We start from the raw sequence: 57671 nt of genomic DNA on the forward strand, positions 1-57671 counted from the left end.
GTCGGAGGGGCGGCCACCGCGGACCGGCGGCAGTACGGCCGTCTCGTCGACGTCGCGCGCGTCCCGGCCCGGCCGCTCGTCCGTGACGCGCGGCAGCATCGCCGTCTCGTCCTCCCCGGAACCGGAACCGGAGCCAGAACCGGCCCCAGAACCAGCCCCGGAACCCGCCCCCGACCCGGAACCCGCGTCCGTACCCGAAGCGGAAGAACGGCGGTCGGACGGATCGTCGCCCTCCGGACGCGCCGTGGGCACCGGCTGCGTGATCTCGTTCGGGTTCACGATCGGCGTGGGCACCGTGAGCTCGTTCTCCGGAACGGTGGGCCCGTACCCCTCCGACCGCGACGACGCCTCAGAACCGGAACCACGAGGGTCACGAGAACCATGGGCGTCACGAGAAGCCGCAGCAGCCCGCTCGGCCTCCGCCCGCTCGGCCTCCGCCCGCTCGGCTTCGGCCCGCGCCGCCTCCGTACGGGCAGCCGCCTCCGCCTCCGCACGGCGCCGCGCCTCCTCGGCCCGGACCAGCGCCTCTTCCGCCTTGCGCTGCTTCTCCAGGCGGAGCGCCTCGGCCTCCTTGCGCTGCCGGGCCTCCTCCTCGGCCTGCTTGCGGAGGCGTTCCTGCTCGGCCTCTCGGGCCCGCTCCTCGGCCTCCAGCCGACGGCGGTCCTCCTCCGCCCTGCGGCGGGCCTCCTCGGCGCGCTGCCGGGCCTCCTCCGCCTGGCGCTCGGCCTCGCGGCGGCGCGCCTCCTCCAGCTCGCGCTGCTTGCGCTCCTCCTCCTCGGCGCGCAGCCGGGCGAGCTGCTCCTGGCGCTCCTTCTCCAGGCGCTCCTCCTCGGCCTTGCGGGCGGCCTCTTCCTCCGCCTTGCGCCGGGCCTCCTCCTCGGCCTTGCGCCGCGCCTCCTCTATGGCCGCGATCTCGGCCTCGGAGAGCGGCAGGAGCCGGTCGAGCCGGTGGCGTACCACCGTGGTGATCGCCTCGGGCTCCTGCCCGGCGTCCACCACCAGGTAGCGCGTCGGGTCGGCGGCGGCCAGGGTCAGGAACCCGGACCGGACCCGCTCGTGGAACTCCGCCGGCTCCGACTCCAGCCGGTCCGGCGCCTCCGTGAACCGCTCCCGCGCGGTCTGCGGGTCGACGTCCAGCAGCACCGTCAGATGCGGTACGAGGCCACTCGTCGCCCACCGGGAGATCCGGGCGATCTCGGTCGGGGCCAGGTCGCGGCCCGCGCCCTGGTAGGCGACGGAGGAGTCGATGTAGCGGTCCGAGATGACGATCGCGCCCCGCTCCAGCGCCGGGCGGACCACGGAGTCGACGTGCTCGGCGCGGTCGGCCGCGTACAGCAGTGCCTCGGCGCGGTTGGAGAGCCCTGCGGAGGCGACGTCCAGCAGGATCGACCGCAGCCGCTTGCCGACCGGGGTGGCCCCGGGCTCGCGGGTGACGACGACCTCGTGGCCCTTGGCGCGAATCCAGTCGGCGAGCGCCTCGACCTGGGTGGACTTGCCCGCTCCGTCGCCGCCCTCCAGGGCGAGGAAGAAGCCGGTGGCGGCGGGCGCGACGGCCGGGTCGCCGCCGCGCAGCGCCTCGCGCAGATCGCGGCGGAGCGGTACGCCCGCCCGGTCGTCGGTCTTCGCGACGACGATCGCGGCGAGCGGCAGCAGCAGCGCACCGACCAGCATCAGGGTGAAGGCCGCCCCGCCGTGGGCGAAGACGAAGTCACCGGAGGCGGAGGCCAGCCGGTGCTGTCCGATCGCGGCGGCGAGCAGCGGGCCCGCGACCGCGCCGAGCGCGACGAGCACCCGGACGAGGGCCTGGAGGTGCTCGGTGGTCCGGGCCTGCCGGGACGCCTCGGTCTCCTGGTCGATGATCGCGTGCCCGGTGCTGGCGGCGACCCCGGCCGCGTAACCGGCCAGCAGCGCGATCGCGATCCCGGTCGCCGTGTCCGGCACCAGGCCGAGCGCGAGGAGCGCGATGCCCGTGACGGCGGTGGCCAGCGCGAGCAGGCGCCGCCGCGACAGGGTGGGCAGCACCTTCTGCGCCGTACGGATACCGAGGGCGGTGCCGCCCGTCAGCGCGAGGATCAGCAGCCCGAACGTGGCGGGTCCGCCGCCCAGGTCGTAGGCGTGCAGGACGGATACGGCGGCGGCTGCCGCGATCGCTCCGGCGACGGCCGCGCAGACGGCGACGGTCAGCGGGAGCGCGCCCGTACGGCCCTTGTCGGGGCGGCCGTCGCGGGTGGGGCGGCGCAGCCCTTCCAGGGGCGAGCGCGGCCGGGGGGTCTGGGTGCCGGGCAGTTCGAGGAAGTACAGGGTCGAGATGGAGGCCATGAACAGACCGGCCGCGACATACGACCCCAGGGCCGCCTGGTGGAAGGAGAACCACTCCAGGCCGGTGCCGAGGAGCTTCCCGATCAGCGTGGCGGCCACCAGGACCACCGCGGCGGCGGGGACGGCGAGGAAGTCCGTACGGAGCGACAGCCTGCGCAGGGAGTCGAGGTGGTCGGGAAGCGGACGGACGGCGGCGCCCTCGATCGGCGGGGCGGGCAGCAGCGCCGGGGCGGCGCTCTCCTTGGCCACCGTCCACAGGCGCTCGGCCGCGCCGGTCACGAAGGCGGTGATGAGGATCATCATGAGCGCCTTGTCCGGCACCCAGCTGATCCACAGCGGGGCGACGATCAGCAGGGCGAGCCGCAGCGCGTCCGTCCCGATCATCAGCCAGCGCCGGTCCAGTTTCCCGCCGGGTGCCGTGAGCGATGTCAAAGGCCCCAGGAGTACGGCTCCGAAGAGCACGGTGGACAGGATGCGGGCACCGAACACGGCGGCGACGGCGAAGGCCGCCCCGCGGTATCCGGCTCCGAATGAGCCCTCCAGGACCGCTGCTTGCAGCGACAACAGCACCAGCACGAGAAGGGCGAGTGCATCGCCGATACCGCCGACGAGCTGGGCGCTCCACAACCGCTTCAGCGGGGGAACACGCAACAGGGCTCGTACGGCGCGCTCGCGTGAGTCTGCGGCAAGTGTGTCGGAGGTGGGGCTCACGACCGTTGGCTGCTCGGCTCGCGTCATCCGCCCAGCCTATCGGCAGCGGAGCGGTGGCTGTCGGCCCGTCCGAACATATGGCCGCAGATGACTTCCGGCCAGCTCCCTCAGGGCCGTGACGTACTGCTGCTGCCCGGCACCTTCCTTCAGGTGCCGGGCAGCAGCAGTACGTCGGACAAGAGCCGGTCAGTCCTCCGAGGAGGGCGACGGGGAAGCCGAGGCGGCCTTCTTCACAGCTGCCGTCGTCTTCTTTGTGGCCGTCTTCTTGGTGGTCGTCTTCTTCGCCGCGGTCTTCTTGGCGGCCGTGGTCTTGGTGGCCGTCGTCTTCTTCGCGGCCGTCTTCTTGGCCGTCGCCTTCTTCGCGGGGGCCTTCTTCGCCGTCTTCTTCTTGGCGGGTCCCTTGGCGCGCTTCTCGGCGAGCAGCTCGTAGCCGCGCTCCGGCGTGATCTCCTCGACGCTGTCGCCGGTCCGCAGGGTGGCGTTGGTCTCGCCGTCGGTGACGTACGCGCCGAAGCGGCCGTCCTTGACCACCACCGGCCGCTCGCTGACCGGGTCGGTGCCCAGCTCCTTCAGCGGCGGCTTGGCGGCGGCCCGGCCGCGCTGCTTGGGCTGGGCGTAGATCGCGAGGGCCTCTTCGAGGGTGATGTCGAAGAGCTGGTCCTCGGAGGTGAGGGACCGGGAGTCGGTGCCCTTCTTCAGATACGGGCCGTAGCGGCCGTTCTGCGCGGTGATCTCGACACCCTCGGCGTCCTCACCGACGACACGCGGCAGCGACATCAGCTTGAGGGCGTCGGCGAGGGTGACCGTGTCCAGGGACATGGACTTGAAGAGGGAGGCGGTCCGCGGCTTCACCGCGTTCTTGCCGGTCTTCGGCGTCCCCTCGGGCAGCACCTCGGTGACGTACGGGCCGTAGCGGCCGTCCTTGGCGATGATCTGGTTGCCGCTGACCGGGTCCGTACCCAGCTCGAAGTCGCCGCTCGGCTTGGCCAGCAGCTCCTCGGCCAGCTCGACGGTCAGCTCGTCGGGCGCCAGGTCCTCGGGCACGTCGGCGCGCTGGTGGCCCTCGGCGTCCTTCTCGCCCCGCTCGATGTACGGGCCGTAGCGGCCGACGCGGAGCTTGATGTCGTTGCCGACGGGGAAGGAGGAGATCTCCCGGGCGTCGATCGCGCCGAGGTCGGTGACCAGGGCCTTCAGCCCGCCGAGGTGGTCGCCGTCGCCGTTGCCCGCGTCGGACGCGGAGCCCGCGCCGGCCGGGTCGTCACCGGAGGCGGCGGCTCCGAAGTAGAAACGCTTCAGCCACGGCACGGACTGGGCCTCGCCCCGCGCGATGCGGTCGAGGTCGTCCTCCATACGGGCGGTGAAGTCGTAGTCGACGAGCCGGCCGAAGTGCTTCTCCAGCAGGTTGACCACGGCGAAGGAGAGGAAGGACGGGACGAGTGCCGTGCCCTTCTTGAAGACGTAACCGCGGTCGAGAATCGTCCCGATGATCGAGGCGTACGTCGACGGGCGGCCGATCTCGCGCTCTTCGAGCTCCTTGACCAGCGATGCCTCGGTGTAGCGGGCCGGGGGCTTGGTGGCGTGCCCGTCGACCGTGATCTCCTCGGCGGAGAGCGCGTCGCCCTCGGCGACCTGCGGCAGCCGCCGCTCGCGGTCGTCCAGCTCGGCGTTCGGGTCGTCGGCGCCCTCAACGTACGCCTTCATGAAGCCGTGGAAGGTGATCGTCTTGCCGGAGGCGGAGAACTCGGCGTCCCGGCCGTCGCTCGCCCGGCCGCCGATCTTGACGGTGACCGAGTTGCCGGTCGCGTCCTTCATCTGGGAGGCGACGGTCCGCTTCCAGATCAGCTCGTACAGCCGGAACTGGTCGCCGGTGAGCCCGGTCTCGGCGGGGGTGCGAAAGCGGTCGCCGGAGGGGCGGATCGCCTCGTGCGCCTCCTGCGCGTTCTTGACCTTCCCGGCGTACGTACGCGGCTTCTCGGGCAGGTAGTTCGCCCCGTACAGCTGGGTGACCTGGGCCCGGGCCGCGGAGACCGCGGTGTCCGAGAGGATCGTGGAGTCGGTACGCATATAGGTGATGAAGCCGTTCTCGTACAGCTTCTGCGCCACCTGCATGGTCGCCTTGGCCCCGAAGCCCAGCTTGCGGCTCGCCTCCTGCTGGAGGGTCGTGGTCCGGAAGGGGGCGTACGGGGAGCGGCGGTACGGCTTCGACTCGACGGACCGGACCGCGAAGGAGGAGTCGGCGAGCGCGGCGGCCAGGGCGCGGGCGTTCGCCTCGTCCAGGTGCAGCGTCTGGGCGGAGCCGGGCTTGAGCTGCCCGTCGGGGCCGAAGTCGCGGCCCTGGGCGATCCGGCGGCCGTCGACCGCGCTGAGCCGGGCGGTCAGGGTCGAGGGGTCGGAGGCGTCACCGGTACGGCCGGTGGCGAAAGTGCCGGTCAGGTCCCAGTACTCGGCGGAGCGGAAGGCGATGCGCTCGCGCTCCCGCTCGACGACGAGCCGGGTGGCGACGGACTGGACACGGCCCGCCGACAGCTTCGGCATGACCTTCTTCCACAGGACCGGCGAGACCTCGTAGCCGTAGAGGCGGTCGAGGATGCGGCGGGTCTCCTGGGCATCGACCATGCGCTGGTTGAGCTCGCGCGGGTTGGCGACGGCGGACCGGATCGCGTCCTTGGTGATCTCGTGGAAGACCATCCGGTGGACCGGGACCTTGGGCCGCAGGACTTCCTGGAGGTGCCACGCGATGGCTTCGCCCTCGCGGTCCTCATCGGTGGCGAGGAAGAGTTCGTCGGACTCGGCCAGCAGCTGCTTGAGCTTCCTGACCTGGGCCTTCTTGTCGGCGTTGACGACATAGACGGGCTGGAAGTCGTGTTCGACGTCCACCCCGAGGCGGCGGACCTCGCCGGTGTACTCGTCCGGGACCTCGGCCGCGCCGTTCGGGAGGTCGCGGATGTGCCCGACGCTCGCCTCGACGACGTATCCGGGGCCGAGATAGCCCTTGATCGTCTTCGCCTTGGCAGGCGACTCGACGATGACGAGTCGGCGGCCGCCCTGTGCGGTCTCGCTGGTCGGGGACAACTTCGCTCTTCTCTCCGGTCGACACTCGATGGGCATCCGGGCAGCGTCGAGACGCTTCCCGCGGTGCTGTCGCTGCGGAGTGTGACGGTACAACCCGCCCCCGTGTCAAACGGCAAAAGCCCGCAACGGCCACTCGAACGGTAACCCGACTTCCGCCATTCCTGCCGCCCGGACCGTCGGGTCCGCGTCGTACGGAGGCCGTGCCCGCGGATATCCGAGGTGGTGACGGTGATCGTCCGGCGCACCCCCGACCCGGGCGCGGCCCCGGCGGGGGCGGGGATCAGAGGAGCGTGAAGCACCACACGCCGAGGGCGAGGAAAACTACGCCGAAAAGTGTCGTGAGTGCGGTGGAGGCGACGGGGCTCACACCGTGCAGCACCGGCGCGCGGTGCCGGGCGCGCGCCCCGGTCCAGACGAGGAGGGCGGCACCGAACAGCCCGAAGGCCGTACCGGCGAAGACTGCTGCGACGCTCTCCATGCCCTGCCCGTACCCCTCGCTCCTGCCGCACCGCCCGGTCACGGGGAGGCCGCGACCTCGCCCGGTTACGGGGGAGGCTGCCACCCCGGGGCATCGCCGACACGAACCCCGGGTGAACAACACCCACCCACCGGGAGTACCCGGGCCGTCACACGACGTCAGGCTCGCGCCGACGGCTGCCCCGCTCGAGGACGGCCAGAAGCAGTACAGATCCGGCCACATGGGAGATCAGGAACACATCACGGAAGCGGAGCCCGAGCGCCCCCGGCGCCAGGCCGAACGCCGAGCACCCGGCGGCCGCCGCGAGGAGCACCGCCCCGAGCCCCGGCAGGGCCTCGAGCGGAATCCGCGGGCCGAGCGGGAGAGGAAGCGGCGGTGGGCGTGAAGGCGCTGATGAGAAGGCCGTTGAGGACATGGGGCAGGGCCCGGCCGATCCGGAGCGGAGCCCGGTGGCGGGGCCTGAGGAGGACAGCTCGGTGGGTGCCGTACCGGCGCTCGTCGGAGATCGCCAACGTGCCCCCGTGGACACAGGAGGTGGAGGCGACGAACACCGCGTTGCCCAGCAGAGAGAAGTGGCCGTCGGCCACTTGGATCTCCCGGCCGAGGTGGCCGAAGAAGAGGAGCTGGAGCAGCAGCCCGACCAGCAAGGTGCCGATGAACATGAATGGCGTCGTCCAGTTGAGTCGTCCAGTTGAACAGCGCCCGGTACGAGAGGGCTCCGCCGCCGACGATCAGGCGGCTGGCGGTGATCAGACGGCTGGCGGCTGGCGGCTGGCGGCTGGCGGCTGGGCGGCTGGGCGGCGACTCAGGCAGGCGGCGGCCGACGGCGATTCAGGCGGCCGACGAGCACCGAGAGGTGCTGCGAAACCGTGCTCGGGGCGAGGCCCCGCCGGTCGGCGGGCCCGGCGGCGGTGAGGGGGCCGCCGAGCCGACGCACGGCGGGCCAGTGCTGCGCCAGCGCACCTCCCCAGCGCGCCTTCCCAGTAGGCCACGTACGCCTCGGCGAGCATGGCGCAGGCGCCCTCGGGACCGTCCCCGTACGGCCGTACGAACGGGTGGTCCTGCGTCCCCGCGTACCGCTCCCGCACACCCGCCCGTACGGTGTCGGCCGGGGCGGTCCGGATGGTGTCCAGCTCCGCCTCGACGGACGGGGCGCCGACCGGCCGGGGCAGCGGGGAGTCCGGGAAGCCGCGCGGCCCGTGGGTCAGCAGCCGCGGCGGCCGGGGCCGCTCGTCGTCCCGCAGCACCTCGCGGGCCCGGACGACCCCGTGCTCGTACGGCCAGGAGGGCGTACGCTGCGGCAGCGCCAGGTGCGTGCCGCAGAACGCGTCCCGCAGCGGGTCGACGGCGATCCGGGGGTCCCGAGCGAGGCTTCGGCCGACTCGATCCGGATCATGCCGACGTCACCCGAGGCCCTCCCCCGGAACGGTCCCGGGGACGGCCCCCGGCACCGGCTCCAGGAAGCCCTCCTCGACCAGCAGCCGGATCGCCTGCGGGGTGCGGTCGCGCAGGAGCACCGGGTCCTCGGACATCAGCTGGGCGATGGCGTCCAGAATCCGCCCGGCGGGCAGCGAACCGTCGCACACCCCGGCGAACCCGGCGGCCACCGCGTCGACCTTCGTCGCCCGCATCATCCCGCGGTGCTGACGCAGCACCACATGCTCGGGGTCCTCCGCGCCGGGCAGCCCCACCTGCTCCTGCACGACCTCGGCGGCGAGGGTGAAGTGCCCGGCGAGCAGCGCGGCGTCGTCTTGGTCGCGCAGATAGTCCTGGCGGGCGAAGTGCTCCTGCACGGCCCGGCCCAGCGGCTGCTGCACGGCGTGCGGCCACTCCTCGACGACGATCGACGGGTTCCCCGCGGCCGCGGCGGCGGACTTGCGCAGGGTGATCCAGCCGAAGCCGACGGAGGTGGTCCCGCGCGCCTCGAACTCGTCGAGCCACGCCTCGTACCGCTCCGCGTACGCGGCCGGGTCGCTGCGGTGGTCGCCGCTGTCGCGCAGCCACAGCTCGGCGTACTGCGTGACGTCCTGGACCTCGCGCTGGACGATCCAGGCATCACACCCGGCGGGCACCCAGGAGCGGAGCCGGTCCTGCCACTCCTCGCCCTCCACGTGCTGCCAGTTGGCGAGGAACTGGGCGTACCCCCCTTCGTTCAGGTGGTGCCCGGACTGCTGGACCAGGGTGCGGCAGAGGTCGTCGCCGCCCATGCCGCCGTCCCGGTAGGTGAGCCGGGCGCCGGGCGAGATGACGAACGGCGGGTTGGAGACGATCAGGTCGAAGGTCTCCGAGCCCACCGGCTCGAAGAGGGAACCCTCACGGAGGTCGGCGGGGGCGGCGCCGGACAGGGCGAGGGTGAGCCGGGTGAACTCCAGGGCGCGGGGGTTGAGGTCCGTGGCGGTGACCCGGGTCGCGTGCTGGGCGGCGTGCAGCGCCTGGATTCCGGAGCCCGTACCGAGGTCGAGGGCCGAGGCCACCGGCGTACGCACGGTGATGGAGGCGAGGGTGGTGGAGGCCCCGCCGACCCCGAGGACGACGCCCTCCTCGCGCGAGCCGATCCCGCCCGCACCGCCGACCGCGCAGCCGAGGTCGGAGACGATGAACCAGTCCTGACCGTCCGGCCCGCCGTACGGCCGTACGTCGACGGTGGCGCGGGCCAGGCCGTCCGCCACGGTCACCCAGCCGTCCCGGACGCACTCCTCCAGCGGCAGGGCGGCACGGGCCTGCGCCTCGGGGACGGGGCGCTGGAGGAGGAACAGCCGCACCAGCGTGTCGAGCGGCGAGACACCCCGGGTGGCGCGCAGGGCGGGGACCGTCTCGCTGCGGGCGAGCGCGGCGTAGGCGGACGCGCCGAGCCGGTCGAGGAGCCCGTCGGCGGTGAAGTCCGCGGCGAGCAGGGCCTCGCGGAGGCCGGTGGTGTGGTCGGGTGCGGGAAGCCTGGTCGTACTCACCCGACCATTGTGTCCGCTCCCACTGACAACGGCACCGGTCCGGGCTCCGGCGAGGCCCGGACCGGGCTGAACGGGGGGTGGACGAGCGACATCGGACGGAGGCGGGGCGGACGGACGGAGTCCGGGCCGAACGACGCCGTCACGCTGCTACGCGTTGTCTACAAGCCACCGCGTCTACGCGTTACGCGCTCACGCCTTCTTCTCCTCCGTCGCCGAAGCCGAAGGAGTCGCCTCCGCATCCGCTTCCGGAGCCTTGGAGCCCGACGGGCTGGCGGCCCCGGTCGACGCCTTCGTCTTCTGGCAGCCCTTCTCCTTCGACATCGCGACAGCGACGTCACCGGACTGAAGCTTCTTCAGCGCCTGGGCACCGCTGTTGCCGACCGTGGCCATCTCCCCGACGAGTTCCCTCAGATCATCGGCGAACTGCGCCTGGTCCTTGGTCTGGAGGGCGTCGACCTTGGCCTTCAGCTCGATGTAGGACTTGGAGGAGGCGTTGAGCTCCCGTACGGCGTCCTTCTGCTTGGTCTCGCCATCCTCGACCGGCGGCGGACCGGCCGCCTCCAGGGCCGCGGCCAGCGCCTTGAACGACGCGGAGATCTGCTGGAACGCCTCCGAGTCGGTCTTCTTGACCTCGGCGGGCTTGCTGTTCTCATCGGTCTTCTGCTTGATGGCGGCGTTGGCCGCCTCGTTCTTCTCCAGGTGAGGCTGGATCTGGCCGCAGAAATCCTTGGCCCACGCGTTCAGCTTCTCCTCGCTGTCGTCACTGCAGCCCGACAGCGTCAGTACGAGTACCACACCGCCGGACAGTACGGCCGCAAGCTTCTTGTTCACCGGATGGACCCCTTCCAAGGCTCTCGGCCCCGGAACTTACACGCCACGAGGACTCCATCCGGGTGCCAACTGTCAGATATGCACCCTTTTGAAGCCATTTGCATCAAAGGAAATGAGGGAGATGCCACTCGGCCCGGAATTCAGGCACGCGTACGGCGGCTGAGCCCGGCCGGTTGGACCGGAAGGGCGGCTTCACCGTGCGGGCGCCCGCCGGCGCCCGCCGGCGTGAACGGCGCGCGAACCGGGTCACCACCGGGCGCGCAGTACGCCGTCGCTGTCCGGCAGGACGGCACAGAGCAGCGGGCGGTGTCCGTCGTAGGACAAGGGCAGGACACAGGCGGCCCGGGCGTCGGCGACCCGGGCGGCCAGCTCCCGGTGGCCGGTGCCGGTGTCATCGACGATCACGTGGCTGATGGTTCCGTCCTGCGCCTCCCAGACAAACTCGACGGATTCCTCCTCGTCGGACAGGGCTGCCAGGACGGCCCCGACGTCCGGGGTCAGGTCGGGCCAGACCCTCAGCAGGGCGCGCGGGCCGAGACCGGCGCGTACGGTGTCGAGGTTCTCCGGCGTGATGCGGTGCCAGCATGCGGCGTTGCGTACGTGGTTCTCCTCGAGGAGCAGCGCATGCCGTGAGGCCGGCGCGGTACGCACGCGGGTCCAGAACCCGGCGTCGGCCGGCTCCGTCACTTCCGCCTCATCGGACTCGGCCGCGTAGGGCGAGGCCGTCAGCGGTTCCGGGAAGAGGCCGAGTTCCCTGGTACGTGCCACGGCGCCCGCGCAGGACCGGTCGCTGCCCACGTACACGTACTGGTCCCACCCGACGTGCACCGTGAACGCGTCCCCGGCCTCCAGACGGCACCAGGCACCCTGGTCGCGGAGCATGGCACGGACCAGCTCCAGGGCGACCGGGAGCGAGACTTCGGCCCCGTCGTGGTAGCCGGTGAGGTCGGGCGGGAAGAGACCGCCGAGGCCGTGCCCCGCGACCGGGGGCTCCGCCCCGAAGTGGACGAAGCCCCTGACCTCGGGATCACGGATCTCCAGCCGGTCGACGCCCGACTCCTCCGCGAAGGCGGAGACCGCCGCCAGGTACGCCGCTTCGGCAGGCCCGCAGTCGCCGGCCGTGTCCTCAGTGCCGGTGTAGTGACCGTGCTCGTCGCGGTCGGCGGGGTCGTACTTGGTGATCCGGTGGACGAAGGCCGGTGGCACACTGCTCCTCGGACGGGACGGAAGGAGTGCCCAGCGTAGATTCCCGGGCCTGGGCGGGTTCCGGGTCCGGCCCGAGCGGGGTTCCGGGCCTGAGCGGGCTCTGGGCTGGGCGGATTCCGGGCACGAGCAGAGGCCAGGCCCGAGCAGATGCCGGTCCCCAGTGGATTCCGGTCCTGATCGCCCGCCCCCGTGACGGGCAGGGCCGACGGAACCAGGGAGTCGCCCCCCTCCGCCCGTCGGCCCGCGCCCCTACGAGGCCGCCGCGGGGTCCGGTGACGGGACCGCCGGGCCGCCACCGCCCGGAGAGCCGCTGTCGTCGTCGCCCACGGCGATACCGCGCCGCTTGGACACGTACACCGCGCCGACGATGACCGCGATGGCGAAGACGGCCACCAGCGCCCGTACCCAGGGGTTCGCGTCCGCTCCGTAGCTGAACTGCACCACCGCCGGAGCGATGAGCAGCGCGACCAGGTTCATCACCTTGAGGAGCGGGTTGATCGCCGGGCCCGCCGTGTCCTTGAACGGGTCGCCGACCGTGTCACCGATCACGGTCGCGGCGTGCGCGTCGCTGCCCTTGCCTCCGTAGTGCCCGTCCTCGACGAGCTTCTTGGCGTTGTCCCAGGCACCGCCGGAGTTGGCGAGGAAGACCGCCATCAGGGTGCCGGTGGCGATGGCGCCCGCGAGGTACGAGCCGAGCGCGCCGACCCCGAGGGTGAAGCCGACCGCGATCGGCGCCAGGACCGCGAGCAGCCCGGGCGTGGCCAGTTCGCGCAGGGCGTCCTTGGTGCAGATGTCGACGACGCGCCCGTACTCCGGCTTCTCCGTACGGTCCATGATCCCCGGGTGCTCGCGGAACTGCCGCCGGACCTCGTGGACGACGGCTCCGGCGGACCGGGAGACCGCGTTGATGGCAAGCCCGGAGAAGAGGAAGACGACCGCCGCGCCGAGGACCAGGCCGACGAGGTTGTTGGGCTGGGAGATGTCCAGGCTCAGCCCCAGATCCCCCGCCCCGGCCCCCACGTCGGCGACCGCCGTGGCGATGGCGTCGCGGTAGGAGCCGAAGAGCGCTGCCGCCGCCAGGACTGCGGTGGCGATGGCGATGCCCTTGGTGATGGCCTTGGTCGTGTTGCCGACGGCGTCCAGGTCGGTGAGCACCTGGGCCCCGGCTCCGGTGACGTCCCCGGACATCTCGGCGATGCCCTGGGCGTTGTCGGAGACCGGTCCGAAGGTGTCCATGGCCACGATGACGCCGACCGTGGTGAGCAGCCCGGTTCCGGCGAGCGCCACCGCGAAGAGCGCCAGCATGATCGACGTACCGCCGAGGAGGAACGCCCCGTAGACGCCGAGGCCGATCAGCAGGGCGGTGTAGACGGCCGACTCCAGGCCGATGGAGATACCGGCCAGCACCACGGTCGCCGGGCCGGTCAGCGAGGACTTCCCGATGTCCTGGACGGGGCGCCGCTTCGTCTCGGTGAAGTAGCCGGTGAGCTGCTGGATCAACGCGGCCAGGACGATGCCGATGGCCACCGCGACCAGGGCGAAGACCCTGGGGTCGCCGCCGTGCCCGGCGATCGCGTCGTCGGTGACCCCGCTCAGTTCGGCGTACGAGGACGGGAGGTAGGCGAAGGCGGCGACGGCCACCAGGGCGAGCGAGACCACCGCGGAGACGAAGAAGCCCCGGTTGATCGCGGTCATCCCGCTGCGGTCGGCGCGGCGCGGGGCGACCGCGAAGATTCCGATCATCGCGGTGACGACGCCGATCGCCGGGACCATCAGGGGGAAGGCCAGACCGGAGTCGCCGAAGGCGGCCATGCCGAGGATGAGTGCGGCGACGAGCGTCACGGCGTACGACTCGAAGAGGTCGGCGGCCATGCCCGCGCAGTCCCCGACGTTGTCGCCCACGTTGTCGGCGATCGTGGCGGCGTTGCGCGGGTCGTCCTCCGGGATGCCCTGTTCGACCTTGCCCACGAGGTCGGCGCCCACGTCGGCGGCCTTGGTGAAGATCCCGCCGCCGACCCTCATGAACATGGCGATCAGCGCCGCGCCCAGGCCGAATCCCTCCAGCACCTTGGGCGCGTCGGCCGCGTAGACGAGCACCACACAGGAGGCGCCGAGCAGCCCGAGCCCCACCGTGATCATTCCGACCACGCCGCCCGTACGGAAAGCGATCTTCATCGCCCGGTGCGAGACGGTGGTGAGATCCTTTTCCGGTTCTCCCTCTGCCGGAGTCGCCTCACGCGCCGCTGCGGCCACACGTACATTGCTCCGTACGGCGAGCCGCATACCGATGTATCCGGTCGCGGCCGAGAAAAGCGCGCCCACGAGGAAAAAGAGCGAACGCCCCGCGCGCTGTGACCAGTTGTCGGCCGGGAGCACCAGCAACACGAAGAACACGACGACGGCGAACACGCCGACCGTCCGCAGCTGCCGGGCCAGATAGGCGTTGGCGCCCTCCTGGACCGCCGCGGCGATCTCCTTCATACGCTCGGTGCCTTCGCCCGCCGCCAGGACCTGGCGCACCAGCAGCCGGGCGACGATGAGCGCGGCGACGGCCACGACCGCCACGACGATGACGATCAGCCGGTTGTCGTCGGTGAGTACCGCCGCCGCGAGAGCGGCGGGCCGGTCGGAAAGTGCGGATTCTCGCATCGGTTCGGCCAGGGGGGTGGCCATGGGGGTGGTGAGGAACTCCGCCATACGTCCTCCTTGACGCTCAGCGCTCAAGACGTGGACGGATTGTAGGGAGCGGAACGGGATCAAAACAGTGGTCGGGAAGAGAATTGATCGCACTCCCCCCAACGCCGAAAGATCGACGGAGGAATTCTCCCCGAATGCAGTAATGGGGAAGGCGCATTACGCGAAAGAAATCACGCGGGATAAGGCGGGATCAGGTGGGATCACACGGGGCCGCACGGGGCCGCACGGGGCCGCACAAGAAAGGCCCTGCTCAGCAGGGCCGGAAAAACAAGCAGCACGAGCGGGACAGCGACGACCCCGCACAGCCCACGTACAGGGGGCGGCCGCGCACCCCAGGAAGTGACCGGGCACCGCCCCGAAGCCCACCCACAGGACGTACGGGCTCACGCCCTGCCCCAGGAGCTCAACGCGTTACGGGCTCACGCCGTGCAGGACGGCATACGCCGCAGCCGAGCCGCCTCAGGGGCGCACCGCGGCAAGGGCCGTCGGCCAGCTCATACGGATGGTTCCGCCGCCCGCGCCGGAGCGGACTTCCACGTCGTCGACGAGACCGCTGATGACCGCGAGGCCCATCTCGTCCTCGGCGCCCTCGCTCTCGGGCTCGTCCGGGCCCCCGGGCGCGCCGCCGCGCGCTCCCGGCCCGGCCGGGTCGCTCCCGGGACCGGGAACGCCGTCGCCGACCTCGATGGAGAACGCCTTCTCCTCCTCGATCAGCGCCACACTCACCGGCGCGGTGATGCCGTGACTGCGGTGCAGCCCCACGGCACGGCTGCACGCCTCGCCGACGGCGAGCCTGACCTCGTCGAGCACCGCCTCGTCGACGCCGGCCCGGCGCGCCACGGCGGCCGCCACCAGGCGGGCCGTCCTGACATGTTCAGGCTGGGCGCTGAAGCGGAGTTCAACGGTGGCCATGCGATCCCCCTCGAACGTTCGGGCGTACGCCTCAGAGGCCCCGGGCCTGAGCCCGGCACCCTGATCTTCTCCGCCGGCACCCTGCTTCTTCTCTTCCGGAAGCCGACGGATCTCTTCTCTCTTCCGGAAACCGGCGGAATCGACGAAGCCGACAGCCGGCCCGAAGGCCGACCGCCTGCCCGTCGCGGCCCAGGTGCTGCTGCCGCCGGTCCGTCCACTGCCTGACCGGCCGGCCCGGAGGCCGGCCGAAGCCGACCTCAGTCGGTGGCGGCGACAGCCTCGTCGACCGTGGTGTGAATCGGGAACACCTTGGTCAGGCCCGTGATCCGGAAGATCTTGAGAATGCGCTCCTGGTTGCAGACCAGGCGCAACGAGCCCTCATGGGCCCGGACACGCTTCAAGCCGCCCACGAGCACGCCGAGGCCGGTGGAGTCGAGGAAGTCGACACCTTCCATGTCGACAACCAGGTGGTAGCTGCCGTCATTCACCAACTCGACCAACTGCTCGCGCAGCTTGGGCGCGGTATACACATCAATCTCGCCACCGACCTCGACGACCGTACGGTCGCCACCAGGCCCGGACACATTGCGAGTCGACAGGGACAGGTCCACGGATCCTCCAGCACCTTGCTATCGAGCGGTCGCCCCTCGGTCTCCCCGACGGAGGCCAGGGGACGGATCGCCAGCCGCGATGGCATTCAATCACTTACCAGCAGCCATGCACGACGCCTTGGGACCATTGTCCGTCACGCCAGTGACACACTCGGTGCCGATGGCCAAGAATCACCGTCCCGGACGACCACCCGAGAGTGGGGACATGCGCCCCTCTCCCGACATGATCCTCGACCGGCTCGCCGCAGGGGCGGGCCGGGCCGCGCGCATCACTCATACGGAGCACCTGCCCCCCAGATCGGGAACCCATGCCATCTGGCCGGATCGCATCCGGCCAGAAGTGATCTCGGCGGTCGAAAAGGCCGGGATCGCCCATCCGTGGGCTCATCAGGCGACCGCCGCCGAGCACGCGCTGGACGGCGAATCGGTCGTGATCGCCACCGGTACGGCGTCCGGCAAGTCGCTCGCCTACCTCGCCCCGGTCCTCAGCACCCTCCTGGACGGCTCCGAGGCCCCGAACGGCCGTGGGGCGACCGCCCTGTACCTCGCCCCCACCAAGGCCCTGGCAGCCGACCAGCGGCGCTCCGTGAAGGCGCTGGCGGCTCCCCTCGGCAACGCCGTCCGGCCTGCGGTCTACGACGGCGACACCCCCGTCGAGGAACGCGAATGGGTGCGGCAGTACGCGAACTACGTCCTGACCAACCCCGACATGCTGCACCGCGGGATTCTGCCGTCCCACCCCCGCTGGTCCTCCTTCCTGCGCGCGCTGCGCTTCGTCGTGATCGACGAGTGCCACACCTACCGGGGTGTCTTCGGCTCCCACGTCGCCCAGATCCTGCGCCGTCTGCGCCGCCTCTGCGCCCGCTACGGGGCCGACCCGGTCTTCCTGCTCGCCTCCGCCACGGCGGCGGCCCCCTCGGTCGCCGCCGGGCGGCTGACGGGTCTGCCGGTCAAGGAGGTGTCCGACGACGCCTCCCCGCGCGGCGAGCTGGTCTTCGCCCTCTGGGAACCCCCGCTGACCGACCTGCACGGCGAGAAGGGCGCCCCGGTACGCCGTACCGCCACGGCCGAGACCGCCGACCTGCTCACCGACCTGACCGTCCAGGGAGTGCGTTCGGTCGCCTTCGTACGCTCCCGGCGCGGCGCGGAACTGATATCGGTCATCGCCAAGGAGCGCCTCGCGGAGGTGGACCGCTCGCTGCCGAAGCGGGTGGCCGCCTACCGCGGCGGCTACCTCCCCGAGGAGCGCCGCGCCCTGGAACGGGCCCTGCACTCCGGCGAGCTCCTCGGTCTGGCAGCCACCACCGCCCTCGAACTCGGCATTGACGTCTCCGGCCTCGGCGCGGTCGTCATCTGCGGCTATCCGGGCACCCGGGCCTCCCTCTGGCAGCAGGCGGGGCGGGCGGGCCGCTCCGGGCAGGGCGCCCTGGCCGTCCTGGTGGCCCGGGACGATCCGCTGGACACCTATCTGGTGCACCACCCCGAGGCGCTGTTCCGGCAGCCCGTGGAGTCGACCGTGCTGGACCCGGACAACCCCTACGTCCTGGCCCCCCATCTGTGTGCCGCGGCCGCCGAACTGCCCCTCACCGAGCCCGACATCGCGCTCTTCGGACCCGCCGTGCCCGAGCTGCTGCCGCAGCTGGAGGCCGCGAAGCTGCTGCGTCGGCGGGCCTCGGGCTGGCACTGGACCCGCCGCGAGCGGGCCGCCGACCTCACCGACATCCGGGGCGGGGGCGGCCGTCCCGTCCAGATCGTCGAGGAGGGCACCGGCCGACTGCTGGGCACGGTCGACGCGGCCGCCGCCCACACCGCCGTCCACGAGGGCGCCGTCCATCTCCACCAGGGCCGCACCCACCTGGTCCGGAAGCTGGACCTGGAGGACTCCGTCGCCCTGGTCGAGCAGGCCGACCCCCCGTACTCGACCGTCGCCCGCGACACCACGGCCATCTCCGTCCTGGAGACCGACACCGAGATCCCCTGGGGCCAGGGGCGGCTCTGCTACGGCTCCGTCGAGGTCACCAACCAGGTCGTCTCCTTCCTCCGCCGCAAACTGATCACCGGCGAGGTCCTCGGCGAGACCAAGCTCGACCTGCCTCCCCGCACCCTGCGCACCCGCGCCGTCTGGTGGACGGTCACCGAGGACCAGCTCGACGCCGCCCGCATCAACCCGGAGATCCTCGGCGGCGCCCTCCACGCGGCCGAGCACGCCTCGATCGGCCTCCTTCCGCTCTTCGCCACCTGCGACCGCTGGGACATCGGCGGGGTCTCGATACCGCTGCACCCGGACACCCTGCTGCCGACGGTCTTCGTATACGACGGCCACCCGGGCGGCGCCGGATTCGCCGAGCGCGCCTTCCGCACCGCCCGTACGTGGCTGACGGCGACCCGCGAAGCCATCGCCTCCTGCGAGTGCGAGGCGGGCTGCCCCTCCTGCATCCAGTCCCCCAAGTGCGGCAACGGCAACGACCCCCTGCACAAACGCGGAGCCGTACGCCTCCTCACCGAACTCCTCAGGGCGGCACCCCCGGAGCCGGAGGAGGTCCGGGGATCTCCGTAGAGCCAGGGCCTCCGGAAATCCAGGGGCCGCCGGAGGAGCTGGGGTCTCCGGAGGGCCAGGGGGCATCGGAGGAGCTGGGGCCACCGAAGTTCCAAGGGCCGCCAGGGGAACTGGGGTCTCCGGAAAGCCAGAAGGCTCCGGAGGGCCAGGAAGTATCGGAGAGCCAGGGGGCATCGGAGGGTCAGGGGGCATCGGATCGGACGGCGGAGGCGCGGACACAGGCGCGGGCACGGGCACGGGCACGGGCCCAGACAGCCCGGGAGGCCCGGAAAGCGGAGGACCGGCCCGGGACCTGACGGCGGGTTCGTAGGGCCCGAAGCGCGCCCGGGCGGTCACATCGGCGATCTCCCCCTGCACGGCACAGCGGACGATCACAGCCCCCTGCGCCGCCGCCACACGCCGCGCTGCCCCGCAGGCGGCCTCGACCCCCTCCAGCGCGCGGTCGGCCGCCGCGAGGGCCGCCAGGTCCGCGGCCCCACCCGCCCTGTGGCGGGCGGACACAGCCTGCCCCAGGGCGAGGACGAGGGCGAACACCCCGCACAGGGCGACCACCGTGACAGCCACCCACACCGTCGCCACACCCCGATCCAGCTCCCGACCCCACTCCCCCTCCCGCTCCCAGCTCCGGCCCCGGTCTCTGCCCCGCATCCAGGCCCTGCCCCAGCAGCTCCCCCCGCCCCGGCCCAAGGTCCTGCCCCGCCTCCTGTCCAGATCCCAGCCCTGGCCCCGTTCCCGACCCCGGCCTCTGCCCCAGCCCCGGTGCCGGTCCCGGTCCTGCACGTCCCCTCTCCTCACGGCCCGGCACCTCCCACCGAGTCCTCCGCCAGGGCCGCCGCCTCGGCGTTCAGCGTCAGGGCCAGCGCCGCCGGGCCCGGAGTCGGGGCCTCCACCGTGACGCGCCACAAATCTCCGGCCCTCCGCACCGCGACCCGGGCCCCGCGGGGCGCCGCGTCACGCGCGGCCGAGAGCACCGCCGCCTCCGGCTCCGAACGGGCCGCGGCCCTGGCCCCCGCCCGGGCCGCGTCCACGCACCGGATCTGGGCGGAAGCAGCCACCAGTGCCCAGAGCCACGCCATGGCGAAGGCCACCAGCACCGGGATGACCACGGCCGCCTCCGCCGTCACCGCTCCCCTGTCCCGGCACCGAACTCCGGCTCGGCTTCCGGCTCGCCCTCCGGTTCCTGCTCGTCTCCCGGCCCGGGTTCCGCCCCGGTCCCGGGCCCCGGTCTCAGAACTTCGCATCGAGCGCGCCCTCGACCAGGGACTGCAAGGCCGACAGCACCGGCCCGCTGTTCACCACCTTGTAGAGCACTGCCGCGAAGGCACATGCCGCGATCGTGCCGACCGCGTATTCGGAAGTTGTCATTCCGGAATCGGACGGTCGGCCCGGCCTCGCCGACCACCGCGCGAACCACGTCGACGGCCAGTCCGGCAACCGCGTCGAGCGCCGTGCCCGGCAGGGTGCGCCGGCTGCCTGTACCGCTCGTTCCGTGAACTTCTTCTTGTTCATTTCATCCCCCGATGGGCATCGATCGACAACGCTCGGACGTCCGAACAGAACGCCCTGAGCAAGTGAGAGAAAGCGAGTGAGAGAGAAGAGAAAGGGCAGAGACCGGTCGAACGATGCGCCGACCGGGCCCACCGCTCCTACCTCGCGGCGAGCAGTCCGCCCGCCAGGCCGACGATCACCGGCGCCACCCCGACCGCCAGGAAGGCGGGAAGGAAGCAGAGCCCGACCGGTGCGGTGATCAGGACTCCGGCCCGCTGGGCACGTGCCACCGCCGCACCGGCCCGCTCGGCCCGCATCGCCTCGGCCAGCCGGGAGACCGGCTCAGCGGCCGGGGCCCCGGTGGCTCCGGCCCGGTGCAGACAGCGGGCCAGCGGTCCGGCGCCCGGTATCTCCCCGAGCCGCCCCCACGCCTCGGCGGGCTCCCCTCCGAGGCGGATCTCGGCGGCGGCACGGGCGAGGCGATCGCCGACCGGGCCGCCGATGGACTCGCCCACCGCTTCCGCCGCCTCGCGGGGCCCGGCTCCGACGGCGACGCAGGCCGCCAGCAGGTCGGCGGCCAGAGGGAGCTGCGCGGCGATCACGGCCCGCTCCTCACGGGACTCCCCGGGGCCAGGTCGGGGCCGGGGCCGCTGCCCGCGCCACACCCCGTACGCCGCAGCCGCACCGACGGCGCAGCCCAGCAGGCCGCCCACCAGGAACCACCCCGTCAGCCACACCCCGGCCGGAGCGGCCCACCGCGCGGCACCGGCAGCGGGCCCGGCACGGCCACCCGCCCCGGCACCGCCGCCCGCCCCGGCCCGTACCCGTACGAGGACAGTCCGGGACCACCGGTCGGCCCGCACGGCCGGTGCGGTCTCCAGCAGCCGCGCGCCCCGGCCACGCACCGACCGTCTCCGGCGGCCCGCCGCCACGACGAATGCCGACTGCGCCCCGGCGCCCAGCAGCGCCCCCAGCATCCCCAGGCTGTGGAGAACTTCTCCGGTCACGTTCACGGCGCCTCCCCTCCGCGCACGATCCGGCAGGCCCAGAACAGCCCGGCGGCCTCCAGGAGCACCCCCACCGCCAGACAGAACAGCCCCACCGGCGTGTGGAGCAGCACCCGCAACGGGTCGGCCCCGAGCGCTCCGCCCAGCCCCAGACCCGCCACCGGCAGCAGCGCCAGAACCACGACGGTCGACCAGGCCCCCGCCAGCTGGGCCCGCAGCTCCTCCCGTCTGCGCCGGTCGGCCCGTAACGCCTTCTCAAGCCGGTCCAGGCCGGCCGCGAGACCGGCCCCGCCGTCCACGGCCACCCGCCAGCAGGCGGCCATCCCGGACAGGCCGCCCAGCCCCGGCCCCTCCGCCGCCTGCCGCAGCGCCGCGGGCACATCGCCCCCGAAGCGTGCGGCCGCCAGCACAGCGGCCTCCGCGTCCCCGAGCCACGCGCCACCGCCCGGCCCGCCCCGGGCCCGCGGGTCCCCCTCCGCCGCGCACTCCCGCAGCCCGGCCAGCAGCGCCCGCCCCGGCTCCTGCCCGGCCCGCAGCTCCCCGACCACGGCCCCGCACAGCGCCGCCACCGTGTCCGCCGCCCGCTCGCGCTGCCGCCGCCGGGCGCGACCGTGCAGCCACCTCCGTACCAACGGCACCGCCACCGCTCCGGCGAACAGCGGCAGCACCGACGCACCGAGCACGGCGAGCAGCACCGCCACCGGAACGCACCACCACTCGCGCCGCTCCACGGCGAGCTTCCGGACCCGGAGCAGCCTCGGCCACCACCGCCCCGCCCGCCACGGTTCGACCGGCCCGTCCACGAACAGGACCCTCGCCCGCCGCACCCCCGGGTCCCGCATCGCCACCAGCCACACCGCCGCACCCGCGCAGAGGGCCGCCGCATGCACCGCATGGACCGAAACTCCCCCCGTCACAGCGCACCCCCGATCAGCGACTCCAGCCGCGCCCAGCCCCGCTCCGGAACGAACCCGTCCGCGCCCCAGCTCAGCGCGGGCACCGTGAACACCAGGCCGGCCGCGTCCCGCTCCAGGACATGCACATCGGCGATCCGCCGCCGTCCGGCCCGGTCCCGTACGAGGTGCACGACCACCGAGAGCGCGGCGGCCAGCTGGCTGTGCAGAGCGGTCCGGTCCAGCCCCGCGGCGGTCCCCAGCGCCTCCAGCCGGGCGGGCACGTGCTCGGCGGCGTTCGCGTGGACCGTGCCGCAGCCCCCTTCGTGCCCGGTGTTCAGGGCGGCCAGCAGCTGAGCCACCTCGGCGCCCCTGACCTCTCCCACCACCAGCCGGTCCGGCCGCATCCGCAGCGCCTGGCGCACCAGATCGTGCAGGGTCACCCGGCCCGCGCCCTCCTGGTTGGCGGGGCGGGACTCCAGGCGCACCACATGGGGGTGGTCGGGGCGCAGTTCGGCGGAGTCCTCGGCGAGCACGATCCGTTCGTCCGCGCCGACGGCGCCCAGCAGGCTGGCGAGGAGGGTCGTCTTGCCCGCCCCGGTGCCCCCGCTGATCAGGTAGGAGAGCCGGGCCTCCACCAGGGCCCGCAGCATCCGGTCGCCGCCCGGCGGCACGGTCCCGGCCTCCACCAGCTCCGCCAGGGAGAAGGCGCGCGGGCGCACCACCCGCAGGGAGAGGCAGGTCGAGCCGACGGAGACCGGCGGCAGCACGGCATGCATCCGCGTCCCGTCCGGCAACCGCGCGTCCACCCACGGCCGGGCGTCGTCCAGCCGCCTGCCCGCGACGGCGGCGAGCCGCTGGGCCAGCCGCCGCACCGCCGCCGCGTCCCGGAAGGTGATCCCCGTCAGCTGAAGGCCGCCGCCCCGGTCCACCCACACCCGGTCGGGCGCGGAGACCAGCACATCGGTCACCTCGGGGTCCGCGAGCAGCGGCTCCAGCGCGCCCGTCCCGACGAGCTCGCCGCGCAGTTCGGCCGCCGCCCCGAGCACCTCGGCATCGCCCAGCAGCCGCCCCTGGGCCCGGAGCGCGGCCGCCACTCCGGCAGGTGTGGGCGCGTCACCGCTGCGCGCCAGCCGTTGGCGTACGGCGTCGAGCAGCGCGTCGGTCATGGTGTGCCTCCCCCGGCCGGTGCCACGGCGGAACCGGGCTCCCCCGCCGCCGCTGCCGCCTGCTCCCAGAACTCCGCGCAGAAGCGGGCCAGCGGGCTGCGGGCGCTGCCGCCGGGTGGCGTTCCACTGTCCTGGGCCGTCAGGAGGCCCGGTTCCAGGGGCAGTTCGCCGAGGAGGGGCAGGCCGATGGCCTGGGCGACCCAGCGCTCGTCGAGACCTGCCGCGTAGGGCCCCCGCGCCACCACGCGCAGGTCGTCCAGCACCATGCGGGCCATGGACGCGACGCGCTTGGCCGCCGCGACCGCCCGCAGCTCACCCGGCACCACGAGCAGGCCGAGGTCGAGCTGGGCGAGGGCCTCCGCCACCCCCTCGTCCACCCGGCGCGGCAGATCCACGACCACCACCCCGCCGAGCCGTCGCGCGGCGGCCAGCACCGCCTGCACGGCCTGCGGCGCCACGGCCACCTCGCCGTCCCGGCCCCAGCTCAGCACCCGCAGCCCGTGCAGCGCGGGCAGGGAGTCCTCCAGGGCTCCACCGCCGAGGCGCCCCTTCGAGTGGGCGAAATCCGGCCAACGCATCCCCTCGGCCCGTTCGCCGCCGAGCAGGACGTCGATACCCCCGCCCAGCGGGTCGGCGTCGATCAGCATCGTTCGCCGCCCGGCCCTGGCGGCACTGACGGCGAGGGCACAGGCCAGCGTCGATGCGCCGGAGCCGCCCCGTCCGCCGATCACCCCGACCGTGAGCGCCGGCCTGCCGACACCCTCGGCCGCATTGGCGATCTGGTCGACGAGCCAGCCCTCGGAGTCGGGCAGCCGCAGCACATATTCGGCCCCGATCTCCACCGCACGCCGCCAGACGTCCGGGTCGTCCTGGTCCCGCCCGACCAGCATCACCCCCCGTCTGCGGGCGGCCCCGCGACACCGCGCGGCCGCGTCGTCGCCCACCAGGACCATCGGAGCCCGCTCCCAGCCGCCCCGTCGCGCGGGTGGCCCGTGATGGACTTCCGGCTCCGCCCCGGCCGCCGCGCACAGCCGCAGCAGGTCGTCGAGCAACTCCACGTCCTCCGTCACGATCAGCGGCCCGCCGCGCCGCCCCTCGGCGACCGTCAGCCCTTCTCGCGTGAGAGATCCAGCCACGCCCTCCGCCCCCTTCTCACTGCCCCTTCGGTGCGGTTCGCGGTGATCTCGGAGCGTTTCCGAGATGCGCGATTCCGGTACCCGCGGACTTCGCGGGAGGAATCAACGTGCAGCACCGCGGAAAAACATGTGGATCTTGCTCGAAAACTGTGGACAACTTCAGCGTTGTGAATAACTCCGTCACCCGGACCAGCGACTTCCGCAGCGCAGCCCCGCTGCTACACACTGTGACGAGACGGGGCGGCGCCGACGCCTCGCACGGACAGGCCCGTCGAGGGCCGGGAGGGAGGGAAGCGCTGGGGCCCGGGGAGCAAAACGCGTCCGGACATGCGACGACCCCCGCCGGGGGGGAGAGCGGGGGTCGTCCCCACGGCCGACTCGGGGGGGGAGGAGCCGGACCGGGGTTAGCACGGTCGCGAACGATCCGTGACTTCCATGGTGTACCCGAGGGCCTTCTCAGGCAAACCCACGCGCCGGATTTTACGCCGAATGGCGGGCGCCTATGCTCAGCGTTGTGGAAAACTGCTTCTCGCCGCGCACAGCAGCCTTCTTTGACCTGGACAAGACGGTCATTGCGAAGTCTTCGACGCTGACCTTCAGCAAGTCCTTCTACCAAGGCGGCCTGATCAACCGCCGCGCCGTACTGCGCACCGCGTACACACAGTTCGTGTTCCTGGCCGGGGGTGCCGACCACGAGCAGATGGAGAAGATGCGTGCCTACCTCTCCTCCCTCTGCAAGGGATGGAACGTCCAGCAGGTCAAGGAGATCGTCGCCGAGACCCTGCACGACCTGATCGACCCGATCATCTACGACGAGGCGGCCACCCTCATCGAGGAACATCACACAGCCGGCCGTGACGTGGTCATCGTCTCGACCTCCGGCGCGGAGGTCGTCGAACCGATCGGCGAACTGCTGGGCGCCGACCGGGTCGTCGCCACGCGCATGGTCGTCGGTGACGACGGCTGCTTCACGGGAGAGATCGAGTACTACGCCTACGGACCGACCAAGGCCGAGGCCGTGAGGGCGCTCGCGGTATCGGAGGGGTACGACCTCTCGCGCTGCTACGCCTACAGCGACTCGGCGACCGACGTACCGATGCTGGAAGCGGTCGGCCACCCGCACGCGGTCAACCCCGACCGCGCGCTGCGCCGCGAAGCGACCCTTCGCGAGTGGCCGATTCTCGTCTTCAACCGCCCGGTCCGGCTCAAGCAACGACTGCCCGCCTTCTCGATGCCGCCCCGCCCGGCACTGGTGGCCGCCGCCGCGGTCGGCGCGGCAGCCGTCACCGCGGGACTCGTCTGGTACGCCAGCCGACGGCGCACCGCCGGAGCGACCCTGGCCGGGTGACCGAGCACCCGGACGACCGGGTGACCAGGCGACCGGGGCAGGCCCCACCCGGGGCAGCGGCGAAACGCCGCCCGACCAGCCGTCCAACCACCCACCCGGCCAGCCGCCCGATTCGCCCTTGATTGAACCTAAAAGTAAAGAAGTGGGGCCAGGGCTTTCCCTTCCCCCCTCCCTGGAGTACAAAGGAGTCAACGGCCCGCGAGACCAAGGACATCCGTGAGGATGACCTGTAACGCAGTGATGGCCCCACGGACCGCGCACGGAAGTCGAGCACCCACGCGACGTCGACCCGTCGATTACGGGCCAGCCGCACCAGGTGACGGGCAAAGCACCCGACCTGATGGGCAATTTACGAGGACGCTTGGTAACTGGGCGGACGTGCCAGCGGCGGTACCGCACTTCGGTACCGCCGCAACCCTTTTCCCCGGGCAACAGGCCCCAGGCCCCGCCTACGCGGCGCCGCGCTGCAGGGCCTCGCAGACCGCCGTCGACTCGCGGACCCCCAGCTCGACCGAGCGTCCGCAGTGCGCGATCCACGCGGCCATGCCTTCCGGGGTGCCCGCCGTGTAGCCCTCGAAAGCCGCGACGTATGCCGCCCGGCCCTGTTCGGCATGGCCCACCTCGGCCGGGCAGATGGACTTCGGGTCCAGCCCGCTGCCGATCAGCACGATGCGCTCGGCAGTCCGCGCCACCAGGCCGTTGTGCGAGCCGAAGGGGCGCAGGGCCAGCAGCTCGCCGTGCACCACCGCGGCCGTCACCAGAGCGGGGGCCGCGCTGCCCGCGATGATCAGCTGCGAAAGCCCCTCGAGCCGTCCGGCCACCTCGTCGGCGGCGGGGAGCGGCGCCTCGATCAGGGGTTCGTCGACGGGTTCACCGGCCAGCCTCGGGCGCCCGACCGCGTCCTCCGGTGCGGCCCCGCCGGCCGCCACCAGGTGCAGCCGCGCCAGCACCCGCAGGGGTGACTGCCGCCAGATGGAGAGCAGCTGCCCGGCCTCCGCGGTGAGCCTCAGCGCGGCCCCCACCGTGCGCGACTCGTCGTCACCACTGAAGTCGGTGCGCCGGCGCACCTCCTCCAGATTCCAGTCGGCACCGGCCAGCGCCGCCGAACCGCGGGAGCCCCGCAGCGCCGCTTCGGCGGTGACCTCGTTGCTGCGGCGCCGCATGACGCGGTGACCGTAGACCCGGTCGACGGCCTTGCGTACGGAGTCCACGGCGTCGGGCACTCCGGGCAGGGAACCGAGCGCGGCGAGCGGGTCTGAGGCAGTCGTACTCATAAGTAGCGAGGCTACGCGCCCCCTACACCCGGACCGCCCCCAAGTGGCCATCTTCACGAACATCGACAGCGCACCGCGATCGACCCACTACCCTAGGTGAACATGAAGATCGCTTTCGTCGGGAAGGGCGGCAGCGGAAAGACCACGCTGTCCTCGCTCTTCATCCGCCACCTCGCCGCCAATGAAGCCCACGTCATCGCCGTCGACGCCGACATCAACCAGCACCTGGGGGCCGCCCTCGGCCTCGACGAGGCGGAAGCAGCCGCACTGCCCGCCATGGGTGCGCACCTCCCCCTCATCAAGGACTACCTGCGCGGCACCAACCCCCGTATCGCCTCCGCCGAGACGATGATCAAGACGACTCCGCCCGGCGAGGGGTCACGGCTGCTGCGGGTCCGCGAGGACAACCCGGTCTACGACGCCTGCGCGCGGACGGTCCGGCTCGACGACGGGGACATCCGGCTGATGGCCACCGGCCCGTTCGCGGAGTCCGATCTCGGGGTCGCCTGCTACCACTCCAAGGTCGGGGCCGTCGAACTGTGCCTCAACCACCTGGTCGACGGCCGGGACGAGTACGTGGTGGTCGACATGACGGCGGGGTCGGACTCGTTCGCCTCCGGGATGTTCACGCGCTTCGACATGACGTTCCTGGTCGCGGAGCCGACCCGTAAGGGGGTGTCGGTGTACCGCCAGTACAAGGAGTACGCGCGGGACTTCGGCGTCACGCTGAAGGTCGTCGGCAACAAGGTGCAGGGGCCGGACGACCTGGACTTCCTGCGCGCGGAGGTCGGCGAGGACCTGCTGGTCGGGGTGGGGCACTCCGACTGGGTGCGGTCCATGGAGAAGGGGCGGCCGTCCCGGTTCGAGCTGCTGGAGGCGGACAACCGGATGGCCCTCCAGGCCCTCCAGGACGCCGCCGAGGACTCGTACGAGCTGCGCGACTGGGAGCGCTACACCCGGCAGATGGTGCACTTCCACCTGAAGAACGCGGAGAGCTGGGGCAACGAGAAGACGGGCGCCGACCTGGCCGCCCAGGTCGACCCCGCCTTCGTACTCGGCGAGCGGCACGCCGGGGCGGGCGTCCCCGCACCCGCCTGATCCGCGCCACGCGGACACCCCGCCGCACTCCACAGCCCCCGACGCCCAGCACGCCGTCCCTTCATCGCCCCGTCACCCCGGCGGCCTTCAACCGGGGTGACGGGGCGATGGGGACAGCGGGGCTGCGGGAAGCGAGGGGACTAGCCGGCGTCCCCGGCCTCCGGTCCGGCCGCCTCGCCCTTCTCGGCCCGCTGGGCCGCGACGGCCTGGGCGCCGAGGTAGGTCTGCCAGCCCTCCTTGGGCTCCTCACCGACGCCGAGCGTGGTCAGCTTGGCCAGCACCTTGGGGTCCTGGGCGTCCAGCCAGTCCGCGAGCTGCTTGAAGGACACGCAGCGCACACCTTCCTTGGTGCACACCTTCGCGATGGTCTCCTCGATGGCGCGCATGTAGGTGCCGCCGTTCCAGGACTCGAAGTGGTTGCCGATGATCAGCGGCGCCCGGTTGCCGTTGTACGAGCGGTCGAATGCCTGGAGCAGGCCGTCACGCATCTGGTTGCCCCAGAACGTGTGCTGGGACGGGTCGCCCTGGGTCTTCGTACCGGACTGGTTGACCATGAAGTTGTAGTCCATCGAGAGGGTCTCGAAGGCGCGGCCGGGCATCGGGACGAGCTGGAGCGGGATGTCCCAGATGCCGTCCTTCTTCTTGGGCCAGACCTGGTTGCCGACACCGCTGGAGTCGTAGCGGAAGCCCATGTCACGGGCTGCGGCGACCATGTTCTTCTGCCCTTCGAGGCAGGGGGTGCGGGCGCCGATCAGCTCCTGGTCGTAGTCGAAGGGGAGCGGGGCCTCGCCCTTCAGCTCCGGAGCGTTGGTCTTCCAGTTCTTGACGAAAGCTTTCGCCTGGTTGATCTCGCTCTTCCACTCCTCGACGGACCAGGTGCCCACACCGCGGTCCGGGCCGCAGAAGTGGCCGTTGAAGTGGGTGCCGATCTCGTTGCCGTCCTTCCAGGCGGCGCGCACTTCGGCGAGGGTGTTGCGGATGCCCTCGGTGTCGTTGAAGCCGATGTCGGAGCGGCCCGCGGCGTGCTGGGGCGGCGCATAGAGGGATCGTTTCTCCTCAGGCAGCAGATACACACCGCTGAGGAAGTACGTCATGGTGGCGTTGTACTTCTTGGCGACACCCCGGAAGTGCGAGAAGAGCTTCTGGCTGTCCTCCCCGGCCCCGTCCCAGGAGAACACCACGAACTGCGGAGGCTTCTGACCCGGCGCCAGGCGCTGCGCGGCCGGCACCTTGGGCTGAGCGCCGGTGAAGGCGGTCGAGCCGTCCCCGATGAGCTTGACGGTGCCCTTCGGGGCGGCCTCCGGAGCGTTCTCCTTGGCGCCGTGGGCCCCCTTCTCCGCACCCGCGCCGGTACCGGCCTCGCCGGACGCGGCCCCTCCGGCCCCCGTACCGGAGCAGCCCGCGAGCACGGTGACCAGCGCCGTCGCCATGACGCCCATCGCGATCCTCTTCGTGGCGGCCATCATCCGCCCACCCTCTTCCTTGCAGGTTGTTTGCGTCGAAGTACCGACACGGCGCGGCCAAAGTCGCACGCGATCCCGCGAGAGGAGAGCGACAGGCCGAATGAAAAGCTGCCTATTCGCTGGAATGGGTGACGTGCTGACCTAAATGCCCTATATGCGAACCGCCGAGCTTCACTCTCCATTACGGTTCATTTACCAGGAGTTGCTGAATCGAATTGCTGAATCTCGCCGCCGCACGCCGCCCTGCAGGGCATCGCCCCCACCCACGCGGCCTCGCCCCTCCACCTGCGCACCCGCCGCCAGGACCGCACATCCCGCGGCGCGCGCACTCGCCACACCTCGGGGAACCAGCACCTGAACCGGACGGCCCCCGCACCCGTGAGACCTGGTGACCCCCTCCGCGCCGCACCGCAGAAGAAGCAGGACGGAACAGACAGGACAGACGGGTGGACGGACAGGACGGACAGGACAGAACGGCGGGGCGACTTTGCGCCACACGCCGTGAACACGCGTCGTAAAGCCGCCCTGACCTGCGGAGCGGGATCATGCTTCCATACACGAAGACACAGGTCTAAACCAATTCCCGGCAGACACTTGTCACCCGGCCCCGCGCCTGATGAGCTATGCCCCGGGACACCACGGACACCCTGGGACTGGGAGAAGTCGTGAGCAACGAGAGCCTGGCCAACCTGCTTCGGGAAGAGCGGAAGTTCGCTCCGCCTGCCGCTCTGGCCGCCAACGCCAACGTCACCGCAGCGGCGTACGAGCAGGCCGAGGCGGACCGGCTGGGCTTCTGGGCCGAGCAGGCCCGCCGCCTGACGTGGGCCACCGAGCCGACCGAGACCCTCGACTGGAGCAACCCGCCCTTCGCCAAGTGGTTCGCGGACGGCAGGCTGAACGTCGCGTACAACTGCGTGGACCGGCACGTCGAGGCGGGCAACGGCGACCGGGTCGCCATCCACTTCGAGGGCGAGCCCGGCGACAGCCGCGCCATCACCTACGCGGAGCTGAAGGACGAGGTCTCCCGCGCCGCCAACGCCCTGACCGAGCTGGGCGTCGGCAAGGGCGACCGGGTCGCCGTCTACCTGCCGATGATCCCCGAGGCCGCCGTCGCGATGCTGGCCTGCGCCCGCATCGGCGCCACGCACTCGGTGGTCTTCGGCGGCTTCTCCGCCGACGCCATCGCCACCCGTATCCAGGACGCGGACGCCAAGGTCGTCATCACGGCCGACGGCGGCTACCGCCGGGGCAAGCCCTCCGCGCTCAAGCCCGCGGTCGACGACGCCGTTTCCCGTATCGAGAGCGTCGAGCACGTCCTCGTGGTCCGCCGCACCGGCGAGGACACCGCCTGGACCGAGGGCCGCGACGTCTGGTGGCACGAGATCACCGGCCGCCAGTCCGCCGAGCACACCCCCGAGGCGTTCGAGGCGGAGCAGCCGCTCTTCATCCTCTACACCTCGGGCACGACGGGTAAGCCGAAGGGCATCCTGCACACCTCCGGCGGCTACCTCACCCAGGCCGCGTACACGCACCACGCGGTCTTCGACCTCAAGCCGGAGACCGATGTCTACTGGTGCACCGCCGACGTCGGCTGGGTGACCGGCCACTCGTACATCGTGTACGGGCCGCTGGCCAACGGCGCGACCCAGGTCATGTACGAGGGCACGCCCGACACCCCGCACCAGGGCCGCTTCTGGGAGATCGTGCAGAAGTACGGCGTCACGATCCTCTACACCGCGCCCACCGCGATCCGGACGTTCATGAAGTGGGGCGACGACATCCCCGCGAAGTTCGACCTGAGCAGCCTCCGGGTCCTCGGTTCGGTCGGTGAGCCGATCAACCCCGAGGCGTGGATGTGGTACCGGAAGCACATCGGCGCCGACACGTGCCCGATCGTGGACACCTGGTGGCAGACCGAGACCGGCGCGATGATGATCTCGCCGCTGCCGGGCGTCACCGCGACCAAGCCGGGCTCCGCCCAGCGCGCGCTGCCCGGGATCGCGGCCACCGTCGTGGACGACGAGGCCAACGAGGTGCCGGACGGCGGGGGCGGCTATCTGGTCCTCACCGAGCCGTGGCCCTCCATGCTCCGCACCATCTGGGGCGACGACCAGCGGTTCCTCGACACCTACTGGTCGCGCTTCGAGGGCAAGTACTTCGCGGGCGACGGCGCCAAGAAGGACGAGGACGGCGATGTCTGGCTGCTCGGCCGGGTCGACGACGTCATGCTCGTGTCGGGCCACAACATCTCGACCACCGAGGTCGAATCCGCCCTCGTCTCCCACCCGTCGGTCGCCGAGGCGGCCGTGGTCGGCGCGGCCGACGAGACGACGGGCCAGGCCATCGTCGCGTTCGTGATCCTGCGCGGCAGCGCGACCGCCTCCGACGAGCTGGTCGCGGAGCTGCGCAACCACGTCGGCGCGACGCTCGGCCCGATCGCGAAACCCAAGCGGGTCCTGCCGGTGGCCGAGCTGCCGAAGACCCGGTCCGGCAAGATCATGCGCCGCCTGCTGCGTGATGTCGCCGAGAACCGCGAGCTGGGCGACGTCACCACGCTCACCGACTCCTCGGTGATGGACCTGATCACCACTCAGCTGCCGTCCGCACCGTCGGAGGACTGACGGGACGACCGAGAACGAAGAAGACCTTCTTGTACGGCTCCGATGGGCATCCGGCGACGCGCCGGGTGCCCGTCGTGGCTCCCGTACAGTGAAGGACGTGCCGCACGTGACGTCGTAGCGGCACGACACCGCCGTAGTCGCGAAAATCTTCACAGGGGCGCCGGGAAGTCTGGTCGGCACGGTCATCAGCCATGGCATCATGCCGTTCCCCACCCGGAGGTTCCCCCTCGTGGCCCCGCCCACCCCTGCCTCGCCCACGCCTTCCTCGCCCCGCCCTGCCCCGCCCACGCCCGACCCGGAGGCCCCGCCCCGCCGTACCCTGCTCGGCCGCCTCCCCCTCCCCGAGCGCACCTACCTGGCGGACGCGCTCCGCACCGAGACCGTCGGCGGGCTGATCCTGCTGGCCGCCGCCGTCACCGCCCTGGTCTGGGCGAACAGCTTCGACGGCTCGTACGCGGACGTCAGCGGCTTCCACTTCGGCCCCGCCGCCCTCGGGCTGGACCTCTCCGTGGCGCACTGGGCGGCGGACGGGCTCCTCGCGGTCTTCTTCTTCGTCGTGGGCGCCGAGCTCAAGCGGGAGCTGGTCGCGGGCCAGCTCCGCGATCCGAAGGCGGCCGCCCTCCCGATCGTGGCGGCCCTGTGCGGTATGGCGGTGCCCGCGCTCGTCTACACGCTCACCAACGTGGTGGGCGGCGGCTCGCTGTCGGGCTGGGCCGTTCCCACCGCCACCGACATCGCCTTCGCGCTCGCCGTCCTCGCGGTGATCGGCACCTCGCTGCCCTCCGCGCTGCGGGCCTTCCTGCTCACGCTCGCCGTCGTCGACGACCTCTTCGCCATCCTGATCATCGCGGTGTTCTTCACCGAGGACCTCGACTTCCTGGCGCTCGGCGGAGCCGCCCTCGGCCTGCTGCTCTTCCACCTCCTGCTCCGCTTCGAGGTCCGGGGCTGGTACGTCTACGTACCGCTCGCGCTGGTCATCTGGGGCCTGATGTACAACAGCGGCGTCCACGCCACCATCGCCGGGGTCGCCATGGGGCTGATGCTGCGCTGCACCCGGCGCGAGGGCGAGGCGCACTCCCCCGGCGAGCACATCGAGCACCTGGTCCGCCCGCTGTCGGCCGGGGTGGCCGTACCGCTGTTCGCGCTCTTCTCCGCCGGGGTCTCCCTGAAGGGCGACGCGCTGGCCGGTGTGTTCACCCGGCCCGAGACCCTCGGGGTGGTCCTCGGGCTCGTCGTCGGCAAGACCGTCGGCATCTTCGGCGGTACGTACCTCACCGCCCGCTTCACCAAGGCGGAGCTGAACAAGGATCTGGCCTGGGCGGACGTCTTCGCGGTCGCCTCGCTCGCCGGGATCGGGTTCACCGTGTCGCTGCTCATCGGCGAGCTGTCCTTCGCGGGCGACGCGGGCATGGTCAACGAGATCAAGGCCGCCGTCCTGCTCGGCTCCCTGATCGCCGCCGTGCTCGCCTGTGTCCTGCTCAGGCTGCGGGTCCGCAGATACCGCGAGCTGTACGAGGCCGAGGAACTGGACGAGGACGGCTCCGGGGTGCCCGACGTCTATGAACAGGACGATCCGGGGTACCACCAGCGGATGGCCGCGATCCACGAGGAGAAGGCGGCCGAGCACCGCCGTCGCGCCCAACAGGCGGGGGCAACGGGCAATGAGCCGGACAGTCCGGCATGATCTGACATCGGATGTGTCGAAGACGGAGAGGGAGTCAGGGATGAGCGACCCCGGCAACTACGTGGGCAGCGCGGACCGCAGCATCGGGCAGCTGGTCGCCGCGGCGACGGCCGAGATGTCCGCGCTGGTGCACGACGAGATCGCCCTGGCGAAGGCGGAGGTGCGCCAGGACGTCAAGCGCGGGGCGATCGGCAGCGCGGCGTTCATCGCAGCGGGCGTGCTGCTTCTCTTCACGATGCCGATGCTGAGCTTCGCGGCGGCGTACGGCATCCACAACCTGGGCCTGGGCCTGGCCTGGTCGTTTCTGATCGTGGCGGGCGCCTTCATCCTGCTGGCCGCCCTGATCGGCTTCATCGGGCTGCGGAAGTTCAAGAAGATCAAGCCGCCGGAGAAGTCCATCGCCTCCGCCAAGCAGACCGCCGCCGTCCTCCAGAACGCGAAGCCTCACCCCCGCCCGGCCATCGAGGCCGAGGCGATCCTCAAGCGTTCCGGCTCCAGCCTCGCGGCGGGCAGGGGCGTCGAGAGCCTGCCGGGCGGAGACAAGGCCGGCTCTGTGGCACGCTCGTCCACATGACGGTTCCCGATTCCAGCGCATCCGGCCCGGCGGGCCCGTGGACGAGCCCGGCCGGTACCGGGGGCCCCGTACGGCTCGACGGCCCCTGGACCCACCGGGACGTGGCCGCCAACGGTGCGCGGTTCCACATCGCCGAGATGGGCGAGGGGCCGCTGGTGCTCCTCCTGCACGGCTTCCCGCAGTTCTGGTGGACCTGGCGCCACCAGCTGCCCGCGCTCGCCGAGGCGGGGTTCCGGGCCGTCGCGATGGACCTGCGCGGGGTGGGGGGCAGCGACCGCACCCCGCGCGGTTACGACCCCGCCAACCTGGCGCTCGACGTCACCGGGGTGATCCGCTCCCTCGGTGAGCCGGACGCGGCCCTGGTCGGCCACGATCTGGGCGGCTACCTCGCCTGGACCGCCGCCGTGATGCGGCCCAAGCTGGTGCGCCGGCTCGTCGTCTCCTCCATGCCACACCCGCGCCGCTGGCGCTCCTCGATGCTGTCCGACGTCGCCCAGACGCGGGCGGGCTCGTACATCTGGGGCTTCCAGCGGCCCTGGCTGCCGGAGCGTCAGCTCGTCGCGGACGACGCCGCGCTGGTGGGGCGGCTGATCCAGGACTGGGCGGGCCCCCGGACCCCGGACTTCCCCGACGAGGAGACCCTGGCCGTCTACCGGCGGGCCATGAGCATCCCCTCGACCGCCCACTGCTCGATCGAGCCGTACCGCTGGATGGTCCGGTCGTTGGCGCGTCCCGACGGGGTCCAGTTCAACCGGCGGATGAAGCGGCCGGTGCGGGTACCCACCCTGCATCTGCACGGATCGCTCGATCCGGCGGTCCGGACCCGGAGTTCGGCGGGGTCGGGCGAGTACGTCGAGGCGCCCTACCGGTGGCGACTTTTCGACGGTGTCGGTCACTTCCCCCACGAGGAGGATTCGATCGGCTTCTCCACCGAACTCATCAACTGGCTCAAGGACCCCGAGCCCGACCGGTAGCCGCGCACCCCCCGAGGGAACAGCTGTCCGACGAACGGCCACTTGCCTGCCGCATAAGCCAATTGGCTGACTCGCGCACGATTACCGACCTTGGGTCACGGGCAGACGTCGGGGTATGGGCTGGACGCACGACTTCACTGACGAAGCACGCAACCGCCGCTCCACCGCGTCAGCGGGTGCGAGCACTCATGAGGGGGGCGGCCCCCTGGGCCGGGTGCACGATGTGCAGGACCTTCATCCTCAGCGGCCCGGGACCCACCGTCCCGGTCCGCACCGGCTCGGGATCTCGCGCATCCTCCGCCGTCGGGCCCGCTGGGTCTCGGCGCGGCTGCGCCACCCCCGTAGCTGATCACTCCTGACACCCCGCCCCCGCCGGTCCGCGCACAACGGACCGACGGGGGCCTTCAGTCACCCATGACAGGCTTCGCCTGCCTGGCCGCCCGCACGGCTCAGAGGGCGCAGCCCTGGCTGTCGACCTGCTGGTTGGCCGTGCGGCCGATCTCGATGTCCTCGCGGATCTCGTCGGCCGTCAGCGCGTAACCGGTGTCCGCGTCGTCGAGCGACTTGGCGAAGACCACCCCGTACACCTTGCCGTCCGGAGTGAGCAGCGGGCCGCCCGAGTTGCCCTGGCGCACGGTCGCGTAGAGGGAGTAGACATCGCGGCGGACGGTGCCCCGCTGGTAGATGTCGGGGCCGTTGGCGTCGATACGGGCGCGGACGCGGGCGGAGCGCACGTCGTACGCGCCGTTCTCCGGGAAGCCCGCGACGATCGCGCTGTCGCCGCTCTCCGCGTCGTCGTCCGCGCCGGTGAACTCCAGGGGGGTGGCCCTGAGGTCGGGCACGTCCAGGACCGCGATGTCGCGCTGCCAGTCGTACAGGACCACCTTCGCGTCGTAGAGCCGCCCCTCGCCGCCGATCTGCACGGTGGGCTCCTCGACGCCGCCGACGACATGGGCGTTGGTCATCACGCGGCGCTCGGCGAAGACGAAGCCGGTGCCTTCGAGGACCTTGCCGCAGCTCGGGGCCGTACCCACGACCTTGACGATCGACTTCTTGGCGCGCGCGGCGACCGGACTGCCCACCAGTGCCGGGTCCGGGGCCCTGACCTCGGTGATCGGCTCGTTGGCGAAGGGGCTGAAGACCTGCGGGAAGCCGTTCTGCGCCAGGACGGAGGTGAAGTCCTTGAACCAGTTGGGCGCCTGCTGGGGCATCACCCGGCTGACCCCGAGCAGCACCGAGGAGTTGCGGGCCTGCTTGCTGATGGGCGGCAGCGTGGTGTTGGCCAGCAGCAGCCCGATCAGCCAGGCCACCAGCAGCATCGCCACGACGTTGACCAGGGCGCCGCCGGTGGCGTCCAGGGCGCGCACGGGCGACCACGTGATGTACCGGCGCAGTCTGTTGCCCAGGTGGGTGGTGAATGCCTGGCCGACGGAGGCGCAGACGATCACGATGACGACCGCGACGATGGCGGTCGTGGTGGAGACCTCGGACCCGTCGGTCACCCGGTCCCAGATGATCGGGAGCAGGTAGACGGCGACGAGGCCGCCGCCCAGGAAGCCGATCACCGACAGGATGCCGACGACAAAACCCTGGCGGTAGCCGATGACCGCGAACCAGACGGCGGCGAGCAGCAGCAGGATGTCGAGCACGTTCACCGTCTATAGCCTCGCAGTTTCGTCACCTGCCCGTCGGTGGTGACGGGGTCCGGGCCGGGCCCGGAACAGCGCAGCAGCAGCCAGCGTGTCATGCGCGCCAGTCGAGCGGCACCTGTCTGGCCCGGTCCCACGGGCGTTCCCAGCCCGCGTAGTGCAGGATGCGGTCGATCACTCCGGCCGTGAATCCCCAGACCAGGGCCGATTCGACCAGGAACGCGGGGCCGCTGTGCCCGCTCGGATGGACGGCCATGGCCCGGTTGGCCGGGTCCGTGAGATCCGCCACGGGAACGGTGAAGACCCGGGCCGTCTCGGCCGGATCGACCACCCCGACCGGGCTGGGCGCCCGCCACCAGCCGAGGACGGGCGTCACGACGAAGCTGCTGACCGGGATGTACAGCCGGGGCAGTACGCCGAAGAGCTGGACGCCCCGGGGATCGAGGCCGGTCTCCTCCTCGGCCTCGCGCAGCGCGGCCCGCAGCGGCCCGGTGGTGGCCTGGTCGCCGTCCTCGGGGTCGAGGGAGCCGCCGGGGAAGGAGGGCTGTCCGGCGTGCGAGCGCAGGGTGCCGGAGCGCTCCATGAGCAGCAGCTCGGGACCGCGCGCCCCCTCCCCGAAGAGGACCAGGACGGCGGACTGCCTGCCCGCTCCGCTCTCGGGCGGCAGGAAGCGGCTGAGCTGCTGCGGGCGGACGCTGCGGGCGGCCCGGGCCACGGGGTCGAGCCAGGCGGGCAGGCCGTCGGTGGTGACGTCGATCGCGCCGGGGGCGGCTGCCGCGCGGGCATCGGCGGGGATGTCCGCGCGGACATCCGCGTGGGTGTCGCGGACATCCGCGTGGGTGTCCGGTGTCCCCGTGTGCGGGTGTGGACCGGTGTGCGGATGTGTATCCGTGTGCTGTGTATCCGTGTGCGTGTGCGTCATCGGCACCCCCCTCGTTCCCCTTGTTTCACAACGCCTGTCGTCGGCCATTTCGTTCCGAGCCATTTCGTCGTTCGTCCGGAGGATCGCCCGGAGTGCCGTCCGGAAGTCCGTCCGGAGCGCCGTCCGGAGGGTGCCCGATGCGGCGGTTCCCTCATACGGCTCCCAGCGCGGGAGCGGGCTTGCCCGGGAAGTCGGGGGGCGGGCTGAGCCGCTGGCCCGGGTAGCCGCCCATCTCGTACTTCAGGAGCTTCCGGGCCTTCTCGGGGTCGGTCTCCCCCTCACCGTACGAAGGGCAGAGCGGCGCGATGGGGCAGGCGCCGCAGGCCGGTTTCCGGGAGTGGCAGATCCGGCGGCCGTGGAAGATCACGCGGTGCGAGAGCATCGTCCACTCGCTCTTGGGGAAGATGTCGGCGATCACCGCCTCGACCTTCACCGGGTCCTCCTCGTCCGTCCACTTCCAGCGCCGGACCAGTCGGCCGAAGTGCGTGTCGACAGTGATCCCCGGTACGCCGAACGCATTGCCCAGCACGACATTGGCGGTCTTGCGGCCGACGCCGGGCAGTTTGACCAGGTCCTCCAGACGGCCGGGGACCTCGCCGCCGAAGTCGTCCCTCAGGGCGGCGGAGAGGCCGAGGAGGGACTTCGTCTTGGCCCGGAAGAAGCCGGTCGGCCGGATCAGCTCCTCCATCTCCTCCGGGACGGCCGCCGCCATGTCCTCGGGCGTCGGGTAGGCGGCGAAGAGCGCGGGGGTGGTCTGGTTGACCCTCAGGTCGGTGGTCTGGGCGGAGAGGACCGTGGCGACGAGCAGCTCGAAGGGGTTGCGGAAGTCCAGCTCGGGGTGGGCGTACGGATAGACCTCGGCGAGCTCCCGGTTGATCCGGCGGGCGCGGCGGACCAGCGCGAGGTGCGACTCGCCCTTGGGGATCTTGGGCGCCTTGAGGTCCTTGGGCGCCTTGGGGGCCCTGGGGGCTTTCGAGGCCGCGGGGACCTTGGCGTCCTTAGTGCCCTTGGTGCCCTTGGTGACCGCAGGGGCCTTCGAGGCCGCAGGCGCCTTCGGAGCGCCGGGTGCCTTGGCTGTCCTGGCCGACCTGGGCTCCCTGGACGCCCTGGGTTTCGTTCCGGACTCTGACGATGTCACTGCGGACCTCCTGGCCGACTTCCGGTTCCGGACCGGCCTCCCCGGCCCTCCGGGGGAGAGCCATTTGCGGCACTCTCCGGGCGAACCGGGGAGTGTTCGCCCACAGCGGAATCGCGCTTCCCCGACACTCCATCAGCCCCCTCGGCCCGTGTACTCCCCGGCATTCTGGACACCCGGCCAGCCTAGAGCCCGCCACTGACAACCGCCCCGGTCACCGCGTATCCACCCCCGATCGGCCCCCTGCCGTAGGGAGCGGCACGCCCGTGCGTCAAACTGGTTTGTGATTGATCGCACTGTTTTACCGTCCGGCATGATGGGGACCACGGTTCCCTGAACAGGCCGACAAGGAGAGAACTCGTGGACGACGTTCTGCGGCGCGCCCCGCTTTTCGCGGCGCTCGATGACGAGCAGGCCGCGGAGCTCCGCGCCTCGATGAGTGAGGTGACCCTCGCGCGCGGCGACGCGCTTTTCCACGAGGGCGACCAGGGTGACCGCCTGTACGTGGTCACCGAGGGCAAGGTGAAGCTCCACCGCACCTCGCCCGACGGGCGCGAGAACATGCTGGCCGTGCTCGGCCCCGGCGAGCTGATCGGTGAGCTCTCGCTCTTCGACCCCGGCCCGCGTACGGCGACCGCCTCCGCGCTGACCGAGGTCAAGCTCCTCGGCCTCGGCCACGGCGACCTCCAGCCCTGGCTCAACGCCCGGCCCGAGGTGGCCACCGCGCTGCTGCGCGCCGTCGCCCGGCGCCTGCGCAAGACCAACGACCAGATGTCCGACCTGGTCTTCTCCGATGTGCCGGGCCGGGTCGCCCGCGCCCTCCTGGACCTGTCGCGCCGCTTCGGCGTGCAGTCGGAGGAAGGCATCCACGTCGTCCACGACCTCACCCAGGAGGAGCTGGCCCAGCTGGTCGGCGCCTCCCGCGAGACGGTCAACAAGGCCCTCGCGGACTTCGCGGGCCGTGGCTGGCTGCGCCTGGAGGCCCGCGCGGTCATCCTGCTGGACGTGGAGCGGCTGGCCAAGCGCTCGCGCTGACCCCGTCAGGTGAGCCGACGCACGAAGGGCCCGTGCCGACCGGAGTACGTCCGGTCGGCACGGGCCCTTACCCGTTGACGCGCGAGCCTCTATTACGTTCACGCGAGCCCTACAGGGCCACGCGGGTGCCTTCAGATGAGCCCGTGCCCGGCGAGGTACTCCAGCTGTGCCCGTACCGACAGCTCGGCGGCCGGCCACAGGGAGCGGTCCACATCCGCGTACACCCGGGCCACCACGTCCGACGGCGTACGGAGCCCCGCCTCCACCGCCGTCTCCACCTGGGCCAGCCGGTGCGCACGGTGGGCCAGATAGAACTCCACGGCCCCCTGCGCATCCTCCAGGACCGGCCCGTGGCCCGGCAGCACCGTGTGCACGCCGTCGTCGACCGTCAGCGAACGCAGCCGCCTGAGCGAGTCCAGGTAGTCCCCGAGCCGCCCGTCCGGGTGCGCGACCACCGTCGTACCGCGTCCCAGGATCGTGTCGCCCGTCAGCACCGCCCGGTCGGCGGGCAGATGGAACGAGAGCGAGTCCGCGGTGTGGCCCGGCGTCGGGACCACGCGCAGCTCCAGCCCCCCGGTAGTGATCACATCGCCCGCCCCGAGACCCTCGTCCCCCAGCCGCAGCGCCGGGTCCAGGGCCCGTACCTTCGTCCCCGTCAGCTCGGCGAACCGCCCCGCGCCCTCCGCGTGATCAGGGTGGCCGTGCGTGAGCAGAGTGAGGGCCACGCGCCGCCCGGACCGCTCCACCGCGTCGATCACGGCCCTCAGGTGTACGTCGTCGAGCGGCCCGGGGTCGATGACGACCGCGAGGGCGGAGCCGGGCTCGGCGACGATCCAGGTGTTCGTGCCGTCGAGCGTCATCGCGGACGGGTTCGGCGCGAGGACGTTGACCGTACGGGCGGTCGCTGGACCGGAGGCCACGACTCCGCGCGGCTGCCCGGGGAGGGCCGCTGCGTCGGTCATGCCGGACCACCGCCCTCGCCCGCCGTCGGCACGTGCTTGGTGAACTCGTCGTGTCCGGGCCAGCTCAGCACCAGCTCATCCCCCTCCAGACGGGCCTGCGCGAGTACGGGAGCCATGTCCTGGCCCTCCGCCGCCCCGAGCGCCTCGGCGGCCGTCCTGTACGGCGTCAGGGCCCGCAGCGTCGACACGGTGGGCGGCATCATCAGCAGCTCGCCCAGGTCGTAGCGGCGGGCCGCCTCCGCCGGGGCGATCCACACCGTGCGGTCCGCCTCCGTGGAGACGGCCCGGGTGCGCTGCCCCTCGGGGAGCGCGGCGACGAAGAACCAGGTGTCGTACCGCCTCGGTTCGAACTCCGGGGTGATCCACCGCGCCCAGGCGCCCAGCAGGTCCGAGCGGAGCAGCAGCCCGCGCCGGTCCAGGAACTCCGCGAAGGACAGGTCCCGGGCGACCAGCGCCTCGCGGTCGGCCTCCCAGTCGGCCCCGGTCGTATCGCTGACCACCGTCCCGGCGGTCTCCCCGGCGAGCAGGACCCCCGCCTCCTCGAACGTCTCCCGCACCGCCGCACAGACGACGGCCTGCGCCTCGGCGGCCGTCGCCACACCGAGCCGGGCGGCCCACTGCTCCAGAGGGGGCCCGGCCCACCCGATCAGCCGGTCGTCGTCGCGCGGATCGACACCCCCACCCGGATAGGCGTACGCGCCTCCGGCGAACGCCATGGAGGTCCGCCGACGCAGCATGTGCACGACGGGACCGGCCGTCGCACCGCCGCTCTCCGCCCCCGGATCGCGGAGCAGCATCACGGTGGCGGCCCGCCGGGGTGCCACGGCCGTCAGCTCACCGGCGGCGAGCGCCCTGATCCGGTCGGGCCATTCCGGGGGGTACCACTGACCTTGGGACATGGCCGGAGGCTATCCGGAACCGCGCCGATGTTCGAGAGGCGCCGTGATCATCGTGGCTCGCCGACACACCCCGTACACACTCCCCGTACGCACCCCCGCGCACCCCCTGTACGCATGCGATCCCGCCCGGTCACAGGACCGGACGGGATCGCATGCGTACAGCGGAAAAGGGCGGTGGGCAGGTTCGTACGGCTCAGGCGTCGACGAGCTCGACCTGGACCTCGACCTCCACCGGGGCGTCCAGCGGCAGTACGGCGACGCCGACGGCGCTGCGCGCGTGCACGCCCTTGTCGCCCAGGACCGCGCCCAGCAGCTCGCTCGCACCGTTGATCACGGCGGGCTGCCCGGTGAAGTCGGACGCCGAGGCGACGAAGCCCACGACCTTCACCACGCGCTTGATCCGGTCCAGGTCACCGGCGACCGACTTCACGGCGGCCAGGGCGTTGAGCGCGCAGGTCTTCGCGAGCTCCTTCGCCTCGTCCGGCGTGACCTCGGCGCCGACCTTGCCGGTGACGGCGAGCTTGCCGTCCACCATCGGCAGCTGGCCCGAGGTGTACACGTACACCCCGGACTGCACGGCCGGCTGGTACGAGGCCAGCGGCGGCACGACGGCGGGCAGGGTCAGGCCGAGCTCAGCGAGCTGTGCCTCGACGGCGCCCGCCACTACGCCTTCTCCCGCTTCAGGTAGGCCACGAGCTGCTCGGGGTTGTTCGGGCCGGGAACGACCTGGACCAGCTCCCAGCCGTCCTCGCCCCAGGTGTCCAGAATCTGCTTGGTCGCGTGCACGAGAAGGGGCACGGTCGCGTATTCCCACTTGGTCATGGGCCCGACTGTAACGCCTGGCACGTACGGTCCCGTGCGTAGGCCGGGGCCGGACTGGTTAGGCTCGAATACGTGAGCAGGTTCCAGGTCGTCAGCGGCAAGGGCGGCACCGGTAAGACCACGGTCGCCGCCGCCCTCGCGCTCGCCCTCGCGACCGAGGGCAGGCGCACCCTCCTCGTCGAGGTCGAGGGCAGACAGGGCATCGCGCAGCTCTTCGGTGCCGACGCGTTGCCCTATGAGGAGCGCAGAATCGCGGTCGCGCCGGGCGGCGGCGAGGTGCACGCGCTGGCGATCGACGCCGAGCTCGCGCTCCTCGACTACCTCCAGATGTTCTACAAGCTCGGCGGCGCGGGCCGGGCGCTGAAGAAGCTCGGCGCGATCGACTTCGCCACCACCATCGCGCCCGGGGTGCGGGACGTCCTGCTGACCGGCAAGGCGTGCGAAGCCGTACGCCGCAAGGACAGGCAGGGCCGGTACGTCTACGACCACGTGATCATGGACGCCCCGCCGACCGGCCGCGTCACGCGCTTCCTGAACGTGAACGACGAGGTCGCGGGGCTGGCCAGGATCGGCCCGATACACAACCAGGCCCAGGCCGTGATGCGGGTCCTGAAGTCCCCGCAGACCGCCGTCCACCTGGTGACCCTCCTGGAGGAGATGCCGGTCCAGGAGACCGCGGACGGCATCGCCGAACTGCGCGCCGCCGACCTGCCCGTGGGCCGCGTCATCGTGAACATGGTGCGCCCGCACCTGGTCGACGAGGAGACCCTGCGCACCGCCGCGACCGGCCGCCGCAAGGAGATCGCCAAGACGCTGACCCGCGCCGGGGTGACCGGTTCCGCCGCCCTCGTACGGCCCCTGATCGAGCAGGCGGCCGAACACGCCCAGCGCGTCGGCCTGGAGCGTGAGCAACGCGCCGTACTGGCCGGGCTCGGCCTGCCCACGGCCGAGCTCCCGCTGATCGGCGACGGGGTGGACCTCGCCGCGCTGCACGACCTGGCCACGGAGCTCCGTAAGCAGGGCGTAGGGGAAGGGACGGATTCATGACAGGGGCTGCGGCGGGCGCGAAGGAAGCGACAAGGGCTGCGGCCGACGTAAAAGCAGCCGACGTAAAGGCAGGCGCGAAAGAAGCAGGCGCAAAAGAGGCAGGCGCGAAAAAAACGGGCGTAAAAGAAGAGGGCGTAAAAGAAGACGCCTCCGGCCTGCCCCCGGAGACCGTTCCCGGGCTGGACACCGACGCGCTGCTCGACGACCCGGACATCCGGATCATCGTCTGCTGCGGCTCCGGCGGCGTCGGCAAGACGACGACCGCCGCCGCCCTCGGCGTACGGGCGGCCGAGCGCGGCCGGAAGGTCGTCGTCCTCACCATCGACCCGGCCCGCCGACTCGCCCAGTCCATGGGCATCGACCAGCTGGACAACGTCCCGCGCCGGGTCGACGGCATCGCGGGCGAGGGCGAACTGCACGCCATGATGCTGGACATGAAGCGGACCTTCGACGAGACCGTGGAGGCCCACGCGGACGCGGAGAGGGCCCGCGCGATCCTGGAGAACCCCTTCTACCAGTCCCTGTCGGCCGGGTTCGCCGGTACGCAGGAGTACATGGCGATGGAGAAGCTCGGGCAGCTGCGGGCGCGCGACGAGTGGGACCTGATCATCGTCGACACCCCGCCCTCGCGCTCCGCGCTGGACTTCCTGGACGCCCCGAAACGGCTCGGCTCGTTCCTGGACGGGAAGTTCATCCGGCTGCTGATGGCGCCCGCGAAGGTGGGCGGCCGGGCCGGGATGAAGTTCCTCAATGTCGGTATGTCGATGATGACCGGGACGCTGGGCAAGCTGCTGGGCGGGCAGTTCCTGCGGGACGTGCAGACGTTCGTCGCCGCGATGGACACCATGTTCGGCGGCTTCCGCAGCCGCGCGGACGCCACGTACAAGCTGCTCCAGGCCCCCGGTACGGCCTTCCTCGTGGTCGCGACCCCCGAGCGGGACGCACTGCGCGAGGCCGCCTACTTCGTGGAGCGGCTGGCGGCGGAGGACATGCCGCTGGCCGGTCTCGTCCTCAACCGGGCGCACGGCAGCGAGGCTTCCCGGCTCTCCGCCGAGCAGGCGCTGGCCGCCGCAGAAAATCTTGACGACACCCGCATTGTGGATCAGACCGCCGGGAAAGCTGGCCTTGGTGACCTGAAGGCCCCCGACAGTGACCTCACGACCCCCGACCCGGCGGTCACCGCCCCCGAAGCCGTCGAGCCGTCGCTCTCCCTCGGGCACGCGCACGAGACCCAGCACGACGAACCCCAGCACAAGGACCCCGCGAACCCCGATCAGCTGGACCAGGACCAGGACCAGCAGAATCACGAGCCGCGTACAGAGAACACCGCCGTTGCCCCTGTGGACGTCGACGAACTGACGGCGGGTCTGCTGCGCCTGCACGCCGAGCGCATGCAGGTCGTCGCCCGCGAACAGCACACGCGTGACCGCTTCACCGAGCTGCACCCGGAGGTCCCGGTGACCGCGGTGGCCGCGCTCCCCGGAGACGTACACGACCTGGACGGTCTGCGGGCCATCGGCGACCGCTTGGCGACCGGCCGGACCGACTCGGCCCCGCCGTCCCCGGCCGGAGCGGCGTAGCCACCGCCCACAGCCAGCACCAGACACACGGGCATCGTCCCGACCCGGACGGCCAACCGACCGCGAGCGCGAGACGACCAACCAACCGACCGGCCGTCGTACCCCGACGACCGTCCTGCCCTACCCCACAGCGGCGTACGTCTCGTGCAGCTCGTCGTCCTCCAGCCCGATCACCGCGGGCAGCATGCCGGTGGACCGCTCGTACTCGCTGCGCGCGGTCTCCAGCAGGCGACGCCAGGACGTGACGGTGGGCCGACGGCGCAGCAGTGCGCGGCGCTCCCGCTCCGTCATTCCCCCCCACACGCCGAACTCGACGCGATTGTCCAGCGCGTCGGCCAGGCACTCGGTCCGCACCGGGCATCCGGTGCACACCGCCTTGGCCCTGTTCTGCGCTGCCCCTTGTACGAACAGTTCATCCGGATCGGTAGTGCGGCAGGCTGCCTGCGCACTCCAGTCGGTTACCCAGCCCATGCCGGCGCCGTCCTCTCCCGAATCGAGGCTCCCCCACGGCGGTAGCGGCATATTCACCGCTGCCAGTTGAGGACGTTACGGAAGGCGGGGACAGCACAACACCCCCTTCGGGCCCAATCTTGAATGGTCCGAACGGACTATGCGTATGCGGCAGATCACCCAGGGGAGTGAGGGGAAGACATGCGCGACTAACTCCGCGAAAACGGGACAGTACACCCGAATGGCAACGGACTTTCAGTGACACACGGGGCGATTTCGGGAGCGCCGCGATGTGTGGCTCATCTGTGCGTCGGCCGGGAGAAGAATGACCAGAAGAGGCGCATGGGATGGCAGGGGGGTTGATACGGAACCGGACTGCTGTGACAGTTGAGAACAGCTTAGGCCAAGGCCCGTACGCCTGTCCGGTGAATGAGAACGTAGGCTGCCCCCATGCCAAAGAAGCGCTCGGGCGGGGGTCTCACCACGACCCAGCAGGCCGCCAAATTCCTCGGTGTCGCCGCGCTCTCCGGAGCTGTCCTGGCAGGAATCGCGCTGCCCGCAGCCGGAGCGCTGGGGCTCGCCGCCAAGGGGACGGTCGAAGGGTTCGACGAGATCCCCTCCAACCTCAAGACTCCGCCGCTCAGCCAGCGGACCACGATCCTGGACAGCGAGGGCGGTGCGATCGCGACCGTCTACTCCCGTGACCGCACGGTGGTCCCGCTCAAGGACATCTCGCCGTACATGCAGGCCGCGATCATCGCGATCGAGGACTCCCGCTTCTACGAGCACGGGGCGATCGACCTCAAGGGCATCCTGCGCGCGATGAACCGCAACGTGCAGACGGGCGGGACCGCGCAGGGCGCGTCGACCCTCACCCAGCAGTACGTGAAGAACGTCTTCGTGGAGGAGGCGGGCGACGACCAGGAGAAGGTCGCGCAGGCCACCGAGCAGACGATCGGCCGCAAGGTCCGTGAACTGAAGTACGCGATCCAGGTCGAGGAAGAGCTCGGCAAGAAGAAGATCCTGGAGAACTACCTCAACATCACGTTCTTCGGACAGCAGGCGTACGGCGTCGAGGCCGCCTCCCAGCGCTACTTCTCCAAGCGCGCCAAGGACCTGGAGGTGGGTGAGGCGGCGCTGCTCGCCGGCATCGTCCAGTCGCCGACCCGGTACGACCCGGTCAACGACACGGAGGAGGCCACCAAGCGCCGCAACATCGTGCTGACCCGGATGGCCGCCACCAAGGCCATCTCGCAGGCCGAGGCCGAGAAGGCCATCGCGGCCCCGATCAAGCTGAAGGTCAGCAAGCCGAAGAACGGCTGCATCACGGCCGTCAGCGGCTCCGGCTTCTTCTGCGACTACGTACGCAAGACGATCCTGACCGACCCCGCGTTCGGCAAGACCGAGGAGGAGCGCACGAAGCTCTGGAACCTCGGCGGCCTGACCATCAGGACCACGCTGGACCCGCGGGCCCAGAAGGCGACCAACGAGGCGGCCACCGCCAAGGTCAGCAAGGCGGACAAGTTCGCGGCCTCCGTGGTGCAGGTGCAGCCGGGCAGCGGCAAGATCCTCGCCATGGGCCAGTCGCGCCCGTACGGCCTGGACCAGAAGCAGAACGAGACCGTGCTCAACCTCGGCGTCAGCAACAAGATGGGCGGCAGCACCTACGGCTTCCAGGTCGGCTCGACGTTCAAGCCGTTCACCGCGGCCGCGGCGCTGGAGAAGGGCATCAGCCCGGCCCAGACGTTCTCCTCGGGCTGGAAGCTCAGCGTGCCGGAGAGCTCCTACCGGACCTGTGACGGGGCTCCCGCCGGAAACCAGAACTGGGACCTCCAGAACGAGCTGGAGTCCGAGGTCGGCACCTGGGACATGACGAGCGCGCTCGGCAAGTCCATCAACACCTACTTCGCACTGCTGGAGCAGAAGGCCGGCCTCTGCGAGACGCTCACCATGGCGAAGAACGTGGGTTACGAGCGCGGTGACGGCAAGGAGATCCTGGAGCGGCCCGCGGCCACCCTGGGAAGCGTCGACAGCACCCCGCTCTCGATGGCGTCCGCGTACGCGACCTTCGCCAACCGGGGCACGTACTGCACGCCCGTCGCCATCGAGTCCATCAAGGACCCGCAGGGCAAGAAGCTCCCCGTGCCCAAGACGTCCTGCTCGCGGGCGATGAGCGAGAAGACCGCGGACACCATCAACCAGATGCTCAAGGGCGTCGTCGAGGACGGCACCGGTACGCGGGCCGGACTGAGCGACCGGGACAACGCGGGCAAGACCGGTACGACGAACGACCGCAAGGACGCCTGGTTCGTCGGGTACACCCCGAACCTCTCCACCGCGGTGTGGGTCGGTGACGACGTCGGCGAGAAGAGCTCGATGTACAACGTCACCATCGGCGGCCAGTACTACGCCAAGGTCTGCGGCGGCTGCCTCCCCGGCCCGATCTGGCGCATCGCCATGACCGGCGCGCTGAACGCGTCGGAGACCCCTTCGTTCAACCCGATCGCTGTCCCCCGGGGCAAGGAGAAGGAGGACAAGGACGAGGAGGGTGACGGCGACGGCGACCGCGACCGTGGCGGCGACCGCGGAGGCGACGGTGACCGCGAGGACAACAAGCCCGGCCGCGGCGACCGGACCCCCGGCATCCAGCTTCCGCCCGGCCTGATCGGCGGGGGCGGCGACGGGGGCCAGGAGGGCGGCGGCAGGTCCGGCCCCTGACGCGTCGGTCACATACAGGAGGGCGCCCCGGTCCGTTCATCGGACCGGGGCGCCCTCTGGTGCGCGATCAGCTGTACGGAATGAGCTGTACGGCTGGGGCGTACGGGCTCAGCTGTACGAGCTCCGCTGTACGGGCTCAGCCCGCGAGGAGCTTCTTCACCGCGGCGGCGACGCGGCCGCCCTCGGCGAGACCGGCGACCTTCGGGTTGACGATCTTCATGACGGCGCCCATGGCACGCGGCCCCTCGGCCCCGGCGGCCCTGGCCTCCTCGACGGCGGACGCCACGATCGCGTTCAGCTCGTCGTCGGTGAGCTGCTTGGGCAGGTACCCCTCCAGCAGCTCGCCCTCCGCCTTCTCCCGCTCCGCCTGCTCGGCCCGGCCGCCCTGGGCGAACGCCTCGGCCGCCTCCCGGCGCTTCTTCGCCTCCTTGGCGATCACCTTCAGCACCTCGTCGTCGGAGAGCTCGCGCGCCGACGTGCCGCTGACCTCTTCCTTGGTGATCGCGGTGAGGGTGAGCCGAAGGGTGGACGAGGTCAGCTCGTCACGCGCCTTCATGGCCGTGTGGAGGTCTTCCTTGAGCTTGGACTTGAGCGTGGTCATGCCGTGATTGTGACAGGTGCGGGCTGTCCGCCGCCCTCCGGTTTTCCACTCCAGGCACCGTGTCTGCGACGATGGACAGATGCGCGCACGCTACGGAGTCCCCCTGAAAGTCACGGCAGTCGGAGCGGCGGTCGGTGCCGCCGGCCTCGCCTACGCCGCCGGATTCGAGGCCCGCTCGTTCCGCCTGCGACGGGTCACCGTTCCCGTACTCCCGCACGGGGCACGTCCGTTGCGCGTCCTCCAGGTGTCCGACATCCACATGGTGAGCGGTCAGCGCAAGAAGCGCGCCTGGCTCCAGTCGCTGGCGGGCCTGCGCCCCGACTTCGTCGTGAACACGGGCGACAACCTCTCCGACCCGGAGGCCGTGCCCGAGGTGCTGGACGCGCTCGGCCCGCTGATGGAGTTCCCGGGGGTGTACGTCTTCGGCTCCAACGACTACTACGGCCCGAGGCTGCGCAACCCCGGCCGCTATCTCCTGGAGAAGCTCCAGGGCAGGCACGGCCTCAACGGCAACGAGCCCGTCGTCGGCGCCGTCCACAACCCGTGGGAGCCGATGCGGGACGCCTTCGACGCGGCGGGCTGGCTGAACCTGTCGAACACCCGGGGCCGGCTCAAGCTGGACGGCATGGAGATCGCGTTCACGGGCCTGGACGACCCGCACATCAAGCGCGACCGTTACGCGGAGGTCCAGGGCGGCCCGGAGACCGGTGCCGACCTCTCCATCGGCGTGGTCCACGCCCCGTACCTGCGCTCCCTGGAAGCCTTCACGGCCGACGGCTACCCCCTGATCCTGGCGGGCCACACCCACGGCGGCCAGCTGTGCATCCCGTTCTACGGCGCCCTGGTCACCAACTGCGACCTGGACACCGACCGGGTCAAGGGCCTCTCCACCCACACGACGGGCACCCACCGCGCCTACCTCCATGTCTCCGCGGGCTGCGGCACCAACCGCTATACCCCGGTCCGCTTCGCCTGCCCCCCGGAGGCCACCCTGCTGACGCTCACGGGGCGGGAGTGAGGGGCGGGCCGCCGCAGGGCCCGGGCCCTGCCTGAGGCTGCGGGGCAGGGGCGGCGGGGCCGGGGGCGGCGGAGAAAGCGGATTTCGCCTCCGGCCGCAGGTGGGCTAAAGTAATCGATGTCGCCGGGAGACCGGTGGGCATCGGGGTGTAGCGCAGCTTGGCAGCGCGCTTCGTTCGGGACGAAGAGGTCGTGGGTTCAAATCCCGCCACCCCGACAGCTGTAAGACCAGGTCAGGGGCCTGATCCGAGAAATCGGATCAGGCCCCTGACTCGTTCCCGGGCCGCCCTGGGTGCCATTCGGGTGCCGGTCTCGGGGTCCGGGTTCCCGTTGGCTCCCGAAGCGGTTCGGCGGTTCGACGATTCGGGGCAACAGCTCTCGTAGGGCGGCCCCGTCCGCGTACGCTCTGGTCGTCCGACGCACCGCGCCGGACGCACGAGGGGGGACCGTGGATCATCTTTTCACCGTCGCCGGCCGGACGGCCACGCCGATATCGCGTACCGGGCTCGCCGCCGAGAGCCTGCTGGAGCGGCAGCACCTTCAGGAGTGGGTGATCGCCCATCCGCAGGTGCTCGGGGAGTCGGTGCTCGTGATCACCGCGGAGTACGACCGGTGGGCCGACACCGACGGGGTGCCGGCGCGGGACCGGCTGGATGTGCTCGGGCTGGACGCGACCGGGCGCCTCGTCGTGGTCGAGCTGAAGCGGGGGACCGCCGACCGGGACGTACACCTCCAGGCGATCACCTACGCCGCCCTGGTGTCCCGCTTCGACCTCGACACCCTCGCCCAGGCGCACCGCGGCTTCCTGTCGCGCAGGGGGCAGGCCCTCGGCATCGACGTGTGCAGGCAGCGGCTGCTCGACCACGTGGACGGGGAGTGGAGCCCGGAACTGCTCCAGCGGCCCCGGCAGGTGATCATCGCCGCCGACTTCCCCAAGCAGGTCACCCACTCCGTGGTCTGGCTGTCGGAGATGGGCCTCGACATCGACCTCGTCCAGGTCGGCCTGTGGCGGGTTGAGGGCAGCGTCGTCGCCGGGTTCACCAAGGTCTATCCGACCCCGGAGGTCGAAGAGTTCACGCTCGCCCCGGCCCGGGTCGAAGGAGAGGCGGCGGCCAAGAAGCTGCAGGAGCGCTCCCGTTCACGGAACGCGGTCCACGTGCTCGTCGGTGCGGGACTGCTGCCCGACGGGGCCAGGCTCCTGATGACACCGCGCCACGGCGTGACGGAGGCCATCCGCGCCGAGATCCGGTCCTGGGTGGAGCAGGACCCCGCCCGGGCGGCTGCCACCTGGACCAACGACACCGCCAAACCGCTGGTCTGGGACGCGGACGGAGCCTCGTACTCCCCCACCGGGCTGGCCAACCACATCTTCACGAGCGTGACCGGTCGCAGCGTGGACGGCATCCAGGGAACGACGTGGTGGGACGTGGACACCACACAGGTGCCCGCCGACGTCGACCCCGGGGAGTGGGCGACGCTGGCGGGGACCGACCTCGCCGCTCTGGCCAGGCAGCTCAACGGCGCCCGTAAGGACTGGAGCGGGCTGCACACCCTGCTGGACGGCGTACCGGCCGGGCGGTGGACCACCTACGGTGACGTGGCGACCATCATCGGCAGCCACGCTGTCCCCGTCGGCCGGCACCTCGGCACCTGCGGCCGATGCCCCAACGCCTGGCGCGTCCTCACCGCCACCGGGAAGGTCAGCCCCGGCTTCCAGTGGACCGACACCTCGCGCACGGACACCGCCGCATCCGTCCTCCGGGACGAGGGCGTGCGCTTCGACGGGGAGACCGCCGACCCGGGCCAGCGGCTGAGCGAGGACGATCTCCGGCAGCTACTCGACGGCTGAGAATATCTCCGGTCGGCGTTGCTGTGACCTACCAAGGCTCAGGGCGTTCATCGGGGGTATCCGGACGTGTGGGAATTTCGCAGGGCCAGGTAAAGAAGGCTGAGTTGTTGGGGCAGGCCCAGCTACCCGAAATTCGCTGCCACAGCCCCTTGCGCGGCTAACCCCCATCTGTGGCAGCCGCGAGGTCCCAACGATAGAACCGCAGGTCAGATGAGGGTTGCGTGGCTAACCCCCTGCTGATCCAAGGTGTCCCTGCCTTCGGGGCAGACCACACGACGACCGTGTGGCAAAAGGACAAAGGATCAGTTCATGGCCAACCAGCGCGCCGCCGACAGACCACCAACGAGGAAGCTGTGTCCGCCCTATGTGAAGATCCGCGTCGGCGGCTTCCGGCTCACCGTTCAACGCCTGCCCGCGCGGCTGTTGACGGCTCTAGGGTTTGTCATCATCACGTACCTGGTCAGCGAGCGTCCCTGGATGCTTTGACCCGAGAGAGGTTGGCCCCACGCTCGTGTGACGTGGGGCCATACCGGAACCTGGTCCTCAGGCATGACGGCACCCCCGGCGCCCAGGGTGACCGGTGCCGTGGAGAGAGGCGCGGACCAGCGAGGTGCGGAGCGGCGGCCCACCCGGGTGAACGACCGGCGCTCCGGCTACTGCGCCCGGCAGGAGACGCTCCTACCCGTACGTCTCCTTCCAGCGCTCCCGGTGCCGACGGTCGCCCTGCCCCAGACCGTTCACCGCGCCGAGCGACGACAGCGAAGCACCGTTGTTCCACAGTCCGAAGTGATCACGATGGACGGCCAGGACATCGTTCTCCGCGGCGAACTTCTCTGCCGGGCCACTGAAGTAGGTGGTGGCCACGAAGATCGCCACGTCGGCCCTGAAGTGCACCCTCGCACCGAGGAGATCCCGGACCTCCCTGCTGGGGATCTTGCGCTTGGGCGCGTACCGCTTGCACTGGATCACCATGCTCCGCCCGTCGGGAAGGTGCCCCAGCACGTCAGCCCCGTTGTCGTGCGAGCCGCCGACCCTCCGCACGTCAGTGCACCCGTCACGTCGGCACAGCTCCACGACGAAGTCCTCGAACTCTGTTCCCGTCATCACGTCGACCTCGGCAAGCGTCCGCTGCCCTGCCCGCACGGCCTCATCGTGCCGCCACTGCCGGTCACCGCCCCTGATGAACCGATCGGTGCGCCATAACCACCACCCGCCACCGCCGACGCCACTGAGAACAAGTGCACCGACGAGATAGGGCCAGATCACGCCCCAGAAGGTGACTGCCACGACAAGACCGAGGCCCCCGGCGGTGGCCCCGATCTTGAGACGCCGCTGCCGACGTCTGCGCGCAGCTGAGATCCGCCCTTTCCGTACCACTGCCATGCCCCTCCTATGTGCTCCGGCACAGCAGGATCAAGGAAGCGGTGCCGAATTATCAGGGCGCCTGTCAGCCAATGGCTGACAGGCGCCCTTCCGCCCGCCCTGTCCAGGCTTCAGCTGCTCACGGAGTCGGGCGGCTGCACTGCCATGGCCTGAATCGCCTTCTTGTCGCCGGTATCGGGGATTCCTACCGTCCCGTTGCATGGACCCCACGGCCTTCGACGTGATCAGGCGTCTCGGTGACCTTCTGACCGTGCAGGTGAACTCATCGCCCGGACTCATCGCCGGAGTAGGGAAAGCAGCCGATGCCGTCGACCGCGAGCGGGCGAAAAAGAAGATCCCGAACGAAGGGCACGGTCCCCGCAAGCCGGACCTGCGCCAGCTGCCCCGGGCCGAGCGTGGTCCCCTGTGGGTGACTCCGTGGGATGTGCTTGCGACATTCGCGCGCGGTACGGCCTTGGCCCGGCAAGGACGGGGCAGGGGACTGGCTGAGCACTGGCAGGGGCTGAAGTACTGCCGCGCCTTCGCCGCCGACCGGCACGGAAGTCTGCGCCTCACCGATGAGGGGAAGGCGCCCGAACTGTCCTATCGGGCCATGCAGGCAAGGGAGCTGGGCCGAGCGTTCGGGCTCGCCGTCGCTGAACGGGCGCTTCGCGAGAGGTATCCGGACCGCCTGATCAGCATCGTCGACGCGGAAACCGCCCTGCTTCCCGGCTTCGCGCGAACAAAGCCGGCCGGGACTCTCGGCGCGAGGCCGAGGCCGGACTTCCTGCTGGAGGCATGGCGTCCCGGTGAAGGCTCCCGAATCTTCGTGGTGACCGTGAACGGCAACCACCAGGCCGTGAAGCCGAAGACCTCCGCAAGCTCTCGTACGACATACAGGCAGCTGGCCCGGGGCAGTGAGCGCGTGGAGCGATTCCATCTGGGTCAGCGGAACGCGACTCCCGCGCTCACGACCTCGACCGAGTTCCTGGCCGCCGCCGGTGTGACCGTGCATGTCCTGCACACGGGGGGAGGTGCCGAGCTTCCCGTACGGCCGGCGTCCGGTGCGGATTCGGCTGATGTGGCCATCGGCCGCCGGGCTCTGCCGTACGTGGACTCCGTGGCCCTCCCCGGGGAACGGGGCGCGGAACGGCACAACGCCTTCTTGATCCCTGAGAAGGAATTCTCGTGGTTCGGCCGCGTCGTCGCCCGGGCGCACGCCGCCGGACAGCTCTCTCTGGCCGGCGGCGGTGGGACTGTCGGCCGGTATCTGATCGACGAGCAGGGCCGCAAGCACTTCAGCGAAACCGCCTACGCCGGGACCGCCAGCGTCCACGACGCGAAAGCCTGTTTCGCCGGGGAGCGGTACGTCGGCACTGACCAGGTCTTCCGTATCAACGGCACACGCGTCGAAGCGTTTTCCGGCGTGGCCGCAGATCTCTACGGCCTGCTCGCGGAGGGCAGGGTGGAGGAGTACCGCCGACGGGCGTACGAACGGCGGAATGACTGGCCTGAGCCGGACGGCATCGACGACTGGGGGGCGAGTTCCATCCGGCCGGACGGCACCGCACTCGCGATCAGGGTGGTGCCGGAGCAGGCATCGCCCGACGACCGTTCCCCGGGCTGACCCGTATACAAGGGTGTTTTCCGGGGGAGAAGCCGACGCCTGCCCCGATCCGTGTCGGCTCGGGGCAGGCCGGGCAGCGGGGCGGACGTCCCTCCTCCGGCGCCGGGCGCGGTGGCCGGATGCCGTCCCTCCATCCCGGCCCTGGCTGTCCCTCCCGACGGCCTGCGTGCCAAAGTCGCTGGACAGACCAGCAAGCGCATACGCGAAGGCAAGGAGCGGCACATGCACAACGGGGGATCGCCGTGGACACTCACCGTGCCCACAGGCGGCGACACACTCCGGCAGGAGCGTCTCACCCGGGATCTGCACGACAGCCTGCGGAGGGAAGCCGATCTCGTCGTCGGCGTCCATGACGCCGACGGACCCTCCGAACCGGGCAGCAAGGGCACAGGCGTCGGTGAGGTGGCTCTCTGGGCCGCCACCACCGCCGCCGTCGCCCGCCCGGCGTCCCAGGTCCTGATCACCCTGATCAAGGAGTGGTGCGCCAAGGAGCGGCACCGCAAGGTCGTGGTCACCGTCGGGGACGACTCCATCGAGATCACCGGTCGTCCGGACGCCGCACAGGAGCGCATGGTCCGGGATTTCCAGGACCGGGTCGCCGGCGACGACGGTTCCGCACCGGATGACGACGCGGCGTGACCCGCTTCCACAAGCGCCGGGCTCTCCTGATCGGCAACGAGCACTACGACGACGGCCGCTTCTCCTCGCTGGCTTCCGTAAGGGCGGACGTATGGGGACTCACCCAGGTCCTGAAGCACCGCAAGATCGGCAACTTCGTCTCCGTACAGACGGAATCCGATCTCGCCGCCGATGACATGCGGGCGGTCATCGGTGAGTTCCTCCAGGAGCGCGAGGAGGACGAACTCGCGCTCGTGTACGTCTCCGGGCACGGGGTGCGCACCGTACGTGACGGCGGCGAGTTCCACTTCGTCGCCAAGGACACCGACTACGACCGGGTGGCCGCGACCGGAGTCAGCGCCGGGTTCCTCAACGACGCGCTGGAGGAGTGCGTCGCACCGCAGAAGATCGTGATGATCGACTGCTGCCGCAGCGGCGGGTTCGCCGTGGGGCTGCGTACGTCGGACCGGCAAGGTGACGGCTCCGTGGCCAAGTCCGGCGAGCGGCCCCCGCTGACGAGCAGGGGCGTGTACGTCCTGTCGTCCTCGCGGGCCGGGGAGGACTCGTACGCGGACGCGGGCGGCGGCGATGATGTGAAGCCGTCGGCGTTCACCGGCGAGGTCATCGAGGCGCTGCGCACGGGGAAGGTCAGCAAGGACAGCGGCAGCGCGGTGACGGTCAGCGACCTGTTCCACTATGTCAACAAGCGTATGCGTGCCCAGGACAGCGGGCGTCAGGTGCCGGTGCAGTCCGCGCTCGGCGTCGACGACCGCATCGTCATCGCGGACAGCCCTTTCGGCCGGGCCCCCATCCTCGATCCTCTGAGTTCTCGGCCCCGGGCGGCCGCCGGAGAAGCCGCACCGTCACCCGCCGTGAAGACCGCTCACGCACAACCCGCCTGGACCCACCTGCTGGACTACTACCGCGAGTGCGTCCTGGCCGAGAGTGCCGAGACGCCTCTGATGGACGTGAGCCGTCAGGGCACGTCGTACGTGTGTCTGGACGGCGCGGAGAGGTTCATCTCCGGCGAGGTCGACGACGACGGCTGCGTCGCGCTCCCCGAGGAAGCGGGCCCGCTGGTGGATTCAGCGGCGGAGGAGGACGCCGAGCTCTGGGCGGGCTATCCGGCCGTGCTCCTCACCGGGCCCCGCACCGGAAGCCCCTGGCGGCAGCCGAAGTTCGCGCCCCTGCTGGTGCGCCGGGTCGAGATCGTCCAGGACGAGGGCGAGGTGCGGCTGAAGCCGTACGGGCCGGTCCAGCCACACCCCCGGTTGGCGCACGACTGGCTGGGCGAGGACGAGGCCAACCAGCTCATCGGCACGTTTCAGCCGTCCTGGCATCGAGGACAGCACGACCGTATGGCGGTGGAGGTACGCAACCTCCTCACCCAGGAGTTCGAGCTGCCGTGCGTACAGGAGCTCCGTCCCGACCAACTCACCGACCACATCGACGTGCGCACACCCGGCCACGGGGCCCGCAACACCGCGGTCCTGTTCTCGGCACGCCCCCGGACGAACTTCACGAAGGGGCTTCTCAACGACTTCGCCGGCATCGCCAAACAGACGGACCAGATCGGAAAGACCGCCCTCGGGGCGCTCGCGCCCGACCCCTCGCAGCGCATCCGATGCCTCGCCCACACAGATCCCGAGCCGACGGGCCTCGTGACTCCGCTGCCCTGCAACGAGGCGCAGAGCTCGGTTCTCCGGTCCGCCATGACCCGTCGCCTCACCGTGGCCACGGGCCCGCCCGGTACCGGCAAGAGCCAGCTGGTCGCCAATCTCGTGGCCACGGCGATCGCGGCAGGTCAGACCGTGCTCGTCGCGTCCACCAACAACGATGCCGTGGACGAGGTCTGGCGCCGCTGCGACGAGCTGGTGCCCGGCAGCGTCGTACGCACCGGCTCGGCGCGGAAGACCGGCAAGAGCAACGCGGAGCACGAGACCGCCGCGCTCCACGCGCTGCGTACCGGCCCGGAGCCGTCCACCACCGTGGCCACGGCAGCCGTGGAGACCAGGCTGGCCGCCGACCGCCTGGCAGAGGTACAGCGGCATCTTGCCCACATCGCCGAGACCGAGCTGAGGCTTCGCCGGGCAGGCGAGGCCCGCGCCCACCACGCGGAACAGCTCGGGATCACCGTCACCGGACTCCAGGAGCTGCTCGGCGGCCCGCAACTGCCGAGGGAGCTGGAGGACAGCGCACGCCGCCGCTCCCGCGCGCGCTTCCTCGGATCGTGGCGCCGATCCCGTTTTCTGCGCAAGGTCGGCCTGGAGGGGTACGCCGGTGATCCCGCCGCAGGCTGCCTCGCGC

The 57671-nt window shown here is 71.3% G+C and carries 45 protein-coding genes, 1 tRNA gene and 2 pseudogenes (2 of these 48 cut by a window edge); 18 read left to right on the plus strand and 30 right to left on the minus strand.

Annotated elements, in window-relative coordinates:
• From B7C62_14880 to B7C62_14925, 10 genes and pseudogenes are all read right to left on the minus strand, one after another.
• A protein-coding gene (locus tag B7C62_14880) for a dTMP kinase (protein ARF73408.1) crosses the window boundary here: on the minus strand, positions 1-3057 show its 5' portion. The gene continues 273 nt to the left of window position 1, outside the view; 3057 of the gene's 3330 nt are visible here — the first part of the coding sequence; its start codon is at positions 3055-3057; its stop codon lies off the left edge, out of view.
• 159 nt (positions 3058-3216) lie between these two features.
• The gene (locus B7C62_14885) at positions 3217-6102 is read right to left on the minus strand and encodes a DNA topoisomerase I (GenBank protein ARF73409.1); all 2886 of its coding nucleotides are present in this window, start codon (positions 6100-6102) and stop codon (positions 3217-3219) included.
• Positions 6103-6382: 280 nt separating this feature from the next.
• Positions 6383-6580, minus strand: a complete 198-nt coding sequence (locus B7C62_14890) for a hypothetical protein (GenBank protein ID ARF73410.1) — start codon at positions 6578-6580, stop codon at positions 6383-6385.
• Between the two features lie 151 nt (positions 6581-6731).
• Positions 6732-7393 (minus strand): annotated as a pseudogene (locus B7C62_14895) (ABC transporter).
• A 590-nt stretch (positions 7394-7983) separates the two neighbouring features.
• The gene (locus B7C62_14900; GenBank protein ARF73411.1) at positions 7984-9528 is read right to left on the minus strand and encodes a transferase; all 1545 of its coding nucleotides are present in this window, start codon (positions 9526-9528) and stop codon (positions 7984-7986) included.
• Between the two features lie 189 nt (positions 9529-9717).
• A complete protein-coding gene (locus B7C62_14905; protein ID ARF77170.1) occupies positions 9718-10359 on the minus strand; it encodes a small secreted protein in 642 nt (213 codons plus the stop codon).
• Positions 10360-10605: 246 nt separating this feature from the next.
• On the minus strand, positions 10606-11565 hold the full coding sequence (locus B7C62_14910) for an RNA-binding protein (protein ARF73412.1): 960 nt from the start codon (positions 11563-11565) through the stop codon (positions 10606-10608).
• A gap of 249 nt (positions 11566-11814) precedes the next feature.
• Complete coding sequence (locus B7C62_14915; GenBank protein ARF73413.1) at positions 11815-14262, minus strand: sodium-translocating pyrophosphatase; 2448 nt, start codon at positions 14260-14262, stop codon at positions 11815-11817.
• A 459-nt stretch (positions 14263-14721) separates the two neighbouring features.
• Positions 14722-15174: an anti-sigma regulatory factor gene (locus B7C62_14920; protein ID ARF73414.1), complete on the minus strand. Its 453-nt coding sequence runs from the start codon at positions 15172-15174 to the stop codon at positions 14722-14724.
• Between the two features lie 257 nt (positions 15175-15431).
• A complete protein-coding gene (locus B7C62_14925; protein ID ARF73415.1) occupies positions 15432-15785 on the minus strand; it encodes an anti-sigma B factor antagonist in 354 nt (117 codons plus the stop codon).
• Between the two features lie 79 nt (positions 15786-15864).
• On the opposite strand from B7C62_14925, the gene B7C62_14930 reads away from it, so the two are divergent.
• Positions 15865-18342 carry a DEAD/DEAH box helicase gene (locus B7C62_14930; GenBank protein ARF73416.1) on the plus strand — a complete coding sequence of 826 codons (2478 nt, stop codon included), beginning with the start codon at positions 15865-15867 and terminating at the stop codon, positions 18340-18342.
• Positions 18343-18582: 240 nt separating this feature from the next.
• Here B7C62_14930 and B7C62_14935 read toward each other — a convergent pair.
• The 7 genes and pseudogenes from B7C62_14935 to B7C62_14965 form a co-directional block, all read right to left on the minus strand.
• Positions 18583-18990 (minus strand): annotated as a pseudogene (locus B7C62_14935) (hypothetical protein).
• A 143-nt stretch (positions 18991-19133) separates the two neighbouring features.
• On the minus strand, positions 19134-19466 hold the full coding sequence (locus B7C62_14940) for a pilus assembly protein TadE (GenBank protein ARF73417.1): 333 nt from the start codon (positions 19464-19466) through the stop codon (positions 19134-19136).
• A 103-nt stretch (positions 19467-19569) separates the two neighbouring features.
• A complete protein-coding gene (locus tag B7C62_14945; protein ARF77171.1) occupies positions 19570-19776 on the minus strand; it encodes a hypothetical protein in 207 nt (68 codons plus the stop codon).
• A 212-nt stretch (positions 19777-19988) separates the two neighbouring features.
• Complete coding sequence (locus B7C62_14950; GenBank protein ARF73418.1) at positions 19989-20843, minus strand: type II secretion protein F; 855 nt, start codon at positions 20841-20843, stop codon at positions 19989-19991.
• On the minus strand, positions 20840-21754 hold the full coding sequence (locus B7C62_14955) for a type II secretion protein F (GenBank protein ID ARF73419.1): 915 nt from the start codon (positions 21752-21754) through the stop codon (positions 20840-20842). The genes B7C62_14950 and B7C62_14955 overlap by 4 nt, the downstream gene beginning before the upstream one ends.
• Positions 21751-22899 carry a pilus assembly protein CpaF gene (locus B7C62_14960; GenBank protein ID ARF73420.1) on the minus strand — a complete coding sequence of 383 codons (1149 nt, stop codon included), beginning with the start codon at positions 22897-22899 and terminating at the stop codon, positions 21751-21753. The genes B7C62_14955 and B7C62_14960 overlap by 4 nt, the downstream gene beginning before the upstream one ends.
• On the minus strand, positions 22896-24035 hold the full coding sequence (locus B7C62_14965; protein ID ARF73421.1) for a septum formation initiator: 1140 nt from the start codon (positions 24033-24035) through the stop codon (positions 22896-22898). Before B7C62_14965 ends, B7C62_14960 begins: the two co-directional genes overlap by 4 nt.
• Before the next feature lie 502 nt (positions 24036-24537).
• Here B7C62_14965 and B7C62_14970 point away from each other — a divergent pair.
• Positions 24538-25383, plus strand: a complete 846-nt coding sequence (locus B7C62_14970) for an inhibition of morphological differentiation protein (GenBank protein ARF73422.1) — start codon at positions 24538-24540, stop codon at positions 25381-25383.
• A 449-nt stretch (positions 25384-25832) separates the two neighbouring features.
• Here the strand turns inward: B7C62_14970 and B7C62_14975 are convergent, their stop codons facing one another.
• Entirely contained in the window at positions 25833-26657 is an 825-nt protein-coding gene (locus B7C62_14975) for an oxidoreductase (GenBank protein ARF73423.1), read from the minus strand.
• A 102-nt stretch (positions 26658-26759) separates the two neighbouring features.
• On the opposite strand from B7C62_14975, the gene B7C62_14980 reads away from it, so the two are divergent.
• The gene (locus B7C62_14980) at positions 26760-27755 is read left to right on the plus strand and encodes an ATP-binding protein (protein ARF73424.1); all 996 of its coding nucleotides are present in this window, start codon (positions 26760-26762) and stop codon (positions 27753-27755) included.
• A 140-nt stretch (positions 27756-27895) separates the two neighbouring features.
• On the opposite strand, the gene B7C62_14985 is transcribed toward B7C62_14980, so the two are convergent.
• Positions 27896-29221: a hypothetical protein gene (locus B7C62_14985; protein ARF73425.1), complete on the minus strand. Its 1326-nt coding sequence runs from the start codon at positions 29219-29221 to the stop codon at positions 27896-27898.
• Positions 29222-29841: 620 nt separating this feature from the next.
• Here B7C62_14985 and B7C62_14990 point away from each other — a divergent pair.
• The 5 genes from B7C62_14990 to B7C62_15010 all read left to right on the plus strand — a co-directional run bounded on the left by B7C62_14990 (position 29842) and on the right by B7C62_15010 (position 35420).
• On the plus strand, positions 29842-31839 hold the full coding sequence (locus tag B7C62_14990; GenBank protein ID ARF73426.1) for an acetate--CoA ligase: 1998 nt from the start codon (positions 29842-29844) through the stop codon (positions 31837-31839).
• Positions 31840-32068: 229 nt separating this feature from the next.
• The gene (locus tag B7C62_14995) at positions 32069-33523 is read left to right on the plus strand and encodes a Na+/H+ antiporter NhaA (protein ARF77172.1); all 1455 of its coding nucleotides are present in this window, start codon (positions 32069-32071) and stop codon (positions 33521-33523) included.
• Positions 33524-33563: 40 nt separating this feature from the next.
• Complete coding sequence (locus tag B7C62_15000; protein ARF73427.1) at positions 33564-34097, plus strand: transporter; 534 nt, start codon at positions 33564-33566, stop codon at positions 34095-34097.
• Positions 34094-35071, plus strand: coding sequence for an alpha/beta hydrolase (locus B7C62_15005; GenBank protein ARF73428.1), 978 nt, complete (start codon positions 34094-34096; stop codon positions 35069-35071). The genes B7C62_15000 and B7C62_15005 overlap by 4 nt, the downstream gene beginning before the upstream one ends.
• 115 nt (positions 35072-35186) lie before the next feature.
• Positions 35187-35420, plus strand: coding sequence for a hypothetical protein (locus B7C62_15010; GenBank protein ID ARF73429.1), 234 nt, complete (start codon positions 35187-35189; stop codon positions 35418-35420).
• A 100-nt stretch (positions 35421-35520) separates the two neighbouring features.
• On the opposite strand, the gene B7C62_15015 is transcribed toward B7C62_15010, so the two are convergent.
• From B7C62_15015 to B7C62_15025, 3 genes are all read right to left on the minus strand, one after another.
• Positions 35521-36726, minus strand: coding sequence for a serine protease (locus B7C62_15015; GenBank protein ARF73430.1), 1206 nt, complete (start codon positions 36724-36726; stop codon positions 35521-35523).
• 88 nt (positions 36727-36814) lie between these two features.
• Positions 36815-37516 carry a coenzyme A pyrophosphatase gene (locus tag B7C62_15020; protein ARF77173.1) on the minus strand — a complete coding sequence of 234 codons (702 nt, stop codon included), beginning with the start codon at positions 37514-37516 and terminating at the stop codon, positions 36815-36817.
• Positions 37517-37793: 277 nt separating this feature from the next.
• Positions 37794-38540 (minus strand): endonuclease III, encoded by a 747-nt coding sequence (locus B7C62_15025; GenBank protein ID ARF77174.1) that lies wholly within the window; start codon positions 38538-38540, stop codon positions 37794-37796.
• A gap of 597 nt (positions 38541-39137) precedes the next feature.
• Here B7C62_15025 and B7C62_15030 point away from each other — a divergent pair.
• Entirely contained in the window at positions 39138-39812 is a 675-nt protein-coding gene (locus tag B7C62_15030; protein ID ARF73431.1) for a Crp/Fnr family transcriptional regulator, read from the plus strand.
• Between the two features lie 131 nt (positions 39813-39943).
• Here B7C62_15030 and B7C62_15035 read toward each other — a convergent pair whose 3' ends face one another.
• From B7C62_15035 to B7C62_15045, 3 genes are all read right to left on the minus strand, one after another.
• Positions 39944-40774, minus strand: coding sequence for an MBL fold metallo-hydrolase (locus tag B7C62_15035; protein ARF73432.1), 831 nt, complete (start codon positions 40772-40774; stop codon positions 39944-39946).
• Positions 40771-41673, minus strand: a complete 903-nt coding sequence (locus B7C62_15040; protein ARF73433.1) for an NUDIX hydrolase — start codon at positions 41671-41673, stop codon at positions 40771-40773. The genes B7C62_15035 and B7C62_15040 overlap by 4 nt, the downstream gene beginning before the upstream one ends.
• Before the next feature lie 193 nt (positions 41674-41866).
• Positions 41867-42337 carry a LysR family transcriptional regulator gene (locus B7C62_15045; protein ARF73434.1) on the minus strand — a complete coding sequence of 157 codons (471 nt, stop codon included), beginning with the start codon at positions 42335-42337 and terminating at the stop codon, positions 41867-41869.
• Positions 42338-42567: 230 nt separating this feature from the next.
• Between B7C62_15045 and B7C62_15050 the strand changes: the two genes are divergently transcribed.
• Positions 42568-43542: an ATPase gene (locus B7C62_15050; GenBank protein ID ARF73435.1), complete on the plus strand. Its 975-nt coding sequence runs from the start codon at positions 42568-42570 to the stop codon at positions 43540-43542.
• A gap of 155 nt (positions 43543-43697) precedes the next feature.
• Positions 43698-45122, plus strand: coding sequence for an anion-transporting ATPase (locus B7C62_15055; GenBank protein ID ARF77175.1), 1425 nt, complete (start codon positions 43698-43700; stop codon positions 45120-45122).
• Positions 45123-45242: 120 nt separating this feature from the next.
• Here the strand turns inward: B7C62_15055 and B7C62_15060 are convergent, their stop codons facing one another.
• A complete protein-coding gene (locus B7C62_15060; protein ARF73436.1) occupies positions 45243-45644 on the minus strand; it encodes a hypothetical protein in 402 nt (133 codons plus the stop codon).
• The gene (locus tag B7C62_15065) at positions 45535-45756 is read right to left on the minus strand and encodes a hypothetical protein (protein ARF77176.1); all 222 of its coding nucleotides are present in this window, start codon (positions 45754-45756) and stop codon (positions 45535-45537) included. Before B7C62_15065 ends, B7C62_15060 begins: the two co-directional genes overlap by 110 nt.
• 266 nt (positions 45757-46022) lie before the next feature.
• Here B7C62_15065 and B7C62_15070 point away from each other — a divergent pair, with 266 nt between their 5' ends.
• Positions 46023-48290: a penicillin-binding protein gene (locus tag B7C62_15070; GenBank protein ARF73437.1), complete on the plus strand. Its 2268-nt coding sequence runs from the start codon at positions 46023-46025 to the stop codon at positions 48288-48290.
• Positions 48291-48426: 136 nt separating this feature from the next.
• Here the strand turns inward: B7C62_15070 and B7C62_15075 are convergent, their stop codons facing one another.
• Entirely contained in the window at positions 48427-48891 is a 465-nt protein-coding gene (locus B7C62_15075) for a glutamyl-tRNA amidotransferase (GenBank protein ID ARF73438.1), read from the minus strand.
• Between the two features lie 79 nt (positions 48892-48970).
• Here B7C62_15075 and B7C62_15080 point away from each other — a divergent pair, with 79 nt between their 5' ends.
• Together B7C62_15080 and B7C62_15085 are read left to right on the plus strand one after the other, a co-directional pair.
• Entirely contained in the window at positions 48971-49909 is a 939-nt protein-coding gene (locus B7C62_15080) for a metallophosphoesterase (GenBank protein ARF73439.1), read from the plus strand.
• A 142-nt stretch (positions 49910-50051) separates the two neighbouring features.
• Positions 50052-50125: transfer RNA gene (locus B7C62_15085), tRNA-Pro, on the plus strand.
• Here B7C62_15085 and B7C62_15090 read toward each other — a convergent pair.
• Positions 50107-50331, minus strand: coding sequence for a hypothetical protein (locus tag B7C62_15090; GenBank protein ID ARF73440.1), 225 nt, complete (start codon positions 50329-50331; stop codon positions 50107-50109). The genes B7C62_15085 and B7C62_15090 overlap by 19 nt on opposite strands.
• Before the next feature lie 25 nt (positions 50332-50356).
• Between B7C62_15090 and B7C62_15095 the strand changes: the two genes are divergently transcribed.
• Positions 50357-51757 carry a DNA-binding protein gene (locus B7C62_15095; GenBank protein ID ARF73441.1) on the plus strand — a complete coding sequence of 467 codons (1401 nt, stop codon included), beginning with the start codon at positions 50357-50359 and terminating at the stop codon, positions 51755-51757.
• A 678-nt stretch (positions 51758-52435) separates the two neighbouring features.
• Here the strand turns inward: B7C62_15095 and B7C62_15100 are convergent.
• Positions 52436-53140 carry a restriction endonuclease gene (locus tag B7C62_15100; GenBank protein ARF73442.1) on the minus strand — a complete coding sequence of 235 codons (705 nt, stop codon included), beginning with the start codon at positions 53138-53140 and terminating at the stop codon, positions 52436-52438.
• A gap of 199 nt (positions 53141-53339) precedes the next feature.
• On the opposite strand from B7C62_15100, the gene B7C62_15105 reads away from it, so the two are divergent.
• The 3 genes from B7C62_15105 to B7C62_15115 form a co-directional block, all read left to right on the plus strand.
• Positions 53340-54746, plus strand: coding sequence for a hypothetical protein (locus tag B7C62_15105; GenBank protein ARF73443.1), 1407 nt, complete (start codon positions 53340-53342; stop codon positions 54744-54746).
• Between the two features lie 222 nt (positions 54747-54968).
• The gene (locus B7C62_15110; protein ARF73444.1) at positions 54969-55385 is read left to right on the plus strand and encodes a hypothetical protein; all 417 of its coding nucleotides are present in this window, start codon (positions 54969-54971) and stop codon (positions 55383-55385) included.
• Positions 55382-57671 carry the 5' portion of a hypothetical protein gene (locus B7C62_15115; GenBank protein ARF73445.1) on the plus strand. 1478 nt of this gene lie beyond the right edge of the window, so 2290 of the gene's 3768 nt are visible here — the first part of the coding sequence; it begins with the start codon at positions 55382-55384; the stop codon falls past the right edge of the window. Before B7C62_15110 ends, B7C62_15115 begins: the two co-directional genes overlap by 4 nt.

This window comes from Kitasatospora albolonga (assembly GCA_002082585.1).
Lineage (GTDB): Bacteria > Actinomycetota > Actinomycetes > Streptomycetales > Streptomycetaceae > Streptomyces > Streptomyces stephensoniae.

Bases quoted from the DNA above. Each gene is read 5' to 3' on its own strand.
- B7C62_15105 (ARF73443.1), top strand. From the start codon at position 53,340: ATGGACCCCACGGCCTTCGACGTGATCAGGCGTCTCGGTGACCTTCTG.
- B7C62_15060 (ARF73436.1), bottom strand. From the start codon at position 45,644: ATGCCGCTACCGCCGTGGGGGAGCCTCGATTCGGGAGAGGACGGCGCC.
- B7C62_15070 (ARF73437.1), top strand. From the start codon at position 46,023: ATGCCAAAGAAGCGCTCGGGCGGGGGTCTCACCACGACCCAGCAGGCC.
- B7C62_14960 (ARF73420.1), bottom strand. From the start codon at position 22,899: ATGACCGACGCGCTGCTCGACGCCGTACGCCAACGGCTGGCGCGCAGC.
- B7C62_15075 (ARF73438.1), bottom strand. From the start codon at position 48,891: ATGACCACGCTCAAGTCCAAGCTCAAGGAAGACCTCCACACGGCCATG.
- B7C62_15110 (ARF73444.1), top strand. From the start codon at position 54,969: ATGCACAACGGGGGATCGCCGTGGACACTCACCGTGCCCACAGGCGGC.
- B7C62_15000 (ARF73427.1), top strand. From the start codon at position 33,564: ATGAGCGACCCCGGCAACTACGTGGGCAGCGCGGACCGCAGCATCGGG.
- B7C62_15080 (ARF73439.1), top strand. From the start codon at position 48,971: ATGCGCGCACGCTACGGAGTCCCCCTGAAAGTCACGGCAGTCGGAGCG.
- B7C62_15035 (ARF73432.1), bottom strand. From the start codon at position 40,774: ATGACCGACGCAGCGGCCCTCCCCGGGCAGCCGCGCGGAGTCGTGGCC.
- B7C62_14980 (ARF73424.1), top strand. From the start codon at position 26,760: ATGAAGATCGCTTTCGTCGGGAAGGGCGGCAGCGGAAAGACCACGCTG.
- B7C62_14975 (ARF73423.1), bottom strand. From the start codon at position 26,657: ATGAGTACGACTGCCTCAGACCCGCTCGCCGCGCTCGGTTCCCTGCCC.
- B7C62_15040 (ARF73433.1), bottom strand. From the start codon at position 41,673: ATGTCCCAAGGTCAGTGGTACCCCCCGGAATGGCCCGACCGGATCAGG.
- B7C62_14970 (ARF73422.1), top strand. From the start codon at position 24,538: ATGCTCAGCGTTGTGGAAAACTGCTTCTCGCCGCGCACAGCAGCCTTC.
- B7C62_15100 (ARF73442.1), bottom strand. From the start codon at position 53,140: ATGGCAGTGGTACGGAAAGGGCGGATCTCAGCTGCGCGCAGACGTCGG.
- B7C62_15010 (ARF73429.1), top strand. From the start codon at position 35,187: ATGGGCTGGACGCACGACTTCACTGACGAAGCACGCAACCGCCGCTCC.
- B7C62_14930 (ARF73416.1), top strand. From the start codon at position 15,865: ATGGCATTCAATCACTTACCAGCAGCCATGCACGACGCCTTGGGACCA.
- B7C62_14990 (ARF73426.1), top strand. From the start codon at position 29,842: ATGCCCCGGGACACCACGGACACCCTGGGACTGGGAGAAGTCGTGAGC.
- B7C62_14915 (ARF73413.1), bottom strand. From the start codon at position 14,262: ATGGCGGAGTTCCTCACCACCCCCATGGCCACCCCCCTGGCCGAACCG.
- B7C62_15005 (ARF73428.1), top strand. From the start codon at position 34,094: ATGACGGTTCCCGATTCCAGCGCATCCGGCCCGGCGGGCCCGTGGACG.
- B7C62_14920 (ARF73414.1), bottom strand. From the start codon at position 15,174: ATGGCCACCGTTGAACTCCGCTTCAGCGCCCAGCCTGAACATGTCAGG.
- B7C62_14890 (ARF73410.1), bottom strand. From the start codon at position 6,580: ATGGAGAGCGTCGCAGCAGTCTTCGCCGGTACGGCCTTCGGGCTGTTC.
- B7C62_14985 (ARF73425.1), bottom strand. From the start codon at position 29,221: ATGATGGCCGCCACGAAGAGGATCGCGATGGGCGTCATGGCGACGGCG.